The sequence below is a fragment of the Streptomyces gilvus genome, assembly GCF_022513565.1.
In the GTDB taxonomy this organism is placed as follows: Bacteria; Actinomycetota; Actinomycetes; order Streptomycetales; family Streptomycetaceae; genus Streptomyces; species Streptomyces gilvus.
This window is the reverse complement of sequence record NZ_JAKWBE010000011.1, coordinates 1-57,671: the sequence shown is the minus strand read 5'-3', so window position 1 is coordinate 57,671 and position 57,671 is coordinate 1. Positions and strand designations below refer to the sequence as shown.

The following is a 57,671-nucleotide window of genomic DNA, read 5'->3' as shown; positions in this document are numbered from 1 at the left end:
CGACGGCGCCGGCGAGATCGTCGCCCGCGACACCGCAGGCCGCTCCCGCTCCGTGCCGCTGCACCTCCGCGTGGGCGAACCGCCGCTGTCCGCCCTGACCGTCGAGCACGTCTCGGTGCACCCCGACCGCATCACGTACGACCTGGTCAACCGCGGTACGACCACCCTCGTCCCGAGCCTCGCCGTGCACGCCGACGGTGTCTTCGGCACGGTCCTGGACCGGCCCCGGCGCCCCCTGCCGGTGCACCTCGCGCCGGGCCGCCGCCTGCGGCTCACCGAGCCCTGGCGCGACCGGCCCGCCCTGGACGCGGTGGACGTACGGCTGACGGTGACCGCGGCCGGCGGCGCGCACGACACGGCGAGCGGGTCGGCGCGGTTCGTGCCCTGGGGCGCGGTGACCGGGACCACGGCGGCGCTGGCGGCGGGCGGCGCGCTGCTTCTCGTACGGCGTCACCGGCGGCGTCACAGGCTGCGTTCGACCGACCTGGAGCCGGAAGGCCCGCGGACGGAAGTCGAGTTGACGGGAGCGGTGACGTGAACGGCAAGCTGCGGACCACGGCGCTGGTGGCGGTGCTCGCGCTGCTTCTGCTGCCGCTGACGGCTGGCACGGCTACGGCCGACGGACCCACCGTGAAGGTCTCCAAGTCCCAGGCGGGGACCGGCGGTTCGATCACCGTCAGCGGCAGCGGCTGGCGGCCGCACGCGTTGCTGATGATGCTGGTCTGCGGACAGGCCACGCCCGCGCGGGGCGTCGTCGGCGGCACCAACTCCTGCGCCAACGCCGACGGCAGGGCCGTCACGACCGACGGCAACGGGGGCTTCAGCAAGAAGATGCCGGTGTCCGAACCGCCGGTGCCGTGCCCGTGCGTGGTGCACGTGGCGACCGTGGAGGGCGCCAAGGCGCAGGCCGACGCGGTCTTCCAGGTGGCCGGGCACGCGGTGGAGCCGCTGCCCGCCGAGCAGACCGGCGGCCGGCTGTCGATGCTGACCGACACCCGGCTGGACGGCTCCAGCGGCCTGCTCACCTGGTTCGGCGCTCCCCCCAGCCGCACGCTGGTCTTCACCGTCGGCAACGTGGGCACGTCACCCGTCAAGAACCCCGTCTTCCAGGTCGGCACCTCGCACGGCGTCTTCGCCCCGCAGTGGGACGACCAGGAATGGCGCGGCACCATCGCCTCCGGCAAGAAGGCGCAGATCAAACTGCCCGTGGAGCTCACCGCCGGCGCGCACGGCGACTACACCGTCTCGCTGAAGTACGACGGCAAGGTCCTCGCCGAGCAGCCCTGGGGCGTGGGCCGGCCCTGGGGCGTGACCCTGTTCTGGATCCTGGTCTGCCTGGTCGTGCCGGCCGCGGTCTTCCGGGCCGGCATGGCGATCGTGGACCGGGTACGGCCGCGCCGGGCCGGCGGTCTGCGCCACCGCGGCCTGCGGATGCCCGAACTGGCCCTGCGCATACCGAGGTTCACGGTCAACCGGGCCGCCCGGCCGGAACCCGCAACGACTTCGACCCTGCCGTGGTTCACCCCGGACTCCGATCCGGGCACGGCGACCGGTCGGCTCTCCGCACCGCACGACGACCAACCGACGAGTCCGACGACTCCCACCAGGAAGGGACCCACGTGAGAGAGCGAAGGAGAGTCACACCGGCCGGCAGAGGCAGGCTCGGCGCGGCCGGGGCCGCCCTGGTGCTCGGCGGCGCGGGCGCCCTGCTGGGGCTGGCCGCGGGAACCGCGCAGGCGGCGGAGGTGTCGTACGCGACGCACTGTGTCCCGCCGGCCGGCATCACCCCCGTCGACGGCACCACGAAGGTCGAGATCACCGCGCCGGCCACGGCCAAGGTGGGCGACACGGTGAACGTGGTGTGGAAGTTCGTCCAGGCGGCCTCGAAGAACCCGAACATCATCGACCTGCCCGCCGACTCCGTGCAGCCGTCGGGCGTGCTGAAGGCGGCCGGTGCGCAGACCGCCGGCATCGCCATGCAGGGGCCGCGGAAGAACCCGGCGATCCCCAAGGGCGGCGACATGGTGCTGTCCGACATGACGGGCTCGCTGAAACTGACCACGGCGGGGGAGGTGACGCTGACGCCGGACGCGTACACGGTCAACGCGATGTCGACGGACACCAAGTGCACGCCGACCGTGACCGTGCCGAAGGCGGCGACCATCGAGGTGTCCCCGGGCGACGGCGGCACGTCGAGCACGACACCGTCCCCGACGGACACGGCCTCGCAGTCCTCGTCCCCGTCGGCCTCCACGTCCCCCTCCACGTCCCCCTCCGACACGGCGAGCGCCTCGGCCTCCGCCAGTGACGGCACCGGCAGCGGCCAGACCGACTTCACCGGCAAGGAGGTCGACATCCCCTACACCTGCCAGTCGCCCCTCGGCACCAAGAAGGCGACCTCGCCCATCCAGATCAACGCCAAGAAGGACGGCGGCGGTTTCGACCTCACCGTGCAGTTCAAGAAGTCGGTGATGGACAGCCCGGCCGACATCCCCAAGGGCTCGGTCAAGCCGTCGATGGAGGTCGTCCTGGGCGGCGCGGACAAGGGCACCGTGCAGGTGGAGGGCCCGACCAACGCCTCGGACATCAAGACCGGCGACCCCATCGAGATCCCCGACCTCACCGGCACCTACAAGCCGGGGGCGAGCGGCTCCTCGACCCTCTCCCCGGGCGTGCTGACCATCAGCGCCCTGGGCACGACGACGACCTGCAAGCCCGACAGGACGGCCGTCTCCCTGACCCTGGACACCACCCAGCAGGCCAGCGGCGCCTCGGGCGGCTCCTCCACCTCCGGCGGCACGACCACCGGCGGTTCGTCGAGCGGCGGCCTCGCGGAGACGGGCTCCGGCGACCACGGCGCCCTGAAGGCGCTCGGCCTGGTGGCCGGCACGGCGGTGCTGCTGGGAGCCGGCGTCTTCACCTTCATGCCGGGACGGCGGACCAGGTAACCCGTCATACAAAGGGACCCGCCGCACCTGGTAGAGGTGCGGCGGGCCCATGGCCGGACGACGGTCAGTGCACGTCGCCCATGAGTTCGCGGACCTTCCTGCGGTACATCCACACCGCCGCACCGGCGATGACCGCGAGCACGGCCTCCAGCGCCACGATCCCCGTCTTGTTGAGGTCGACCCCGGCGATGGACAGCAGACCGGTGGTCGCGTCACCGGCGGTGACCGCCAGGAACCACACGCCCATCATCTGCGAGGCGTACTTCGCCGGCGCCATCTTCGTCGTCACCGACAGACCCACCGGCGACAGCGTCAGCTCACCGACGGTCTGCACGAAGTAGATGCCGACCAGCCACAGCGCGGCCGCCTTGTGACCGCCGTCGGCGATCGCCAGCGGCGCCAGGAACAGGAAGAACGACGCCCCGATCAGCACCAGGCCCATCGCGAACTTCACCGCGGTGCTCGGCTCCTTGCCGCGCCGGGCGAGCGCCAGCCACGCCCAGGCGAAGACCGGCGCGAACGCCATGATCATGACCGGGTTGACCGACTGGTACCAGGAGACCGGGAACTCCCAGCCGAAGACCGTGTTCTTCGCGGACGCCTCGGCGAACAGCGAGACCGTCGAGCCACCCTGGTCGTAGATCATCCAGAAGACGGCGGCGGCGACGAAGAACCAGATGTAGGCGCTCATCTTCGACTGCTCGGTCCGGTCCAGGTCGCGGTCCCGCTTGATACGGGCGATGACCACCACCGGGATGATCAGACCGGCGAGCGTGATCGGCACCAGCAGCCAGTTCAGCGTGTAGTGGCCGGAGAAGCCGACGACCGCGTAGAAGACGACCGCCACGGTCGCCCACAGCGCCGACTTGCGCAGCGTGGCCGTCTTCTCGGCGGCGGACATCGGGGTGGGCACGACGTCCGAACGGGCGTCCAGGTGCCGGCTGCCCAGCAGGAACTGGGCCAGACCCAGCGCCATGCCGAGCGCGGCCAGCGCGAAGCCCAGGTGCCAGTTGACGTTCTCGCCGACGGTGCCGATGACCAGCGGCGCGGCGAAGGCGCCCAGGTTGATGCCGATGTAGAAGACCGTGAAGCCACCGTCGCGGCGCGGGTCGTCCGGGCCGTCGTAGAGGTGGCCGACCATCGTGGAGATGTTGGCCTTCAGCAGACCGGAGCCGATCGCGACGAGACCGAGGCCCGCGTAGAAGGTGCCGGCGTTCGGCAGGGCCAGGGTGAGATGGCCGAGCATGATGACCGCGCCCGCCACGGCGACCGTCTTGCGGGGACCCAGGACCCGGTCCGCGAACCAGCCGCCCGGCAGGGCGAGCAGGTACACGAGTGACAGGTACACCGAGTAGATCGCGGTCGCGGTGGCCGCGCTCAGGTGCAGGCCGCCCGGGGCGACCAGGTACAGCGGGAGCAGGGCCTTCATGCCGTAGTAGGAGAATCGCTCCCACATCTCCGTCATGAAGAGGGTGGCCAGTCCGCGGGGGTGGCCGAAGAAGGTCTTCCCGGAGCCGGGGGTGCCCGGGCGGACCGAGTCCTTCGTCAGGCTGGACGCCATGGTTGATCCTTGCTGGTGGGGGTTTACCGCACACAAAGAAGACCTTCGGCGTCAAGTGCGCCAAAGGTCCCCGCAGTGCTACAGGCGTACTTTCACCATACGGCAGGACACTGCCGGATATGGAAGGACTTGAGACAGGGATCACAGGCGATCGAGGAACCGTACACCCTCTTTCCAAGGTCCCTACCGCGATCGCACCATGTAGTCACAGGTTCGCCTCGAAGCCGTCAAAGGTAAGAAGCCGGCGTGCCGATCACACCCCAGCACAGGTCAGGAGCGGACTACCATCAGCTCATGACCCGTGTACTGCTCGCCGAGGACGACGCGTCCATCTCGGAGCCGCTGGCCCGCGCCCTGCGCCGGGAAGGTTACGAGGTCGAGGTCCGCGAGGACGGCCCCACGGCGCTGGACGCCGGAATGCAGGGCGGCTGCGACCTCGTCGTGCTGGACCTCGGTCTGCCCGGCATGGACGGCCTCGAGGTCGCCCGCCGGCTGCGCGCCGAAGGCCACACCGTGCCGATCCTCATCCTGACCGCGCGGGCCGACGAGGTGGACACCGTCGTCGGCCTCGACGCGGGCGCCGACGACTACGTCACCAAGCCGTTCCGCCTCGCCGAGCTGCTCGCCCGGGTGCGGGCCCTGCTGCGGCGCGGCGCGGCCGAGCCGGCGCAGCCGCCCGCCACGCACGGGGTGCGGATCGACGTCGAGTCGCACCGGGCCTGGATGGGCGACGAGGAACTCCAGCTGACCGCCAAGGAGTTCGACCTGCTGCGGGTGCTCGTGCGGGACGCGGGCCGGGTCGTCACCCGCGACCAGCTGATGCGCGAGGTCTGGGACACCACCTGGTGGTCGTCGACGAAGACGCTCGACATGCACATCTCCTGGCTGCGCAAGAAGCTCGGCGACGACGCGGCGAACCCCCGGTACATCGCCACCGTGCGCGGTGTCGGCTTCCGCTTCGAGAAGAGCTAGAGGGTTTACGCGCGTCGCAGGCGCCCCGAGGCACACTGGTCCGCATAAAACCCCTGCCCGGAGGGCCCCGTGCGTCGTCGTCTGATTCAGTCCACCCTCGCTGTCGTGCTGGTGGTCATCGCCGTCTTCGGGGTCTCCCTGGTGATCGTCGAGACGCGGACCATCAGCAGCAGCGCCCAGGAACGGGTGAGTTCCGAGGCGCAGCGGCTGGCCAGCATCGTGGACAGCCGGCTGAGCGGGGCCGCGCCCGGGACCCGGACCGTCAGCCCGGACGTGCTCAAGAGCCAGGTCACCGGGGAGCGGTACGCCATCGTGCAGATCCCGGGGCAGCCCGTCTTCACCCTCGGCACCAAGCCCGAGGGCGAGGTCATCCGCGGGCACGCCAAGGGCGAGGAGGGCGAGACGGTCGTCATCGAGGAGCCCCGCTCGACCGTCAGCCGCGAGGTCGGCCGGACCCTGCTGATCATCGGCCTGGTCGCGCTGCTCGCGGTCGTGGCCGCCGTCCTGCTCGCCATCCGGCAGGCCAACCGGCTCGCCTCCCCGCTCACCGACCTCGCCGAGACCGCCGAACGGCTCGGCTCCGGCGACCCGCGGCCCCGCCACAAGCGGTACGGCGTGCCCGAGCTGGACCGGGTCGCCGATGTGCTGGACTCCTCCGCCGAGCGCATCGCCCGGATGCTCACCGCCGAGCGGCGGCTGGCCGCCGACGCCTCCCACCAGCTCCGTACGCCGCTGACCGCGCTGTCGATGCGGCTGGAGGAGATCACCCTCACGGATGACCCGGACACCGTGAAGGAGGAGGCCAACGTGGCGCTCACCCAGGTGGAGCGGCTGACGGACGTGGTGGAACGTCTCCTCACCAACTCCCGCGACCCGCGCGCCGGCAACGCCGTCTCCTTCGACCTCGACGAGGTCATCCAGCAGCAGCTCGCCGAGTGGCGGCCCGCGTACCGCAGCGCCGGGCGGGCCATCGTCAGCTCCGGCAAGCGGCATCTGCAGGCCGTGGGCACGCCGGGCGCCGTCGCCCAGGTGCTGGCGGCGCTGATCGAGAACTCGCTCATGCACGGCGGCGGCACGGTGGCGCTGCGCACCCGCGTCACCGGCAACCAGGCCGTCGTGGAGGTCACCGACGAGGGACCCGGCGTGCCGGCCGACCTCGGGGCGCGGATCTTCGAGCGGACCATCAGCGGCCGCAACTCCACGGGCATCGGACTCGCGGTGGCCCGCGACCTGGCGGAGGCGGACGGCGGCCGCCTGGAAATGCTCCAGACAAAACCCCCGGTCTTCGGCCTGTTCCTCTCCCGCACCCCCCCACTGAAGCGCCCACAGCCGGAGGACGAGGAACCGACGGTCAGGTGAGCCGGGAATCGGGCGGACCGGCGTCAGGCGAGGCGCGTGTCGGGGGGATCCGAAGGGCGGCGGTCAGGCCGACGGGTTGTCGGGTGCCAGGCGCCGAATGAGTGGGGTGTCGAACGCCGGACATCAGGCGGCCCGAGGTGCCGGGGCGCCGCTGGGCCGGGCGTCGCATGAGCGGGGTGCCCGAGGGCTGGACACCAGGCGGCCCGGAGTCCCGGCTACCGAAGGGCCGGGTGTCGGGTGGCCGGGGTGTCGAGTGGGTGGCCGGCAGACCAGGCGGGTGCGGGGTTTCGGGCGGTCGGTCTGAATGCGCGGGCCATGTGTCGGGCGGGCGGGGCGCCGGGGCCGAACCGGTCGGGGGGCAGACGAGCCGAGCGCCGAATGGGCGGGGTGTCAGGTGGGACGAGGCCCCGGGGCCGGGCAGGGTGGCGGGTGTCAGCTGACCCGCTGTTCCGTCTTCGGGGTCACGGAGCGCTTCATCGCCTCCGCCTCCAGCAGGGCCTCCGCGTCCGCGACCGGCAGGGCCTTGAAGACCCAGGTGCGGTAGGACCAGAACCGGAACAGCGTGCCCAGGCCGATGCCGACGACCTTGAAGATGTTGCGCTGCAGCGAGCTGTCCCAGCCGAAGCCGTAGATCGCGGCGTATAGCACACCGTTCTCGATCACCAGGCCGATCAGGCTGAAGACCAGGAAAAGCGTGAGTTCCTTGGTCCGGGCGCCCTTGTCGCGGTCACGGTAGGTGAAGTACCGGAAGCCCAGATAGTTGACGCCGATGGCGACCACCGTGGCGATCACGTTCGCGCGCACCGCCTGCAGGGTGGTCAGATGCCACAGCAGGTTGGAGACACCGAAGTTCACGACGGTACCGAGGGCACCCACCGCACCGAACTTGGCGATCTCCTGTGCGAGCCTTCGCAGCCCTGAGGAACCTTGTCCCATGGTCCTGAAGGCCCCCATCCGGGTCGATGTGCGTGCTCGTTCTCGGCAACTGAAGCCATGCTAACCACCCAGCCTCTCAATCTCCCGTGCATGAGTTCACGGGTCGGAAACAGCTTGGGAAGAGGGCGGGAAGAGGATGAAAAGTGCGGGAAGAGCCCGGTAAGAGGGCGAGATTTCGACCGGAAATCGGTCGCGGCTCCGCGGCCGATACCCTAGGGGCGTGACGTTCCCGGTAGTCGGCATGGTCGGCGGGGGTCAGCTCGCGCGTATGACGCACGAGGCGGGCATCCCGCTGGGCATCAGGTTCAAGCTCCTCAGTGACACCCCTCAGGATTCCGCGGCGCAGGTCGTCGGCGATGTCGTCGTGGGCGACTATCGCGACCTCGACACGCTCCGCGCCTTCGCGCAGGGCTGCGACGTGATCACCTTCGATCACGAACACGTACCCACCGAGCACCTCCGCGCCCTGGAGGCGGACGGCATCCCCGTGCGCCCCGGCCCCGACGCGCTGGTGCACGCCCAGGACAAGGGCGTGATGCGCGCACGGCTGGACGCGCTCGGCATCCCCTGCCCCCGGCACCGGATCGTCAGCGACCCGGCCGACGTGGCGGCCTTCGCGGCGGAGGGCGACGGCTTCCCGGTCGTCCTCAAGACCGTCCGCGGCGGCTACGACGGCAAGGGCGTGTGGGTCGTGGACAGCGCGGAGGAGGCCGAGGACCCCTTCCGCGCCGGCGTCCCGGTCCTCGCCGAGGAGAAGGTCGACTACGTCCGCGAACTCGCCGCGAACGTCGTCCGCTCCCCGCACGGCCAGGCGGTCGCCTACCCGGTCGTGGAGTCCCAGCAGGTCAACGGCGTCTGCGACACGGTCGTCGCCCCGGCCCCGGATCTGGACGAGTCCCTGGCCCTGCGGGCCGAGGAGATGGCGCTGACCATCGCGAAGGAGCTGGGCGTCGTCGGCCACCTCGCCGTGGAGCTGTTCCAGACCCGCGACGGCCGCATCCTCGTCAACGAACTGGCCATGCGCCCCCACAACTCGGGCCACTGGTCCCAGGACGGCGCGATCACCTCCCAGTTCGCCAACCACGTCCGCGCCGTCCTCGACCTCCCCCTCGGCGACCCGCGCCCCCGCGCGAAGTGGACGGTCATGGTCAACGTCCTCGGCGGCGACTACCCGGACATGTACTCCGCGTACCTGCACTGCATGGCCCGCGACCCCCAGCTGAAGATCCACATGTACGGCAAGGACGTGAAGCCCGGCCGCAAGGTGGGCCACGTCAACACCTACGGCGACGACCTGGACGACGTCCTCGAACGCGCACGTCACGCAGCCGGTTACCTGAGAGGCACGATCACAGAATGAGCCCAGTCGTAGGCATCGTCATGGGGTCGGACAGCGACTGGCCCGTCATGGAGGCCGCCGCCAAGGCACTCGACGAGTTCGAGATCGCGTACGAGGTCGACGTCGTCTCCGCGCACCGGATGCCGCGCGAGATGGTCACCTACGGCGAGCAGGCGGCCGAGCGGGGGCTGAAGGTGATCATCGCGGGGGCCGGCGGCGCCGCCCACCTGCCCGGCATGCTCGCCTCCGTCACCCCGCTCCCGGTGATCGGCGTGCCCGTGCCGCTGAAGTACCTGGACGGCATGGACTCCCTGCTCTCCATCGTGCAGATGCCGGCCGGCGTCCCGGTCGCCACGGTGTCCGTCGCCGGGGCCCGCAACGCCGGTCTGCTGGCGGCCCGGATCCTCGCCGCGCACGACGAGGACCTGCTGCAGCGGATGCGGGACTTCCAGCAGGACCTCAACGACCAGGCCACCGAGAAGGGCAAGCGGCTGCGCGCCAAGGTCGAGGGCAACGGCGGCGGTTTCGGCTTCGGGAAGTGACGACCGTGAGCTTCCTGGACGAGGCCCGGGAACTCCTGCGCGAGTTCCCGGTCGTCGACGGCCACAACGACCTGCCGTACGCGCTGCGCGAGCAGGTCCGCTACGACCTCGCCGCCCGCGACATCGCCGTACCCCAGAACGCGCACCTGCACACCGACCTGCCGCGGCTGCGCGAGGGCGGGGTCGGGGCGCAGTACTGGTCGGTGTACGTGCGCTCGGACCTGCCGGACGCGGTGCCGGCGACGCTGGAGCAGATCGACTGCGTACGGCAGCTGCTGGCGCGGTATCCGGCGGACCTGGCGCCCGCGCTGACGGCCGCGGACATGGAGACGGCCCGGGCCGAGGGCCGTATCGCCTCCCTGATGGGCGCCGAGGGCGGGCACTCCATCGCCAACTCGCTCGGCACCCTGCGCGGGCTGTACGCGCTCGGCGTCCGCTACATGACGCTCACCCACAACGACAACAACGACTGGGCGGACTCGGCGACCGACGAGCCCGCGGCCGGCGGCCTGACCGCCTTCGGCCGTGAGGTCGTGCGGGAGATGAACCGGCTCGGCATGCTCGTCGACCTCTCGCACGTGGCCCCGACGACCATGCGGGACGCGCTGGACGCCACCAGCGCGCCGGTGATCTTCTCGCACTCCTCCTCCCGGGCCGTCTGCGACCACCCCCGCAACATCCCGGACGACGTCCTCGAACGCCTCCCGGGCAACGGCGGCGTCGCGATGGTCACCTTCGTGCCGAAGTTCGTGCTCCAGGCCGCCGTGGACTGGACGTCCGCCGCCGACGAGAACCTGCGCTCCCACGGCTTCCACCACCTCGACACCGGCGAGGAGGCGATGAAGCTGCACCGCGCCTTCGAGGAGCGCAACCCGCGCCCGGTCGCGACCGTCTCGACCGTCGCCGACCACCTCGACCACATGCGCGAGGTCGCCGGAGTCGACCACCTCGGCATCGGCGGCGACTACGACGGCACGGCCTTCACCCCCGACGGCCTCAGCGACGTCTCCGGCTATCCCAACCTCGTGGCGGAACTGCTGGAGCGAGGCTGGTCCTCAGCGGACCTCGCCAAGCTGACCTGGCAGAACGCGGTACGGGTGCTGGGCGCGGCGGAGGACGTGGCCCACGGTCTGCAGGCCCGCCGGGCGCCCTCGAACGCGACGATCGGGGAACTGGACGGCTGACATTCCGGTACCGGAATCCCGTACCGAGGTAGTACTGTTCCTTGGTACCGGATGAGAGGGGTGTCGTCATGACAATAAGCGCCAGTGAGGCACGTCGGGACCTGTTCCCCCTGATCAAACGAGTCAACGACGATCACGTCCCCGTGCGCATCAGTTCGAAGGGCGGCGACGCCGTCCTGATGTCAGCCGACGACTACGAGTCCTGGCAGGAGACGATCTACCTCCTGCGTTCTCCCGCGAACGCCCGGCGCCTCATGGAAGCCGTCGCCCGCGACAAGGCGGGAACCGCCTCCATCGCCAAGACCGTCGAGGAACTGCAGGACTTGGCGGGTGACGGGTGAGGAGTGTCCATTTCGACCCCGACGGCTGGGAGGACTTTCTGTTCTGGCTCGGCTCGGACCGCAAGATGGCCCGAAGGATCACGCGCCTGATCGGCGAGATCCAGCGGGATCCCTTCGGCGGCATCGGCAAGCCCGAGCCTCTCAAGGGTGACCTGTCCGGCTACTGGTCCCGCCGGATCGACGACGAGCACCGGCTGGTGTACCGGGCGGACGAGAAGGAAGTGAAGATCCTCAAGGCCCGGTTCCAGTACGACGACTGAGGGCGGGCCGCCCGACCGCTCGGCATACCCCGAACGCCCTGCTCACCAGGAATGCCCTGGGCGGCCATGCGACGGTGGCCGTACTGCTGATCACGCCGCCGATCACGACGTACGGAGCCCCCATGGCAGACCTCCAGGACGAACTGCACCCCACCGCCGAGGTCGACACGCTCGACGGGCTGACGGACCCCTTCGCGGCCGAGCCCTACACACCCGTCTCCGACCCCGACGACGCGCCGCTGGAGCGCGCCCACGCCATCCTCGCCGCCCATCCCGTCGCCGACGGCTACAGCGGGCTGCCCTGGGCCCTCAGACACCTGCACTGGTACGACCTGGAACTCGGCGAGAGCTCCGTCGACACGGACGTGCCCCGGATGCGGGAGGGACACGTCGGCGCCCTGTTCTGGTCGCTGCACCTGCCCGAGGGCCTCGCCGGTGACCGGGCCGTGGGGGCGACCCTGGAGCAGCTGGACCTGGTGAAGACCGTGGTGCACACCCACCCCGAGGGCCTGCGCCTGGCGTGCGCCGCCGGGCAGGTCACCGACGCCCGCCACTGCGGCCGCGTCGCGGTCCTGCTGGGCCCCGCCGGGGCGGCCGCCCTCGGCGACTCCCTCGGCATCCTGCGCTCCCTGCACGCCCTCGGCCTGCGCGCCCTCACCCTGTCCGGCGCGAGCTGGGCGAGCGAGGCCGGGCTGACCCGGTTCGGCGAGGAGGTCGTACGCGAGATGAACCGGCTCGGCGTCCTCGCCGACCTCTCCGGCGCGTCCGCCGACACCATCCGCCGTGTCTTCGGGGTCTCCAAGGCGCCGGTCGTCTTCACCCGCTCCGCCGCCCGCGCCCTGCGCCCCCACCCCGCGAACCTGCCCGACGACCTGCTCGCCGAGCTGGGCGCGGTCAGGGGCCTGTGCATGGTGCCGCTGACGGCCGAGCAGACCGGCCCGTTCGTCCGTGACGTCGCCGATCATCTCGACCACGTCCGGGAGGTCGCGGGGCCGGAGTGCGTCGCCCTGTCCGGCACCTACGACGCCGGGACCGCGCACCCGCAGGACCTCGGTGACGCCTCCTGCTATCCGCACCTCATCGCCGAGCTCCTGCACCGCGGCTGGTCCGAGCCCGACGTCGCCCTGCTCACCTGGGGCAACGTCCAGCGCGTCCTGCGCACCGCCGACTTCACGGCCCGCGCCGCCCAGCAGCGCCGCGAGCCGTCGACGGCGAAGATCGCCGACCTGGACGGATAGCCGCCCCGACAGGTCTGCGGGCCTACGGGTGCTCGATCCGGCAGAGGCAGAAGGGATGGCCCGCCGGATCGGCGTACACCTGGAAGTCCTTCTTCTCGCGGTCCTCCAGGTCCAGCGGCCGCGCCCCGAGCGCCAGCACCCTCTCGTGCGCCGCGTCGATCTCCTCCCATGTCGACCCGGCGTCGAAGTCGAGGTGGAACTGCTGCGCGTTGCGGTCCGCGCGCGGCCACTCCGGCGGGGTGAGCCCCTCCGCCCGCTGGAAGGCGAGCCGCGGCCCGTCCGGGATCTGGAGTACGACCCAGTCGTCGTCCTCGGCCTGCGGACTGCCGCCCGCGACCTGGGCGTAGAAGTCGGCGAGCGCGCGCGGATCGGGGCAGTCGAGCACTACGGAACGCAAGCGGGCCACGGTCACGACGGTTCCTCCTGGGTCGGCACGGGTTCAGCAGGCACAGAGGCAGAACGGGTGCCCGGCCGGATCGGCGTAAACCCGGAAGCTGCTGCCGCCCTGCTCGGCCAGGGGCTTGGCACCCAGCGCCAGCACCCCCCGCTCGGCGGTGTCGAGGTCGTCGACGACCAGGTCCAGATGGAACTGCTGCGAGTGATCGGGCGAGGGCCACGCGGGCGGTACGAACCCCTCGGCGGCCTGGAAGGCCAGCGACTGACCGCCGGGCACCTTCAGGTCCACCCACTCCCCTTCTCCCTCGACCGTGCCGCCCAGGATCTCGGCGTAGAACCCGGCGAGCGCGCGCGGATCGGGACAGTCCAGGACGACGACGCCCAGCTTGGCGAGAGCCATGACTTCCTCCTGTTACCTGTAGAAGGCCTTATCCGGTAACTGTTACTGCATGCTGCCTCATTGGCGGTAACGTCGCAAGGGTGAGTGACAGATCGGCCGCACCGGGAGGCCTGGCCCTGGTGGAGGCCCTGGTGAACACGCTGGACATCGAGTCGGGGGCGGACGCGCTCGACACGGCGGACGGCCGCGCGCCGTTCGGCCTGCCCCCGGACGAGGTCCCCGCCGCGCGCGAACTGCGCGAGTCCCTGCGCGCCACGCTGCTCGCCCACGCCGGTCACCCGCCCCACGCGCCGGTCACGCCCCTGGACGACATGCTGGCCTCCGCGCCGCTGCGGGTGAGGGTCGACCCGGCCGACGGCTCCGCCGCCCTCGCCCCCGCCGACGCCGGCCCGCTCCGCTCCCGGATCGCCGTCGCCGTCGCCCAGGCCCTCGTCGACGGCACTTGGACGCGCCTCAAGGCCTGCGAGAGCGAGACCTGCCACTGGGCGTACTACGACCGCAGCCCGGCCGGGCGCGGCCGGTGGTGCTCGATGCAGGTGTGCGGGGCGCGGGCGAAGATGCGGCGCTACCGCGCCAAGTAGTCGCGCACCCATTCCCCGGCCGCCGCACAGGCCGGTGGTGCAGAATGCAACAAGACGCCGGTTCGGCCGACTGAGCCTCGGCCGAACCGGCGTCGCCCTGTGATGGTCCGAGCGCGCCTACGGCACCATCATGCCGTGGGGCGTCCCATGGCCCGGTACGTCCAGCCGGCCTTCCGCCACAGCGCCGGGTCCAGGGCGTTGCGGCCGTCCAGCACGACCCGCGCCGCCACGACCTCGCCGAGCGCCGCCGGGTCCAGCTCGCGGAACTCCCGCCACTCCGTCAGATGCAGGACGACGTCGGCGCCGCGCACCGCCTCCAGCGCCGTGTCCGCGTAACCGAGGGTGGGGAAGACCCGGCGGGCGTTGTCCATGCCCTTCGGGTCGTACACCGTGACCTGGCCGCCCTGCAGATGGATCTGGCCGGCCACGTTCAGCGCGGGGGAGTCGCGCACGTCGTCCGAGTCGGGCTTGAAGGTCGCGCCGAGCACCGCGACCCGCTTGCCCAGGAACGGGCCGCCGCCCAGCACCTGCCGGGCCAGTTCCACCATCTGCCCGCGCTGACGCATGTTGATCGAGTCGATCTCGCGCAGGAAGGTCAGTGCCTGGTCGGCGCCCAGCTCACCCGCCCGCGCCATGAACGCCCGGATGTCCTTGGGCAGACAGCCGCCCCCGAAGCCGATGCCGGCCCGCAGGAACTTCCTGCCGATCCGGTCGTCGTACCCGATCGCCTCGGCGAGCTTGGCGACGTCGCCGCCGGAGGCCTCGCACATCTCCGCCATCGCGTTGATGAAGGAGATCTTGGTCGCGAGGAAGGAGTTCGCGGAGGTCTTCACCAGCTCCGCCGTCGGATAGTCCGTCACCACGAACGGCGTGCCCTCGGCGAGCGGCGTCGCGTACACCTCCCGCAGCAGCTTCTCGGCCCGCTCGCTGCGCACGCCGACCACGATCCGGTCGGGGTGCAGGGTGTCGTCCACCGCGAAGCCCTCGCGCAGGAACTCCGGGTTCCAGGCCAGCTCGGCGTCCTCGCCGGCGGGTGCGTGCTCGGCGAGGAAGCGGGCGAGCCGGTCCGCCGTCCCGACCGGCACGGTCGACTTGCCGACGACCAGGGCGGGCCGGGTCAGATGCGAGGCGAGGGAGGCGAAGGCGGACTCGACGTACGACATGTCCGCCGCGTACTCGCCGTGCCGCTGCGGGGTGTTGATGCACAGGAAGTGCACATCGCCGAAGGCCCCCACCTCGGCCCAGTCCATGGTGAAGCGCAGTCGCCCCGTCGATCCCTCGATCCCGGCGACGTGCCGGCGGAGCAGGTCGTCCAGCCCCGGCTCGTACATCGGGGCCTCGCCGCGCTCCAGCTTCTCGATCTTCTCGGGCACGACGTCCAACCCCAGCACCTCGAACCCCAGCTCGGCCATGGCCGCGGCGTGGGTGGCGCCGAGGTAGCCGGTGCCGATCACGGTGATCTTGAGGCTCATTAGGGCTCCAGTGAGGACGTGGTTCGCTGCGCTGCCCGAGCATATCCGGGGCATGCCAGGGGCCTTCAGCGGGCAACTTTCCCGCTGTCGCCAAGCTCACGTATCCCTCCCGTGGGCTGCCCCCCTAAAATTTGAGTTACTTAACGGTAATTAGCGTCGGCGAGCGCAGTTTCTTTGGAGCGTGAGACACCTTGGCCGGATCGGCTGACTTCGACCTGTACCGCCCGTCCGAGGAGCACGACATGCTCCGTGACGCCGTCCGCTCCCTGGCCGAGGCGAAGATCGCGCCGTACGCCGCCGCGGTGGACGAGGAGGCCCGCTTCCCGCGCGAGGCCCTCGAGGCCCTGGTCGCGAACGACCTGCACGCCGTGCACGTACCCGAGGAGTACGGCGGCGCGGGCGCGGACGCGCTGGCCACGGTCATCGTGATCGAGGAGGTGGCCCGCGTCTGTGCCTCCTCGTCCCTGATCCCGGCCGTGAACAAGCTGGGCTCCCTGCCCGTCATCCTCTCCGGCTCCGAGGAGCTGAAGAAGAAGTACATGACCCTGCTCGCCAAGGGCGACGGCATGTTCTCCTACTGCCTCTCCGAGCCGGACGCCGGCTCCGACGCGGCCGGCATGAAGACGAAGGCCGTGCGCGACGGCGACCACTACGTCCTGAACGGCGTCAAGCGCTGGATCACCAACGCCGGCGAGTCCGAGTACTACACGGTGATGGCCGTGACGGACCCCGCCAAGCGCTCCAAGGGCATCTCGGCCTTCGTCGTCGAGAAGTCGGACGACGGCGTCTCCTTCGGCGCCCCGGAGAAGAAGCTCGGCATCAAGGGCTCGCCGACCCGCGAGGTCTACCTGGACAACGTCCGCATCCCCGCGGACCGCATGATCGGCGAGGAGGGCACCGGCTTCGCCACGGCGATGAAGACGCTGGACCACACCCGCATCACCATCGCCGCCCAGGCCCTCGGCATCGCCCAGGGCGCCCTCGACTACGCCAAGGGCTACGTCCAGGAGCGCAAGCAGTTCGGCAAGCCGATCGCCGACTTCCAGGGCATCCAGTTCATGCTCGCCGACATGGCCATGAAGATCTCGGCGGCCCGCGCCCTCACCTACCAGGCCGCGGCCGCCTCCCAGCGCGTCGACCGCGACCTGACCTTCCAGGGCGCAGCCGCCAAGTGCTTCGCCTCGGATGTCGCGATGGAGGTCACCACGGACGCGGTCCAGCTCCTCGGCGGCTACGGCTACACCCGCGACTACCCGGTGGAGCGCATGATGCGCGACGCGAAGATCACGCAGATATACGAGGGCACGAACCAGGTCCAGCGGATCGTCATGGCCCGCAACCTGCCGTAACACCCCCACCCGACGGCTCCCGGCGTCCTGCCGGGGGCCGTCGTGCGTCCGGGCTCGGTCGTCCGGGTTCAGTCGTCCAGGCCCTCGGCCGCCCGCTTCTCCCGCAGCTCCCTGATCTCCCGGCGCCTGGCCAGACGGTGGGTGCGGCGGATCTGGGCCTCCTGGTAGCGGCGCCGGTCCTTCTCCGTCTCCGGGAGCACCGGCGGCACCCGGCGGGGCCTGCCGTCGGCGTCGACCGCGGCGAAGACGAGGTAGGCGGAGCCGACCTGGGTGGGCGGCGTCGACTCGTTCCAGCGCTCGGCGAGGACCCGGACCCCGACCTCCATGGAGGTCCGCCCGGTCCAGTTGACCTGCGCCTTCACATGCACCAGGTCACCGACCCGGACCGGCTCCAGGAACGCCATCTCGTCCATGGACGCGGTGACGGCGGGTCCCCCACTGTGCCGGCCGGCCACGGCCCCCGCGGCGTCGTCCACCAGCTTCATGATCACTCCACCGTGCACGGTGCCCAGCAGGTTGGTGTCGTTGTGCGTCATGATGTGGCTGAGCGTGGTCCGCGACGCCGAGGTGCGCTTGCCCGGGATGTCCGCGCTGTCCGTTTCCGTAGCGCCGGCCTGGTCTGTCATGGCCCCCACCTTATGCCGACGTGACATCGGCGGACTTTGTGTTGGGTTCGCAACAGGCGTGCCCTGATTTTCCTACGACCCTTGTAAAGGACCTGGCCAGGCCCGGCACACTAAGCCCCATGAATGATTGGCCGGAGGCCTGGTCCGACGACAACCGCGGCAACCGCTACGGACGCGGCAGCGCGAGCGCTCAGCCCGACCCTGCCCGCGTGATGCGGCAGGTCCGTCGGCCCGCCCCGGGCGCGTACGGGAACTCCGGGCCCTCCGCGCCCCCGAACGGCGGGAGCGTGCCCCAGCAGCCCTCGTACCAGGGCGGCCAGGGGTACGGCGGCGACCCCGGTTACGACGGCTATGACAGCGGCTACAACACCGGCCAGGTCTACGGATCGCCGGGCGGTGGCGGACCGGGCGGTCCCGACGGGTCCGGCACGGTCCGGCCGCGGCCGAACTGGCGGCGCCGTATCAAGTGGACGGCGATCACCCTGGTCACCGTGCTGGTCGTGACGTCCGTCGCCACCTACTTCTGGGCCGACTCCAAGCTGCACCGGGACGTCGACCTGTCCAAGGTCATCGACCGGCCCGCCTCGGGCGACGGCACCAACTACCTGATCGTCGGCTCCGACAGCCGCGCCGGCCTGTCCGCCGAGCAGAAGAAGAAGCTGCACACCGGCTCCGCCGAGGGCAAGCGGACCGACTCGATGATGATCCTGCACGTCGCCGACAACGGCGACGACGTGTTGATCTCCCTGCCCCGCGACTCGAACGTGACGATCCCCTCGTACAAGGGGTCGACGTCCGGCAAGGTCTACCCGGCCACGGGCCGCCAGACCAAGCTGAACGCCGCCTACGCGGAGGACGGCCCGACGCTGCTCGTCCGCACGGTCGAGGCCAACATGGGCCTGCACATCGACCACTACGTGGAGATCGGCTTCGCCGGCTTCGCGAACATCGTGGACGCGGTCGGCGGCGTGACCATCGACATCGACAAGGGCTTCAAGGACAAGTACTCGGGCGCCGACTTCAAGGCGGGCAAGCAGAAGCTCAACGGCGAGCAGGCGCTGGCCTTCGTCCGCACCCGGCACGCCTTCGCCGCGAGCGACCTGCAGCGCACCAAGAACCAGCAGAAGTTCCTCTCCGCGCTGGCCCACCAGGTGGCGACCCCCACCACCGTCCTCAACCCGTTCAAGCTGTACCCGACGCTGGGCGCGGGCCTGGACTCCCTCACCGTCGACAAGGGCATGAGCCTGTGGGACCTGGCGTCCATGTTCTGGGCGATGAAGGGCGTCAGCGGCGGCGACGGCAAGTCGATGAACATGCCGATCTCCGGCTCGGTCGGCGGCAACCTCGTCTGGGACAAGGCGAAGGTGAAGACCCTGGTGGACGAGCTCAACAACGACCAGAAGGTCACGGTCTCGGGTGACTGACAACAGCAACGGCAACGCCAGACCGCCCTTCGGGGCGGTTCTGTGCGATGTGGACAACGTGGTCCGCTCCTTCGACTCCGCCCGTCTGGAGGCGCTGGAGCGCGCCGCGGGCATCGCCGAGGGCACGACGAAGAAGGTCGCGTTCGCCCCCGGCATGGACCTGCCCCTGCTGCTGGGCGAGATCACCTCGCAGGAGTGGGCGGAAGCGGTGGCCGACGGCCTCGCCGACCTGGTCCCCGAGCCGCAGACGGCGTACGAACTGGCCCGGGCGCTCCTGGAGTCCCCCTTCCACGCGGACGACGAGGTCGTCGCCCTGCTCCGCCGGGCCCGGATCCGCGTCCCCCTGGTCCTCGTCTCCAACGCGGCCCTGGAACTGGAGTCCGACCTGGACTCACTCGGCCTCGGCGACCTGGCCGACCACGTCGTCAACAGCGCCCGCGTAGGCCTGGCCAAACCGGACCCCCGCATCTACCACCTGGCCGCCGACCTGGCCGGCACCACCCCCGACCGCTGCCTCTTCATCGACGACAACGAGGAGAACGTGGCAGCGGCCAAGGCCCTCGGCATGCACACGGTCCACTACCGCGAGCCGAAGGACCTGGAACAAGCTCTCCAGCCCCTGTTCACCTGACGCCACAGGGGAGCGCAGCCGCCACGCCCCCGACCCACCCACCGACGGGCGAGCGTCGGGCACCCCAGGCGAGGGGCGCCCGACGCAAAGGACCTCGATCACATGGTGGCGCCCGCCATCGTGCGGCACATCTCGGCGCAGCGGCGACACGCCTCGGCACATCGCATCATCTGCGGATCGTCGGGCATGGCCATACACGCCTCGGCGCACATGTCACAGGCCTTGGCGCACAGCCCGCACATCTCGGCCGCCATGGGGGAGCGGCGCATCATCATGTCCGCGCACATACGCGTCATCTCGGAGCAGTCGATCAGCGCGCGCATGACCTGCATCTGCGCCTGGCCGCCCATCTGCATGCAGGAGCTCATGGTCTCCTCACACATGCTGTGGCAGGACATGCACGCCTCGACGCAGTCCTGCATCTCCTTGCTCATGGCGCTCATGGGTCCGGTCTGGGTCATGGCTTCTCCTGAGAGGGAGAGGGGCCCGGGGCGGGCCCCGTGTGCCTCCCGTCCTACGCCCTCCCCGACCCGGGCGCCATCGGGCGGACGCGACCAATCCACATTCTTCGCCGCACAGACCGCGGGTGCGCACATTCCGTCACGCCTCCATTGGAGTTACACCCCAAACAACCCCAAACAACCCCACTTCACCCCATCGCACCCCACGGCCCTACGGGCACACCACCTGATCCCCGGTCACCGCCTCGAACCGCCCCTGCGCCGCGTCCGGCGCCGCATCCCGCGCCCGCACCTTCCGCACCGCCGTGAAGTCCGCCCCCGCGATCACCTTCATGGTCGGCCCGAGCCCCTTCACCGGGCGCAGTTCGCTGCTCGGCAGGGCTGTCGACAGGGACCGGGCGGAGCGGTCCCAGCGGGGGTCGTACGCGACGACCGTCCGCTTCTGCGTACGGTCGGCCGCGTTCACCGGCGTGCGGGTCGTGTTGAAGCCGGCGCCCGCCAGCGCGGCGTCCACCCGCTTGCCGAGTCCGGCCGTGGCGGTGCCGTTCTCGACCTGGACACGGATCTGCCGCGGAGGCACCTCCACCTCGGCCGCCTCCACCTCGGCCTCCTTGGCGGCGGCCGGCCGGTGGACGGTGAGGGGCCTGTCGTCGCGCAGGTCGCGGAAGAGGGCCGCGGCCCTCGCGGTGTCCCACTTCACGGTCGAGCCGACGCCCTTGACGACGTATCCCATCTGGCCGACGGGGACGGTCGTGAACTCCGAGGAGGAGGGGGAGAAGTTGCGCATCGCCCGGCCCAGGTCGAGGAGTTCGTCCGTGCCGAAGCCCTTGTCGGCGCGGACCGACCCCAGCACCGCGGTCGTGACGTCGCGGAACTTCATCGGGTTCAGCAGGACCCCGGAGGACGTGGCGCGCTCGATCAGCGCGGCCAGGAAGCGCTGCTGGCGCTTCATCCGGCCGAGGTCGGAGGCGCCGTCGAGATGGCGGGCGCGGACGTACTGCAGCGCCTGCCCGCCCTGGAGGGTGTGGGTGCCGGCGGGGAGGTCCAGGCCGGTGTAGGAGTCCTTGAGGGGCGTGGGGGTGCAGATCCTCACCCCGCCGAGCACGTCGACGGTCCGCATGAAGCTGACGAAGTCGACCTCCAGATAGTGGTCGATCTTCACATGGGTCATGTTCTCGACGGTCCGCACGGTGAGGTGGGGACCGCCCTCGGCGTAGGCCGCGTTGAGCTTGACGGGATGCGTGCCGCGCCCGTCGGCGTTCGGCACCTCGGCGTAGGAGTCGCGGGGCAGGCTCACCACGCTCGCCCGCTCCCGGTCCTCCGAGATGTGCACGATCATGATCGTGTCGGTGCAGTGGCAGGGCGCCCCGCCCAGGTGGTACTGGCGCCGCTCGCCCTCGGTGATCCGGTCCCGGCCGTCCGTGCCGACCAGCAGGACGTTCATGCCGTTGCCGCCGCGCGGCCGGTTCTTCATGTCCTTGAAGGGGTCGACCCGGGCGATGTCCGCGTCGAGGCTGGTGACCACCGCGTGCCCGATCCCGGCCGAGGCGAGGACGACGACGGAGAGCGTCGTCACCGCGCGCATGGCCCAGCGCGGCTTCCTGCGCGGCGCGGGCGGCCGGGGCCCGCCGCCGCGCTGCCGCGGCGTGCGGGGCGGCCGGGTGGGGCGCGGCGGGCGGGCGGGGGCGGCGGACCGGGGCTGCGTGGGCAAGGGGAACACCTCCGGGCGACGGCCGTACGTGGGATCGTGAGCACCGTAGGCCGATACGATCTGTGGCCCGGTCCGCCGCCCCGGCGGGGCGCGGAGCTGTCCCCCGTTCGCGGTAACGTGAGCACCGATGAACGCCAATTCCGACGTGCGGTTCCCCGCCGTGTCTGTGATCATGCCCGTCCTGGACGAGGAGCGGCATCTGCGCGGGGCCGTCGAAGCGATCCTCGCGCAGGAGTACGACGGCGAGATGGAGGTCGTCATCGCCCTCGGTCCGTCCACGGACCGCACGGACGAGATCGCCGCCCAGCTCGTCGCCGAGACCGCGACTGACGCGAACAAGCGTGTCCACACCGTGCCGAACCCGACGGGCCGCACACCGGCCGCCCTGAACGCCGCGATCAAGGCCTCCCGGCACCCGATCGTCGTGCGCGTCGACGGCCACGGCATGCTCTCCCCGAACTACATCGCCACCGCCGTACGGCTCCTGGAGGAGACCGGCGCGCAGAACGTCGGCGGCATCATGCACGCCGAGGGCGAGAACGCCTGGGAGCAGGCGGTCGCCGCGGCGATGACCTCGAAGGTCGGCGTCGGCAACGCGGCCTTCCACACGGGCGGCGAGGCGGCGCCCGCCGAGACCGTCTACCTCGGCGTCTTCCGGCGCGAGGCGTTGGAGCGGCAGGGCGGCTACAACGAGGAGTTCATACGCGCGCAGGACTGGGAGCTGAACTTCCGTATCCGTGAGGCGGGCGGGCTGATCTGGTTCTCGCCGGAGCTGAGGGTGTCGTACCGGCCGCGGCCGAGCGTGCGCGCGCTGGCCAAGCAGTACAAGGACTACGGCCGCTGGCGCCATGTCGTGGCCCGCTACCACGAGGGCTCCATCAACCTGCGCTACCTCGCCCCGCCGACGGCGCTGCTCGCCATCGCCGCGGGCCTCGTGGTGGGCGCGCTGGTCACCCCCTGGGCGCTGCTGGTCCCCGGCGGCTACCTCGCGGCGATCGTCCTCGGCTCCGTGCCGGCCGGCCGGGGCCTGCCGCTGAAGGCCCGGCTGCAGATCCCCGTCGCCCTCGCGACCATGCACATGTCCTGGGGCTGGGGCTTTCTGACCAGCCCCAAGTCGCTCGCGAGGAAGGTCATCGCGTCCCGGCGGCCTGCGGTGCTCACCTCCAACTGACCACGAAGCCGCCCGCATTCGGCCCGGACTACCAGGTCCGGACTACCAGGTGTAGTCCGGGTCGACGTGCATGCAGGCCGTGGTGTCCGCGCCGTTGAGGGCGCTCGCCGTACTCGGCGTGGTGTCGTCGTCGTCCGCGGCCGTGTACGTCGTCCCCGACCGCCAGTCCGCGCCGACGACCACGGTGACCCCGTCGACGTCCGTGGACTTCTTCACCTGGGCGGTGGGGATGCCAAGAGCCTTGGCGACCCGCTGGGCGTCGCCCTTCAGGCCGGCGCTCGGATAGCGGACGACGGTCGTCTCCTCGCTCAGCGACGCCGAGGAGTCCGCCACGGCCTCGTCGAAGCCCTTGCCGACGAGCAGTTCGGCGACCGTCCGCGCCCGGCCGGTGACGGCGGCCCCGGTGGCGCTACGGGTGCCGTTGCGCACCTGTACGGCGATCTTGTCGTCCGCGTGGGCCGGCTGGGCGGTGGCGGCCGGCTTCGTGGTCTTCTTCTTGTCCTTGCCGTCCAGCGCGATGTCCTCGCGCACCAGCCGGAACAGCTTCGCCGCGTCGGCCGGCCGGGGCAGCACCCGGTTGCCGTCCGAGGTGTAGACCCAGGGCATGGTCGTCATGGTGATGCGCCGGGTGGGGACCTTCCTGAGCTCCTTGCTGAGGTCGTAGAGCTTGGTCACCGAGCCGAGTCCGTCGTCCACCGTCAGCGCCCTGGTCGCCGTCTCGGCCAGCTTCAGGAGCTTGTCGGGATTGCTGAGCGTGGCGTTGGCCCGCAACTGGCGGACCATCGAGTTCATGTACATGTGCTGGGCCTTGGTGCGCGCTATGTCGCTGCCGTCCTCGAAGCCGTACCGGGTGCGCAGCCACTGCAGGGCCTGTTTGCCCTTGACGGAGGTGGTGCCCTTCTTGAGTTTCAGGCCCGAGCCGTGGCCGGAGGCGGTGTGCGAGTAGATGTTGGCGTCGACGCACACCGGCACCCCGCCGATCGCGTCGGCCATCGACACCACGCCGGAGAAGTCGACCATCATGAAGTGGTCGATGTGGATGCCGGTCAGCTTCTCCCACATGGCGACCGTGCAGCCGGGGCCGCCGCGCTCCAGCGAGGCGTTGGCCATGGTGGAGGTGCTCGCCGCGTACACCTTGCCGGTGTCCGGGTCGGTGCACTTGGGGATGGAGACCAGGGTGTCGCGCGGCATGCTGACCACCGACATGTCGGTGCGGTCGGCGGAGACGTGCACGAGCATCTGGACGTCCGCGCGCGGGGCGGTGTTGTACGTGCTCCTCGCGCCGCCCAGCTTCTGGTTCTCGGCGGAGTCGCGGGCGTCCGAGCCGATCAGCAGGATGTTCAGCGGGGTCTGCCCGGCCGCGTTCGCCTTGGACTCGGCCGCCCGGTCCTTGGCGTCGGCGTTGTTGAGGTTGTCCTTCTTGATGTTGGCGTTGAGGTGCCGGTAGTAGAGCCAGCCGGCCCCCGCCGTGCCGACCACGACGACCGCCAGCACGGTCGCCGACCAGCGCAGTATCCGGCGTCTGCGGCGTCCGCGGTCGCCCTCGCCGCGCCGTCGTCCGCCGGGATTCGCCTCCGTGCCCTGGGGGGTGAGGGACATCGTGTCCTCGACCGCGGGCACACCGCTTCGCGTCAACTCCCTGTCCTTTCACCCTGTGCGCCCCGGGCTCCAGGACGTGAGCGCGCCTCATCATTCAGCAGGCAGTTAGGACCCAGCTGTGGTCACCATGTGAAGGCGGGACTGACCCGCATACAGGCCGCGTCGTCGGCCCCGTTGAGGGCCTCGGCGGACTTCGGTGTCCGGTCGTCCGCCCGCGGGGCCCGGTAGGCCGTGTCCTGGGGCCAGTCGGCGCCCACGACGAGGGTGACGCCAGAGACGTCCGTCGACCGCTGCACGGAACTCGCCGGGATCCCCAGCGCCTTCGCGACGCGCTGGGCGTCGCCCTCCAGATCGGCGCTCGGATAACGCACGACGGTCGTCGGGGCGGCCGTCGCCGCGCTCGGGTCGGCCACCGCCTGGGTGAAGCCCCGGCCCACCAGCAGCGCGGCCACCGCTTCCGCCCGTCCCGGGGCCGCGGCGAGCGTGCCGGTACCGGTGCCGTTGCGCACCTGGACGCCGATCTCGCCGTCGGCCGACGAGGCGGGCACGGTCTCCCCGGCCGGCTGCTGCTTCTTCTTCCCGTCCCTGCCGTCCAGCGCGATGTCCTCGCGCACCAGCCGGAACAGCTGCCGGGCCTCCTCGGTGGGCTCCACGCGGGCGCCGACGTACCGGTTGGGCATGGTGGTCATGGTGATGCGCTCGGGCTCGACCCGCCGCAGCTCGTCGGCGAGGTCGTAGAGCTTCTTCACGGTGTCCAGGCCCGGGTCGACGGTGAGCGACTCGGTGGCCCGCTCGGCGAGCGTGCGCAGCTTGCCCGGGTTGCCCAGGGTGGCCTTGGCGCGCAGCTCGCGGACCATCGAGTTGAGGTACATGTGCTGGGCCTTGGCCCGGGCGAGGTCGCTGCCGTCCTCGAAGCCGTACCGGGTGCGCAGCCACTGCAGGGCCTGTTTGCCCTTGACGGAGGTGGTGCCCTTCTTCAGCTTCAGGCCGGAGCCGTGGCCGGAGGCTGTGTGCGAGTAGATGTTGGCGTCGACGCACACCGGCACCCCGCCGATCGCGTCGGCCATGGAGACCACGCCGGAGAAGTCGACCATCATGAAGTGGTCGATGTGGATGCCGGTCAGCTTCTCCCAGGTGGCGACCGTGCACCCCGGACCCCCGTGCCCGAGGCTCTGGTTGGTCATCACCCGCCCCTCGCGCGCCGGATAGACCTTCCCGCTGCCGGGATCGGTGCACTTCGGAATCCGTAGGAGGGTGTCGCGGGGCATGCTGACGACCGACAGGTTGGTCCGGTCGGCGGACAGGTGCACCAGCATCTGGACATCGGCCAGCGGGGTGCCGCCGAAGGTCTCGCGCGCCCCGCCGAGCTTCTGGTTCTCCTTGGTGTCACGGGCGTCGGAGCCGATGAGCAGCAGGTTCAGCGGGGTCTGGCCGGCGGTGTTCGGGGTCGGCGCGGGCGCCTTGTCGTCACCGAGGTTGAGGTCGGCCCGCTGGATGTTGGCGTTGAGGTGCCGGTAGTAGAGCCAGCCGGCGCAGGCCGTGCCCAGCAGCAGGACGGCGAGGGTGGCCGCGGACCACGTGAGCACGCGTCGCCGCACGCTGTTCTGCCCCAATTTCCCGTACTCCCCACGCGTCTGGGCGCCCATGGCGGGCCCGCCGTACGGTCAGGAGACCTGTGACGGGCCCGTTGGGTTGCCCTGCTACCAGCGATAGGGCGCGTAGACGTCCATGCACTGGCCCTTGTCCGAGCCGTTGATGGCGTCCGAGCCCGCCGGCAGGTCGCCCGCCTTGGGGGCGGAGGCCTTCGGATACGTCGTACCGTCGCGCCAGTCGGCGCCCACGACGAGCGTGACCCCGGAGACGTCGGTCGACTGCTTCACCGAACTCAGCGGAATCCCGAGGGACTTGGCGATCCGCTGGGCGTCTCCCTGGAGCTCCGCGCTCGGGTAGCGCACCACGGTCTGCTGCGCGGTCAGGCCGCCCGTCACGTCCTTCGACGCCCTGGTGAAGCCTTTCTGCGCCAGCGCCTGAGCGATCGTGCCGGCGCGTCCGGGCACCGGGCCGAGCGTGCTGGTCGCGGTGGCGTTCTGGACGGTGACGCCGATCTGGTCGTCCGGCGCCGATGGGGCCTTGGTGGCCTCGGCGGTGGTCTTCTTCGCGGCCGAGGCCTTGCCGTGCTTGTCGAAGGGCACGTCGTCGCGGAGCATCTGCCACATCTTGTCGGCGTTGGCTCCGTCGGGCACGAGGTGTTCCTTGTTCTGCGGGTCCTGGACGTTCGGCATCGTCAGGCTGGTGATGCGGTCCGTCGGCACCGACTTCAGCTGCATACCCAGGTCGTAGAGCTTCTTGGGGGTGCCGATCTCCTCGGAGACCGTCAGGGACTTCGTGGCCGCCTCGGCCAGGTCCATCAGGCGCCCGGTGTCGGTGAAGACGTTCTGGCCCTTGAGCGTGCGGATCATCGAGTTCAGGTACATGTGCTGGGCCTTGGCCCGCAGCGGGTCGCTGCCCCAGGCGTGCCGGGTGCGCAGCCACTGCAGCGCCTTCTCGCCCTTGACCTTGTGCGTGCCGGCCGTCAGCTTCAGCCCGGAGCCGCCGGGCACGGCGGCCGTCGGCCGGTCCCACACGTTCTGCCGCACACAGACGTCGACGCCGCCGATGGCGTCCGCCATCTGCACCACGCCCGAGAAGTCGATCGTGATCCAGTGGTCGATGTAGACCCCGGTGAGGTCCTCCCAGGTGGCCAGCGTGCAGCCGGCGCCGCCGCGGGCCAGCGACTCGTTGATGATGGTGTTGGTCGCCGGGTAGACCTTGCCGGTCTTGGGGTCGGTGCACTTGGGGATGTCGACCCGGGTGTCGCGCGGGATGCTCACCATCGCGGCGCTCTTGCGGTCCGCGGACAGGTGGATCAGCATCTGCACGTCGCCGAGGGGCGGGCTGCCCCGGTCGTACTTGGCGCCGCCGAGTTTCACGTTCTCGTCGGAGTTACGGCTGTCGGAGCCGATCAGCAGGATGTTCAGCGGCGTCTGACCGGCCGCGTTGGCCCTGGTCTTCTGCGCCTTGGCGTCACCGCTGCTGCGCTCGCCCTTGTGGATGTTGCCGTTGAGGTGCTCGTAGTACAGGTATCCGGCGCCGGCCGTCCCGAGTATCAGCACCGCCAGCGTGGTCGCCGACCATCTCAGCACCCGGCGCCCGCGCCGCCGCGGCTCCCGCCGCCGGTGCCCCGCCCCTGGCCCGTCCCCCGATCTGCCGGAGCCGTCCTCCCGCGCGACCGCGTGCTCCTGCGAACCGCGCCGGACGCCCCCTCGCGTCCCCTCCGCGCGCACACTGCTCTGCGTCATTCCCCGTCCTCCCCACCCTTGCGCCATGAAACGGGCCTGTCGTGCGCCCTGTTAGACGCACGCCAGGCCCCTCAGGTCACTTGGCGCACTCGACCTTGTCGGCCGTGGACTTCTGGACCCCCGCCGGAGCCGTCCCCGAGGAGGCGTTCAGCTTCACCCCTGCCCCCTTGAAGTCCTTGCCCAGGGTCAGTGTGATCGTGGGCAGTCCCTGGTCGTTGAGCACGCTCTTGCCCGGCTTCATCGCCGCCCCCGACAGGCCCATGATGTCGGCCAGGCGGCGTGCCTGGTCGGCCTGGTCCGGACCGTACTCCAGCGTCGTCTTCGCCAGCACGGCGTCCGCGTTGCCGTCGTTCGACGACTTCAGCACACCGGCCTCGTTCTGCAGGTAGTTCAGCTCCGCCTGGGCGCTGCCGGCGTCCGCGCCGCCGTTGAGGATCCGCACCCGGACCGCGGAGGCGGCCGACTTGGTGCCCTTCAGGCGGGCGGCGACCGCGGCGGCCTCCTGTTTCTGCTGCGCCTTGACCGCGGTGAACGACACGTCGTTCTTGATCATCTGGAAGACCTGCTGGGCCGGCGCCTGGTTGAGGACGACGGTCGCCTTCACCTTCTCGGCCGGGTTGTCGACGACCGGCACGGTGGTGAAGGTCAGGTTCTTCGGGTTGAGCTTGCCGAGTTCCAGACCGAGGTCCTTGAGCTTGCCGATGCTCTTGAGGTTGTCGTCGACGGTCAACGCCTTGGTGCCCGCCTCGGCGACCTTGATCATCTTCGCCGGGTTGGTGAGCGTGTCGTTCGACTTCAGCTTGCGCATCAGAGCGCTGAGGAACTGCTGCTGCAGCGTGATCCGGCTCAGGTCGCCGCCGAAGCCGACCGCGTGCCGGGTGCGTACGAACGCGAGCGCGGTCTCGCCCTCGATGTGCCGCATGCCCTTCTTCAGGTTCAGGTGCGACTTGGGGTCGTCGATGTCCTTGCCCAGGCACACGTCGACGCCGCCGACCGCCGTGGTGAGCGTCTTGACCGCGTTGAAGTCGGCGACCATGAAGTTGTCGGGCGTGATGCCCGTCAGTTCCGTGACGGTGCGCGCGACGCAGCTCGGCGTGCGGTCGTCCTGGCCGAGGCTGGTGTTGAACCGGACGCCGCTGGTACCGGTGATGACCTTCCGGGTGCCGTCGGCCAGGGTGGTCGGGCAGTCCGGGACGTCGGTGATCAGGTCACGGGGGATGCTGAGCGCGGTCGCGTTCGAGCGGTCCTTGGAGACGTGCAGCAGGATCGTCGTGTCCGCGTGGCCGACGCTGCCCGCGTCGCCGTACTTGGTGTTGCCCTTTCCGGTCCGCTTGTCGGTGCCGATCAGCAGGATGTTGATCGCCTTGCCCTTGCTGAAGCCACCGGTGCTCGCGCCGTCGTCGGAGACGGACGTGATGTTGTTGTTCAGGTGCTCGATGTAGAGGTAGGCGGCGCCGGCCGTGCCGACCAGCACGAAGGCCATCGTCCCGCCGGTCCACAGCAGGATCTTCTTGCCCTTGCCCTTCTTCTTCACCGGCCGGCGTCCGCGCCGCCCGGGCAGCGGCTCCTCGGGCGCGCCACGGCGCCGCCGCGGACCCGGGACCTGAGGGCCGGGCAGCCGGTCGGGCGCGACCGTGGGGCTGCGCACGGTGGCCCCCGCGTCCCGCGGGGCGGATCTGCGCGGACCGGGTACCGCCGACTGCGGTGCGGAAGGGCTCAGTCGCAGTTCGTATTCGCCGGTGGTCGGATTGAGCACCCACTGGTCTGCGGGGTCGATGTCGTCCGCCCGCCCACGGCCTGTCGCGTCCACGGTTGTCCGATTCCTCCGTCGGGGCGCGGCGCCTTTCCCCCCTCAAGGCGCTCGGGTCTCGGTCTCACAGTGCACAAGCCCATACGGCCGAGGGCACCGGATCGCTCACACTATCCGCCCTGCTCGGCACCCAATGACGGCGGTGAGAAATTCCACGCCCCGACGGAGGCCAATTCGTCCTTTTTCTCGGACATAAGTGCGACGATTTGACAATCCCTTTACCTACAGGTGTCTTCTGCCGCCGTGTTCCCCCGGAACGTAGGGGCTGGAGAAACCCCGTTCGACGGTTCTTCCGCCCCCATTGCCCCGGACTTTCCGTCGCCGATTCCGTACGCGCCGTAGCCGTAGCGGCCTTCGGTCGAATCCGAATTGCCGCCCTTTGCGCCGGAATTCCCCGAGGTCGCCCGGGTCACCGTCACCGGCTGGTCCGCGCGCAGCCGGTCGAACAGCTTCCGCGCCTGAGGCTCCACCAACTGGTCCCGGTTGGCGTCGTACGCATACGACTCCCGCGGAACCGTGAGGAACTGCACCCTTTTCGTGGGGATGTCACGCAACCCCCGCACGAGGTCGTACAGGCCCCGCAGACTCGCCAGACCCGGGTCGGTGGTCAGCGACGAGGTGGCCGCGTCCAGCACGGGGTAGAGCTTCACCGGATTCAGCAGTACGTCGTTGCTGCGCACCTTGTTGACGAGCGCGCCCAGGAACCGCTGCTGACGGTCCATCCGGTCCGTGTCGCTCCCGTCGCCCAGCGACTTGCGCGCCCGCACATAGCCCAGGGCCTGCTCCCCGTCGAGCGTCACCCGCCCCGCGGGCAGCCTCAGTCCGGCGTCCGGGTCGTCGATGGGCTCCTTCAGACACACCCGCACCCCGTCGACGGCGTCGACCATCTCCTTGAACCCGTGGAAGTCGACGACGACGTGATGGTCGATCCGCACGTCCGTCAGCCGCTCCACGGTCCGGATCGTGCAGGCCGAACCCCCCGTCTCGAACGCGGAGTTGAACATGGTGAACGCCGGCTCGGAGCGCGTCCCGTCGGGCCGCAGACAGGCCGGGACGTCCACCATCAGATCCCGGGGCAGCGACACCGCGGTGACCGTGCGGCGCCCCGCCGACAGGTGCAGCAGGATCGTCGTGTCCGACCGCTCGGTTCCCGAGTCGCGCCCGTAGCGGGCGTTGCCCTTCCCGGAGCGTGAGTCCGAACCGATCACCAGGATGTTCTGCGCGTCCTTGACGAGCGACGTGGGCCGCTCCTTCTCGAACCGGGCGAGCTCGGCGGCGGCCGCCTCGTCGGCCGTGATGTTCCCGTCCAGCTTCAGATAGACGCCCCACCCGACCCCGACCGCGGCGAGAACGACCACCGCGACACCGAGCCCGCCGCCCCGCACCCACCTGCGCCGGCGCCGTCGCAGCAGCCCCTTGCCGGTGGCCGACGACCCGGCACCGGGACCAGGGGAGCTGACGCTGTCGTTCACGCGCGGGCCCACCCCTCATGGCGTACGGACGTGTGGCTCCTACGACCATGACCCGCGGGGGGAGACGGGGGCGGGTGTTAGTGCCCCGTTCGGGTGACGGAGACCCGCTCGCTCTCGATCCGCCGGGCCAGTCCCTCGGGGTCCAGTTCCTGGAGGTGCCGGCACAGCACCACCGACCCGCCGACGGCGAGCGGCCCGTACAGCCCGGCGTTCAGGCCCTCCCAGGTGTCGTAGGGCAGCCCGGACAGGATCCGCGACCCCGGCCCGGTCAGCCCCAGCCCCGTCGCCTCCTCCCGCGCCCGCTCCACGACCTCCGCCCCGCTGAACTCCCGCCCGGCCACGATCAGCGCGGGCTCCTCGGGATCCACCGGTGCGAACGCCACGAACCGGTCGCCCTGGCCCGGCGCCTCGACGGCGTAGTCGACGAAGCCGTCCGGCACCTGCGGGAACCGCCCGCCCAGCGGCCGCAGGGCGAGCGCGACCCGCTCCCCCTTGCAGGCCCGGGCCGCCTCCAGGGAGTCCGGCCCGCTCACCACCACGTCGGCCGCCGCCGCGTTCCCGTCCACGTCCGCCACCACCCCGACCGACGCGCACGCCAGCAGCCACACGGCGGTCTGCCAGTGCGCCGGCAACAGCAGCGCCACCCGGTCGCCGGGCCCGGCGCCGAGATCGCCCTGGAGGAGGTTCGCGGTCTTGGCCACCCAATTGGCGAAGGTGGCCACGGACAGTTCGACCCGCTCGCCCGTGGCGTCGTCGTAGAAGGTCACCAAGGGGCGTGCGGGATCCGCGGCGAGCGCGGAGGACAGCAGGTCGGCAGGGGTGCGATCACTGGCGTTCACCCGCGCAAGAGTACGCGCGCACCCGCCCGCGCACCCGGGCGAGGCGCCACCGGTTCGGGCGAACGGGAGCCGACGAACCGTCAGTTCCGCAATGGACATGTATGTCTGACTGTGTTCAAGATCAGGGGCATGCGTGGATTCCTTGCCTCTACGATCGCCTCCTCGATCGGCGTCAGCTGCGCGGCCGCACTCGTCCTCCCGCTCGCCGCGCCCGCTACCGCCGCCCCGACGAGCCCGGCGTCGCCGCCCGGCGCGAGATCCGCGCGGCCGGCGGCCCTGCCGGGCACCCCCGACGCCGCCGTCCCCGGCAGCACCCAGTCACTCGCCCTCGCCCCCGTCGCCCGCGACCGCGCCCTGGGCCCGGCGGTCGCCGAACAGGGCCTGACCCGCGAGCACGTACGGCACTTCTCACTCCTCGGAGTGGTCTGGGACGACCCCGGCACCCCGCTCCACGGCCGCGTCCAGGTCCGCACCCGCTCCACCCGCGACGGCGCCTGGAGCGGCTGGCGGAACCTGGAGACCCACAACGACGACGCGGCCGACCCGGGCGCCGCCGAGCGCGCGTCGCACCGCGTCCGCGGCGCCACCCCGCCGCTGTGGGTCGGCGACTCCGACGGTGTGGAGGTCCGCGTCCGCGCCGAGAGCGGGCACCGGACCGGCGGGACGGCCCACGGCGCCCGGGCCGGCACGGCCGCGGGCCCGCTGCCCTCGGGGCTGCGCCTCGAACTCGTCGACCCCGGCGCCCCGCCCCCGGCCCGCGCCGCGCGCCCCGGCGCGACCGAGATCCCGGCCCTGACCAAGGCGGCCACCGAGGACGAACTGCGGACGCTCCCCGGCGTCGAGTTGACGCCCCGTCAACGCGCCAACCCCCATATCGGCCCGCGCCCGCGCATCATCACCCGGCGCGGCTGGGGCGCCGACGAGAAGCTGCGCGAGCGGGGGTTCGTCTACACGAAGAAGGTCAAGGCGGCCTTCGTGCACCACACCGCGTCGGGCAACGGATACAAGTGCTCGCAGGCGGCCTCCGTCATCCGCGGTATCCACCGCTACCACGTCCGGAGCATGCGCTGGCGCGACATCGGCTACAACTTCCTCGTCGACAAGTGCGGAACCCTCTACGAGGGCAGGGCCGGCGGCGTGGCGAAACCCGTGCTGGGCGCCCACACCCGCGGTTTCAACACCAACAGCATGGGGATCGCCGTCCTCGGCGGTTTCGGCTCGGCGAAGCCGCCGAAGGCCGTCCTCGACGCCATCGCCCGGCTGACGGCCTGGAAACTCGGTCTCTACGGGGCCGATCCGCGGGGAAAGACATATCTCACCTCCGGGGGTGGCAATCTCTACCGAAAAGGCAAGAGCGTACGACTGAACGTGATCTCCGGCCACCGTGACGGATTCGCCACGCAGTGCCCGGGCCGCAAGCTCTACAGCAAGCTCGGCACGGCCCGTTCGACCGCGGCCCGCTACCAGGGCCGTTGACGCCGGGAGGGGACCCGCGTTCACCGCCGTCGGGGGACATGGGGCGGAACCGACACACGCCACCGGGCCGTCGAAGGCGTCGCGCGAGCATCTGCATACACTGGCCGGCCAAAGGACATTTCGGCCGGTCCCGGCAGGAAGCAGAGACGACAGGTGACAGAAGCGATCCTCCTGGTCGGCGGCAAGGGCACGCGGCTGCGTCCGCTCACGGTGCACACACCGAAGCCCATGGTCCGGGCGGCCGGGGTCCCCTTCCTCACACACCAGTTGGCGAGAGCGAGAGCGGCGGGCGTCGAACACATCGTCCTCGCCACCTCCTATCTCGCCGAGGTGTTCGAACCGTACTTCGGCGACGGCTCGTCGCTGGGGCTGCACCTGGAGTACGTGACGGAGGAGGAGCCCCTCGGCACGGGCGGCGCCATCCGCAACGTGGCCTCCCGCCTCCACTCGGGCCCCGACGACCCGGTCCTGGTCTTCAACGGCGACATCCTCACCGGCCTGAACATCGGGGCGCTCGTCGACACTCACGCGAGGACCGGCGCCGACGTCTCCCTGCACCTCACCAAGGTGACCGACCCCCGCGCCTACGGTCTGGTCCCCACCGACGACACGGGCCGGGTCCTGGCGTTCCTGGAGAAGCCGCAGACCCCCGAGGAGATCGTCACCGACCAGATCAACGCGGGGGCGTACGTCTTCCGCCGCTCGGTCATCGACACGATCCCGCGGGGCCGCCCGGTCTCCGTGGAGCGCGAGACGTTCCCCGAACTGCTGTCGGCGGGTGCCCATCTGCAGGGCATGGTCGACTCCACCTACTGGCTGGACCTCGGCACCCCGGCGGCCTTCGTCCGCGGCTCGGCGGACCTGGTCCTGGGCCGGGCTCCGTCACCCGCCGTGCCGGGCCGCTGCGGCGACCGTCTCGTCCTGCCGACGGCCACGGTCGCCCCGGACGCCAAGCTGACCGGCGGCACGGTGGTCGGCGAGGGCGCGTTCGTCGCCGAGGGCGCCCGGGTCTTCGGCTCGACCATCCTGCCGGGCGCCGTCATCGAACCCGGCGCCGTCATCACCGACTCCCTCATCGGCACCCGCGCCCGCGTCGGCGAACGCTCGGTCCTCACCGGCACGGTCATCGGCGACGGCGCGGTCATCGGCGCCGACAACGAACTGCGGGACGGCATGCGGGTGTGGTGCGACGCGAGGATCCCGGCGGGGGCGGTGCGCTTCTCCTCGGACCAGTAGGAAGTCAGCCCGTCCGGCGCCTGAGGAGGAGGCCCGAAGGGCCGGTGGGGTCCGGGGCGAGGCACGGCGGGGTCCGGGGAGGAGCCCGGCGGGGTCGAGGCCCGAAGGGCCGATCGGGTCTGGGGCGAGGCCCGGTGGGGGTCCAGGGGGCGGAGCCCGGTGGGGTCCGGGGCGAAGCTCGGCAGGGTCCGGGGAGGAGCCCGGCGGGGTCCGGGCCCGAAGGGCCGATCGGGGTCTGAGGCGAAGCCCGGCGGAGTACAGGGGCGGAGCCCGGCGGGGTCCAGGGCGAAGCTCGGCGAAGTCCGGGGAGGAGCCCGGTGGAGTCCGGGCCCGAAGGGTCGATCGGGGTCTGGGGGCGGAGCCCGGCGGGGTCCAGGGCGAAGCTCGGCGGGGTCCGGGGAGGAGCCCGGTGGAGTCCAGGCCCGAAGGGCCGATCGGGGTCCAGAGGGCGGAGCCCCCCGGGGGCGGGGTCGAAGGGGCGGCAGCCCCTGGGGACGGGACGGGTAGGGGCGGCGGGGGCGAGAACAACCCGGCGCCCCCGACGCCGCGCCTCACAACCGCCCGATGTCCCCCCGCGGCATCTTCGGCGCCCGCCGAGCCGGCGTACGCCCGCTCAGCAGGATCAACCGGGCCGCCCGATGCCGTTGCCCCGCGTACGGCTCCAGCAGCTTCAGCATCACGGAGTCGTCCGCGTCCCGGTCCCCGGCCAGCGCCCACCCCACGATCCCCGGCAGATGCAGGTCCCCGACGGTCACCGCGTCCGCCGCCCCATGGCTGCGCTGCACGACCTCCGCCGACGTCCACGGCCCGATCCCCGGCACGACCTCCAGCCGGGCCTGCGCCTTCTCCGGCGACATCGCCACGGCCTCCTCCAGCCGCCCGGCCACCCGGACGGCCCGCAGGATCGTCGACGCCCGCTTGTTGTCGACCCCGGCCCGATGCCACTCCCACGACGGGATCAGCGCCCAGGTCCGCGGCCCCGGCATTACCCACAACCGGCCCCCGGCCGCGGGCCCGGGCGCCGGCTCCCCGAACTTCCGCACCAGCAGCCGCCACGCCCGGTACGCCTCGTCCGTCGTGACCTTCTGCTCCAGCACGGACGGGATCAGCGACTCCAGCACCAGCCCGGTCTGTGTCAGCCGCAGCCCGGGCCGCCGGTGCCACGCCGACGCCACCACCCGGTGCCGCGGCACGAATGCCTCCGGCTCGTCGGCGCCGCCCAGCAGCTCCGGCAACTGCTCCAGCAGCCACTCGGCCCCCGGCCCCCAGGCCTCGCCCCGGACCGAGCCCCCGCTCACGGACACCCGCAGCGTCCCGGGCCCACAGGGCGTCAGACTCGCCCGCCACACGGACCCGTCGGGCATGGCCCGGAAGGTCGGATCCCCGGGCCCGCGCCGCAACACGCCCAGCACCAGCCCCAGCTCCAGCGGCCCGGCGGGCACGACGGTCCGCACCCGCCCGGGCGCCGCGGCCTGCCGGGGTATCCCCGTGGACACACCGACCTGCCCGCCCCGCACGGTCGTACGAGTGGGCCGAGGAGAGAAGCGTCCTGCCACGGCTGGGTTCCTGGATGTCGGGGACGTCCTGAGGGACGGCCGTCCCCAGAGACTGTCGGGGACGTCCTAAGAGACTAGGGGGTACGGACCCGAGATCACCGCACCTCGACGAACCCCTCCACACCCCGCTCCCCGCGCGCCCGCGGCTCCTCGGCCGGATGTCCCACGGCCACCGCCCCCATCGGATCCCAGTCCTCCGGCAGCCCCAGGACCTCCCGCACCACGTCCCGGCAGAACATGGTCGACGACACCCACGCCGAGCCCAGCCGCTCACCGGCCAGCCCGACCAGGAAGTTCTGCACGCCGGCGCCCATCGCGACGACGAACATCTCCCGCTCGGCCCCGTCGCGCCGCGGGTCCCCGTACGGGTGCGACCCGTCCGTCACCAGACACGGCACCACCAGGTAGGGCGCGTTGCGCAGCACGTCCCCGCGCCGCACCCGCTTGGCGATCGACTCCTCGCTCTTGCCGTCGCGCCGCAGGTCCGCGATCCACGCGTCCCGCATAGCGTCCAGCAGCCGGGTCCGCGACTCCGGCGACTCCAGCAGCACGAACCGCCACGGCGTGGTGTGATGCGGCGCGGGCGCGGTGACCGCCAGGGCCACGGCCCGTCGCACCGCCCCGGGGTCGACGGGCTCGTCCGTGAAGGCCCGTACGGTACGGCGCTGGGTCACCGCCTCCCGTACCGCCTCGGAGGTCCCCAGCCGGAACATGTCGTCGCGCGTCCCGCGCACCATGGCCCGCGCCCCTTCCCCGTGGTCCCGGGCCACCACGTGCGCCAGCCCCCGCACCACGGCGACGGGCCGCCCGGCGGCCTTGCCCTTGACCAGGTCACCGGCGGCGGCCAGTTCGTCCGCGGTGGCCACGACGGTCGCGCTCAGCGGATTGCCGTACGCGTCCGTGTCCCCGCGCAGATCGTCCAGGACGCGCACCCCGGCGGCGCCGATCGCGACGTCCGTGAGCCCCGCGCGCCAGGGCCGGCCGAAGGTGTCGGTCACCACGACCCCCACGTCGACGCCGAGGGCCGCGCGCAGTCCGTCGCGGATCGCGCGCGCGGACGCGTCCGGGTCCTCGGGCAGCAACAGGACGGTGCCCGCGGGGGTGTTGGAGGCGTCGACGCCGGCCGCCGCCATGACAAGGCCCTGCCGGTTCTCGACGATCCGCAGCGCCCCGCGCCGGGCCACGACCCGCACGGTCTCGGCGTCGATCGCCGCCTCCCGGTCCGCGGCGGCGACGATCCGCCCCTCCGCCTTGGACACGATCTTCGAGGTGACGAGCAGGACGTCCCCGTCGGCCAGCTCCGGCTCGGCGGCGGCGATCAGCTTGGCGACGTCGTCCCCGGGCTGCACCTCGGGGAGTCCGGGCACGGCCCAGACCGTGTAGCCGTCGGCAGGCGTTTCGCCGTAGCCGTCGCAAGGCGTCCCGCTCATGAGGCCCGCACCTCCTCCGCCAGCTCCAGCGCCTGGTGGGCCATCCGCGCGGTCGCCTCCAGGTCGGTCATCATCAGCGGCACGGCCCGGCACCGGATCCCGGCGGCCTCGACGCGCTCCACGGCGCCCGCGTCCACGGTGTCGACGAGCCAGCAGTCCAGCAGCCCCGAGCCGTAGTGCTCGGCGACCGCCGCGGCCGTCGACTCCACGCCCACCGCCGCGAGCACCTTGTCGGCCATGCCGCGCACGGGCGCGTCCCCGACGATGGGGGACAGGCCCACCACCGGCACCCCGGCCTCCGCGATCGCCTCCCGGATCCCCGGCACCGCGAGGATCGTGCCCACCGACACCACCGGGTTCGACGGCGGGAAGAGAATGACGTCGGCCTCCGCGATCGCTTCCAGCACACCCGGCGCCGGCTTCGCCTGCTCGGCCCCGACCGGTACGACCGCCTCGGCCGGCACGGAGGCCCGCAGCCGCACCCAGTACTCCTGGAAGTGCACGGCCCTGCGCTCGCCGTCGAGCTCGACGGCGACATGTGTCTCGACGCGGTCGTCGGTCATGGGGATCAGCCGTACGCCCGGCCGCCACCGGTCGCACAGCGCCTCCGTCACCGCGCTCAGCGGATAGCCGGCGCCCAGCATCTGGGTCCGCACGATGTGCGTGGCGAAGTCCCGGTCGCCGAGCCCGAACCACTCCGGGCCCACACCGTAGGCCGCGAGCTCCTCCTTGAGGTGGAAGGTCTCGTCGGCCCGCCCCCAGCCCTGCTGCTCGTTGATGCCGCCGCCGAGCGTGTACATCACCGTGTCGAGGTCCGGACAGACCTTCAGCCCGAAGAGGTGGATGTCGTCCCCGGTGTTGCCGATGACCGTGACGTCCGCGTCCGGCACGGCCCGCTTCAGACCGCGCAGGAACCGGGCACCACCGATGCCGCCTGCCAGAACCACAATGCGCATGGGGCCAAGTCTTGCAGGCGGCTACGACAACGCGTCACGCAGTCACCGGACGCGCCGCGCAGGCGGCACTCGTGTGCATCGGCATCTCGGTCAGGCCCGGGTAGTAGACGTGCAGACTGACCGCGGGCTCCAGGGCGTCGTTGACGACCTCGTGCACATAGCCCGGGGCGAACACCCGCTGGGCCCCGGCCGCCAACGCGCGCGTGCCGCGTCCGGTGCGCTCGGTCAGCGCCCCCTCCAGGACCGTGAGCACCCCGGAGGAGCGCCCGTGGTCGTGCAGCCCGCTGCCCTGCCCCGGAACCCAGGACAGCAGCCACACCTCGTAGCCGGGCCCGGTGCGCAGCCGGTGGTACCAGCGCGTCGTGGCGTCGTACTCGACGAGGTGCTCCCACTGGGAGCGGTCGGCGGCGATGGCGCGGGCCAGGCCCACGAACTCGGCCACGGTGGCCGGGTGCTCGCGCGGCGGCTGCAGCAGGTGCGGCACTTCGAGGATGTCGCCGGCGATCTGGAGGTCGTTGTCGCTGTTCATAAGGGGTGCTGTGGTTCCTCAGTGAAAGAAGGTCAGAGGGAACGGGGTGATGAGGAGAACGCCGACCGGGTCGCGAAGGACTCGGTCACAGCCGGAGCGAGACGTGGCTCAACAGCTGGAACAGCAACAACAGCTACAGCGCGCGCGGGCAGCACCGTGGGACCCGGCGGAGCCGGTCGAGGTGAGTGCCAAGTTCGCGAGCATGCCCACAAGGCAATCGGTTCACACCTCCACTGTCAACTCGACGCCCGGTATGTGGGACCGGTTTCACCTCATCCGGTTCATCTGCGAGGTGAAAGGTTTGTGCTGGCGCCCTCGGGGACACATGGCGCACAACCGGGCGCGCAAACCTCGTTGTGATCCCGTGATCCGACTGTGATCCGGCTCGCTTCGGGATGCGCGTGGAACGAGATCGAACATCCGGGCGTCCTTCCCCGTACAAGGCTCTGTACGGGCCGGAGGCCCTCGGGGGCCTCGTCTGCATGTCAAGGTTTATGCCGATTTGAACACTTTCCGCATGGCCTTGGTTCCGCAGAGTGAATAAGGGGCCCAATAGCAGATCTCGGCTTGACTCGCCCGGAGCAGCACACTTGTAATTTCACTCGTGTCGTTCAGCCGGAATCGGTAACGGCTACATCACGGGGACGCGAAAGACAGACGAGGGGCGCACATGACCGAGCTGGTGCAGCAACTGCTGGTCGACGACGCGGACGAGGAACTCGGCTGGCAGGAGCGCGCGCTGTGCGCCCAGACCGACCCCGAGTCCTTCTTCCCCGAGAAGGGCGGCTCGACCCGGGAGGCCAAGAAGGTCTGCCTCGCCTGTGAGGTCCGCTCCGAGTGCCTCGAGTACGCCCTCGCCAACGACGAACGCTTCGGCATCTGGGGCGGCCTGTCCGAACGCGAGCGACGCCGCCTGAAGAAGGCGGCCGTCTGAGCGGACGGCCCCCACTCCCACGCAACCGAACGGCCCGTCGCCGGTGGGTTATCCACAGGCGGCGGGCCGCCTCTGTGCCCAGCCGATAGTGTGGTCGCTCGTCCGAGACGCCTCGCTGCCCCCACCGGGCACAGACGTCCACCGCAGTCCAGCGAACCGGGGCCCGTACCTCGATGTCCGTGCACAGCCACACGGCAGCCCAACACGACGCTGCCACGCCTGAGTTCCCGCGTCACGTGGTGACCGCGGTGCTCGTCTCCCACGACGGCGCCCGCTGGCTGCCCGACGCGCTCGCCGGGCTGCTCGGCCAGGAGCGGCCCGTCCAGTTCGCCATGGCCGCCGACACCGGCAGCGCGGACGACTCCGCCCAGCTGCTCACCCAGGCCCTCGGCGCCGACCGGGTGCTGCACCTCGCCCGCCGCACCGGCTTCGGCCAGGCCGTCGAGGAGGCCGCCCGGACCGCCCCCGTCCTCACCCCGGACGAGCTGCCCTACCTGAAGCGCCCCAGCGGCTGGGACCCCGTCACCCGCACCTGGCGCGACGACGCCTACGACATGCCGGAGCTGCCGCACGGCGAGCCGGTCCAGTGGCTGTGGCTGCTGCACGACGACAGCGCCCCCGACCCCGACGCCCTGGCCCAGCTGCTGCGCGTCGTGGAGAACGAACTGGAGCTCGGCCGCGACGACGTGGCCGTCGTCGGCCCCAAGCTGCGCGGCTGGTACGACAAACGCCAGCTGCTCGAGGTCGGCGTCTCCATCGCCAACTCCGGCCGCCGCTGGACCGGCCTGGACCGCCGCGAGCAGGACCAGGGCCAGCACGACCACGTCCGGTCCGTGCTGTCGGTGTCCACCGCCGGCATGCTGATCCGCCGCGACGTCTTCGAACAGCTCGGCGGCTTCGACAAACGGCTGCCGCTGATGCGCGACGACGTCGACCTGTGCTGGCGCGCCACCGCCGCCGGCCACCGCGTCCTCGTCGCCCCCGAGGCGGTCGTACGGCACGCCGAGGCCGCCTCCCGCGAGCGCCGCACCGTCGACTGCGTGGGCCGCAGCGCCGCCTCCCCGCACATGGTCGACAAGGCGGGCGCCGCCTACACCCTCCTCGTCAACGCCCGTACGGCCGCGCTGCCCTGGGTGCTGCTGCGCCTGGTGCTCGGCACGCTCGTGCGTACCATCGCCTATCTCGTCGGCAAGGTCCCCGGACAGGCCCTCGACGAGATCCGCGGCCTGCTGGGCACACTGCTGCGGCCCGAGCGGATCATCGCCGGCCGGCGCAGGCGCGGACAGCCGCAGATCGACAAGGGCGAGCTGCGCGCGCTGTTCCCACCGCCCGGAGCGACCGTGCGGGCCACCGTCGAACAGGTCGCGGGCGACCTCTTCGGCAGCTCCGACCCCGACGCCACCTCCGGCGCGGGACGGCACGGCGGCGGGATCGAGTCCGGACCCGGCGGCGACGACGCCGACTTCCTGGAGATCGAGCAGTTCGCCCGCCTCAAGCGCATCGCCCGCGCCCCCGGCCCGATGCTCTTCCTGGTCCTGCTGTTCGTCTCCCTGATCGCCTGCCGCGACCTGCTCGGAAGCGGCGCGCTCTCCGGCGGCGCCCTGCTGCCCGCACCGGCCGACTCGAGTGAACTCTGGTCGCGCTACCTCGACGCCTGGCACGGCGTGGGCGCCGGCGGCACACCGTCCGCCCCGCCGTACCTGGCGGTCGTGGCGACCCTCTCCTCCGCGCTCTTCGGTTCGACCGGACTCGCCGTCACGGTCCTGCTGGTCTGCTCGGTGCCGCTGGCCGGCTTCACCGCCTACTTCGCCTCCCGCCCGCTGGTCGAGTCGCGGCTGCTGCGCGCGTGGGCGGCCGTCGTCTACGCTTTCCTGCCCGCCGCCACCGGCGCCCTCGCGGGCGGCCGCATCGGCACCGCCGTACTCGCCGTCCTGCTGCCGCTCATCGCCCGCGCGGGCGTGGCGGCCGGCGGCCTGGCGAACCCCTCGGGCGCGCGCGGCAGTTGGCGCGCCACCTGGGCGTACGCGCTGCTGCTGACGATCACCACCGCCTTCACACCGATCGTGTGGCCGATCGCCCTGATCCTGGGCGTCGCGGTCCTGGCCGTGCGCCGCGCCGACATCACCGCCCACGCCCTGCGCTTCCTCGCCCAGCTGGGCACGCCCCTGCTGGTCCTCGCCCCCTGGTCGCTGACCCTGCTGCCGTCCGGCTTCTTCAAGGAGGCCGGCCTGGACTACGGCCGCTCGGCCGCCTCCGCCCTCGACCTGCTCGGCGCGAGCCCCGGCGGCCCGGGCACCGTCAGCGGACTCATGCTGATCGGCATCGTGCTCGCCGCGCTGGCCGCCCTGCTGCGCTCGGAGCGCCAGTCCGGCATCTGGGCGGCCTGGGTGGTCGCCCTGGTGGGCCTGGTCTTCGCCGTCCTGTCCAACGACTCGACCTGGGCGGGACCCGCGACCCTCGTCTACGGCCTCGCCCTGCTGAGCGCCGCCGCCCTCGGCGCCGACGGCGCCCGCGCGCGGGTCGCCGAGCAGAGCTTCGGCTGGCGCCAGCCGGTGGCCGCGCTGATCGCCTTCGCCTCGTTCGCCGGCCCGCTGCTGATCGCCGGCGGCTGGATGCTCCGCGGCGCAGACGGCCCGGTCGAACGGCGCGACCCCACCCAGGTGCCCGCGTTCGTCGCCGAGGAGAGCGGCACCCGCGACCAGGCACGCACGCTCGTCCTCGACAGCGACTCCACCGCGCGCGTCGGCTACACCCTGGTCCGCGGCTCCGGCGCCCGCATGGGGGACGCCGAGACGGCCGCGGCCGACGGCGAGAACGCCCAGCTGGACAAGGTCGTCGCCAACCTGGTCGCCGGCTCCGGCGCCGACCAGGCCGACCAGCTCGGCAAGTTCGCCGTGCGCTACGTCCTCGTCCACAACGGCGCGCCCCGCGACATCACTCGCGTCCTCGACGCCACGCCGGGCCTGTCCCGGCTGAGCCAGCAGGGCGGCAGCGCGCTGTGGCGGGTCGACCAGGAGGTCGCGCGCGCCACCATCGTCTCCGGAACCGGCGCCCCGCAGCCCGTCGCCGCCGGCCCCGTCGACATCCACACCACGGTCCCGGCCGGCCCCGACGGCCGCGTCCTGCGCCTGGCCGACACCGCCGCCGAGGGCTGGACGGCCACCCTGGACGGCAAGCCGCTCACCCGCACCACGGTCGACGGCTGGGCCCAGGGCTTCCAGCTCCCCGCCTCCGGCGGGCGCCTCGACGTCACCTACGACGCCCCGATCACCCACACCGCCTGGCTGTGGGCCCAGGGCGCCCTCGCCGTCGTCCTGGTCGTCCTCGCCCTGCCGGGCCGGCGCCGCGACGTCGACGACGACCTCCCCGAGGAGCCGTCGATCCCCGCCCAGGCCGTCGCGGGCGAGGGCCGCCGCGCCCGCCGCCTGCGCGCCCAGGCCGAGGCCGAGGAGGCGGATCAGAGCGAGGAGTTCCCGTCTCCTCCGCAGGAGGAGACCCCGGTCGCCGTTCCGCAGCAGCAGGCATACGACGTGGGGGTCCCCCCGGGCGAAGCCTGGGGGAGGGACTCGGCGACCTACGCGGGCGCCCAGTACGGCGACTACGCCGAGCAGCAGCAGTACCAGGGCGCCCAGCAGTACCCGGCGGGCTACGACCAGACGTACCAGGCGGACCCGTACCAGAGCGGCCAGTACGACCCGTACGGCTACGGCGGCCAGACCCAGGGGACGTACGACCAGACCGCCTACGACCCGACGTACCAGCAGGGTTACGACCCCGCGTACGACCCGGCGCAGCAGCACCCGCACGCCCCTGAGCGCCCCGACGGGAGTCAGCAGTGAACCGCACCACCCTGTCCCTGATCGCCGGGACCGCCGCGCTCGCCGCCGTCACGGGCTTCGCGTCGCTGTCCGCGCCGGGCGCCTCCGGCAAGGACACGGCCAGGGCGGCCGCCGAACTGCCCGTGGAGCGCACCTCACTGCTGTGCCCGGCACCCAGCACCTCCGACCTCGCCGAGACGTCGTACACGTCCTTCACGCCCGTCACCAAGGGCACGTCGAGCGACGGCAAGGCCGCGTTCCAGGCCGCCACCGAACAGTCGGCCGACGGAACGGGCGACGCCGGCAAGACGGACGGCAAGAACGGCGCCAAGAAGGGCGGCAAGAAGAAGACCGGCGCGCCGGCCCTCACCCCCAAGGAGCCCGGCACTCCGGTGACGGCCGACGCCTCCGGTTCGGACACGCCCGGTCTGGTCGGCACGGCCGAGGGGAAGTTCGCGCCCGGCTGGACGGTCCAGGAGACCATCGAGGTCGCCGCGGGCAACGGGCGCGGCCTGCAGGGCGTCAACTGCACCGCTCCCGACACCGAGTTCTGGTTCCCGGGCGCCAGCACCGCCGCCGGCCGCACCGACTACGTGCACCTGACCAACCCCGACGACTCCGCCGCCGTCGCCGACATCGAGCTCTACGGCAAGGACGGCGACCTCAAGTCCACGGTGGGGGAGGGCATCACGGTCCCGCCGCACTCCAGCGAGCCGATCCTGCTGTCCACGCTCACCGACCAGAAGCAGACCGACCTCACCGTCCACGTGAACGTCCGCAGCGGCCGGCTGGGCGCCGCCGTGCAGGCGCTGGACGACAAGGCCGGCGGCGACTGGCTGGCCGCTTCCACCGACCCCACGGGCAGCCTCGTCCTGCCGGGCATCCCCAAGGACGCCACCTCCGTGCGCCTGATCGCCTTCACGCCCGGCGACGCGGACGCCGACCTGAAGGTGCGGCTCGCTTCCCCGAGCGGTTCGATCACCCCCGCCGGCAACGAGACGCTGCACGTCAAGGCGGGCATGACGACCGCCGCCGACCTCGGTGACGTCACCCGCGGCGAGGCGGGCTCCCTGATCCTCACGCCGACCGGCGAGTCCGTGCCGGTCGTCGCCGCGCTCAAGGTCGTACGCGGCAAGGGCGCCAAGCAGGAGACGGCGTTCATCCCGGCCACCGCGCCGGTCGGCACGCGCGCGACGTCCGCCGACAACAGCGGCAAGGGCACCACCCTGTCCATCACCGCGCCCACCCGCACCGCCCAGGTCAAGGTCACCGCCTCGGCGGGCAGCGACGGCGGCACGGCGGTCTCGAAGACGTACACGATCAAGGCCGGCACCACCCAGGACGTCGACGCCCCGGTCCCGAGCGCTCTGAAGGGCACGTACGCGCTGACGGTCGAGACCGTGTCCGGCGGCCCCGTCTACGCCGCGCGCACCCTGGCGGCGACGGAAGGTGGCGTACCGGGCTTCACCGTGCAGACGCTGCCGGACGACCGGGGGACGGTCGCCGTACCGGAGACGGACCAGGACCTGTCGGTGCTGCAGAAGTAGGCGGGTGGGAAGTGGGCGGGCGGTGGGGGTCAGTCCTCGCCGTAGCGCGGGTCGACCGTCTCGGGGGTCAGCCCGAGGATCTCGGCGACCTGCTCGACGACGACCTCGTGCACCAGGGCGGCGCGCTCGTCACGCCCCTTCGTGCGGATCTCCACCGGCCGCCGGTAGACCACCACGCGCGCGGGCCGTCCCTCGCGCGGGGCGATCGTGCCGCCCAGGGGCACCGCCTCGTCGTTCCAGCTCTGCCCGGGGCCGTCCAGACGCGGCACCTCCAGGACGAGGAAATCGATGTCGGCGAGCTGGGGCCAGCGCCGCTCCAGGCGCTCCACCGAGTCCTGCACCAGATCCGCGAACGCGTCGGCGCGGCTCGCGGCGAGCGGCACCTGGGGCGGTGCGATCGGCCCGCGCATGCCGCGGCCGTGGCGGTCACGACGACGGGGCCCGGGGGCAGCGGCCCGGGGCGGTACGGGGTTGTCCATCACCGGTGAAGCGTAGTCCCCGCGCGGACCGGCCGCCCGACCCCACGCGGCATACCGGACGGTCCCGGGGGCTTGGTGGGCCATGTCTCAGGATGACCATTCCAGCCAAGGTTGGGCTCGATTCCGTATCTCTCCGAGACCGTCGATGTCGAGGCAAATGACGGTGTTTGTACGGAGTGTTGATCGGACGAGGGGCCGCCCGACGCCCTGTGAACGGACGTACGCGCAGGTCAGCGGTGGGTGTCGGAAGGGGTGTGTGGGGCGATTCACAGCACGACACGGTGGGGTGACCTGGGGGAGAGTCGTCGCGGCCCGCTCAAGAGTGCGGTACCGTCCAACGTCGTGAGCCCTGTACGTCGCTGTTCGCGAACCGCCTGCGGCCGACCCGCCGTCGCGACGCTGACGTACGTCTACGCCGACTCGACCGCGGTCCTCGGCCCGCTCGCCACCTACGCCGAACCCCACTGCTACGACCTGTGCGCCGAGCACTCCGAGCGCCTCACAGCCCCCCGCGGCTGGGAGGTCGTCCGCCTCCTCGACGGCTCCGCCCCGGCCCGCCCCAGCGGCGACGACCTGGAAGCGCTTGCCAACGCCGTGCGCGAGGCGGCCCGTCCGCAGGAGCGGGCGGCCGGGGCGGGCGGCGGCGGGGCTCGCTCGGCGGATCCCAGGGAGGTCGCGCGCCGCGGCCACCTGCGGGTGCTGCGCTCGCCGGACAACTGACCGACTCCCCTCCTGCGGTTGCCCCTTCCGGTGTTTCCCGCCGACGTCCTCGCCCGTACCCGGCCCTGATCCGAGGCAACGGGCAGAGAACGCCCTACTCGACGTCCGGTCGGCGCCCGCTCATCCGCTACGGGTAGTTTGTGGGCCACCCATAGGACTTCAGGAGGGTTGGCCGTGGCTGCTGATCTGTCGCAGATCGTGAAGGCGTACGACGTACGCGGAGTGGTCCCGGACCAGTGGGACGAGACACTGGCCGAGCTCTTCGGCGCCGCCTTCGTTCGCGTCACCGGGGCGGACGCGATCGTGACCGGCCACGACATGCGCCCCTCCTCGCCGGGCCTGTCACGCGCCTTCGCGCGCGGCGCGGCGGCCCAGGGCGCCGACGTCACCGAGATCGGCCTGTGCTCGACCGACCAGCTGTACTACGCCTCGGGCGCGCTCGGCCTGCCGGGCGCGATGTTCACGGCCTCGCACAACCCGGCCCAGTACAACGGCATCAAGATGTGCCGGGCGGGCGCGGCGCCGGTGGGCCAGGACACGGGCCTGGCCCAGATCCGCGAACTGGCGGAGGAGTGGACCGAGTCCGGTGCGCCGGAACCGGCCGCGTCACCGGGAACCATCACACAGCGTGACACGTTGACGGACTACGCGGCCCACCTCCGCTCCCTCGTGGACCTGACCTCCATCCGCCCCCTGAAGGTCGTGGTCGACGCGGGCAACGGCATGGGCGGCCACACCGTGCCCACGGTGTTCGACGGCCTGCCCCTGACCGTCATCCCGATGTACTTCGAACTCGACGGCACCTTCCCCAACCACGAGGCCAACCCGCTCGACCCGGCCAACATCGTCGACCTGCAGCAGCGCGTGCGCGAGGAGTCCGCCGACCTCGGCATCGCCTTCGACGGCGACGCGGACCGCTGCTTCGTGGTCGACGAGCACGGCGACCCCGTCTCCCCGTCCGCGATCACGGCACTGGTGGCCGCGCGCGAACTGGCGAGGAACGGCGGCAAGGGCGTGATCATCCACAACCTGATCACGTCGTGGTCGGTCCCCGAGGTGGTCAGGGAGCACGGCGGCACCCCGGTCCGCACCCGGGTCGGCCACTCCTTCATCAAGGCCGAGATGGCCTCGTCGGGCGCGATCTTCGGCGGCGAACACTCCGCGCACTACTACTTCAAGGACTTCTGGAACGCCGACACGGGCATGCTGGCGGCCCTGCACGTCCTCGCGGCCCTGGGCGGCCAGTCCGGCCCCCTGTCCTCGCTCGTGGCCGAATACGACCGCTACGTGGGCTCCGGCGAGATCAACTCCACCGTGGCCGACCAGAAGGCCCGCCTGGCGGCGATCAGATCGACGTACGGCGACCGCGAGGACGTCACCCTCGACGAACTCGACGGCCTCACCGTCACGTCCACCGACTGGTGGTTCAACGTCCGCCCCTCCAACACGGAACCGCTGCTGCGGCTGAACGCGGAGGCGAGGGACGAGGCGACGATGACCAAGGTGCGGGACGAGGTACTGGCGATCATCAGGGGTTGAGCAGGTTGTGGTGAGCCCGTCCGGCGTCCGGCGTTTGGATTTTCAGCCCGTCCGGCGTTTGAGGACGAGGCCCGAAGGGCCGATAGGGGTCCGGGGCGGAGCCCCGGCGGGGGCCCAGGGGGCGGAGCCCCCGCGCGGGGTCGAAGGGGCGGCAGCCCCTGGGGATGGGACGGGTAGGGGCGGCGGGGGCGAGAAACCGTCCCGCACCCCCACCCACCCGCTCCCAACCCCGGCACCCCGCCCCCACCGGCGGTACCCTGACCAGGCACATCCGCGCACCCCCGCACACCGACCCGCACGCGCACGCGTACCCGCCCCGAAGGGACACCCCATGCCGCTCGAAGCCGGCCTCCTGGAGATCCTCGCCTGCCCGGCCTGCCACGCCCCCCTCAAGGAGCAGGACACCGAGCTGATCTGCACGGGCCAGGACTGCGGCCTCGCCTATCCGGTCCGCGACGACATCCCCGTCCTCCTCGTCGACGAGGCCCGTCGCCCCGCGTAGAGCGAGCCGCCGCCCCGCGCGAAGCCGGCGCAGAGGCCACCCGCTCACAGACGACGACCAGCGCCGCCTCCAAGCCCCGCAGCCGGCCGCCGACGCGAGCGATGGCCCCCGTCACCGAGGCAACGGACGATCCCTGTCACTGACGTAAGCGACGAGCCCAGCCAGCCGAAGCCAGCGACGCAGCCGCCCCCGACACAAGCGACGCAGCCCGCGACCGGCGTATCCGACAGCCCGCAGCCGAGTCACCCGACAGCCCGCCGCCGACGTACACGGGCCGCCAACGCACTCGACACCCCCGCCGCCCGCACAAGCGACAAGCCAGAGACGAATCCCAGACAGTCCACCGCAGACAAGCCGCAGACAAACCCCGCAGACAAGCCACAACAAGGCGCCCCCCGGCCCACACCCCCGGGGACGCCCGCCCACACGCCCGCCCGCCAAGCCGCCGCCGGCACAACCGTCCCCGGCGATCGGAGGCCGCCGCCCCATGCTCGACGAATCGCTGCTCGACACCCCCGAGGCCCTGTCGGAGGCCGACCGCCGCGGCCTGCTGCGCGGTGCCGCCGAGGCCGGCGCCCGCGTCCGCACCGCCGCCCGGCACGCCGCCGAGGCCGGCGTCAACGACCTGAAGCCCGACGGCCGCCCCCGCGCCGTCCTCATCGCGGGCCCCGGCGCCGCCGCCACGCACGCCGCCGACCTCCTCGGCACCCTCGCAGGCCCCGGCAGCCCCGTCAGCCGCCTCGCCCCGACCGGCGTCGCCCCCGCGGCCGGCGCCCTGCGCTGGGAACTCCCCGGCTGGGCCGGCTCGGTCGACCTGCTCCTGATCGCCACCCCGGACGGCACGGAACCGGGCCTGTCCATCCTCGCCGACGCGGCCTACCGCCGGGGCTGCACGGTCGTCGCCGTCGCCCCCGCCCGCACGCCCCTCTCGGAGGCGGTGGAGGGCGCCCACGGCTTCTTCGTACCGATGGCGACGGCCCCGTACGACCAGGACGAGCCCCTGGCCGCGTCCGCCCCCGGCGTGCTGTGGGCGCTGCTGACGCCCCTGCTCGTGCTCCTGGACCGCACCGGTCTGCTCAGCGCCCCGGCGGACGCGATCGAGAAGGTCGCCGACCGCCTCGACCAGGTCGCCGAGCGCTGCGGCCCCGCCATCGCGACGTACAGCAACCCCGCGAAGACCCTCGCCGCCGAACTCGCCGACGCGCTGCCGATCGTGTGGACCGAGGGCACCTCGGCGGGCCCGGCCGGGCGCCGGTTCGCCGCCGCGCTCGCGGAGCTCTCCGGCACCCCCGCCGTCGTCGCCGAACTCCCCGAGGCGCTCGCCGCGCACAGCGCCCTCCTGGCCGGCCCGCTCGCCGCCAGCGCCGACCCGGACGACTTCTTCCGCGACCGGGTGGAGGAGCCGCCCGCACTGCACGCACGCGTGGTGCTCCTGCGCGACCGGCCGATCGGCGGTCTCACCGCCGCCCCCGCCGCCCGTGACCTGGCCCTCAGCCACGACACGCCGATCAGCGAGCTGGAACCGGACGAGGGCGGCGAACTGGAGACGCTCGCCGAACTGATCGCCATCACCGATTTCGCCGCCGTTTACCTGGCGCTCGCCTCGGGGGCCTGATCTTGACGCCTGCGCCCTGAAAACAGCCGTACACGCACGCGCGTACCGATCGACCGGCAGAGAGAACCGCATGGACCGCCTGGACAACACCATCCGCCCCTACGCCTGGGGTTCCACCACCGCCATCCCCGCCCTCCTCGGCGTCGAACCGAGCGGTGAACCCCAGGCGGAGATGTGGATGGGCGCCCACCCCGGTGCCCCCTCGCGCACAGCACGCGGCACCCTGGTGGAGGTGATCGACGCGGCCCCGGAGAAGGAACTGGGCCCGGGGGCCGTCGGCAAGTTCGGCCCCCGCCTGCCGTTCCTGCTCAAGATCCTCGCCGCCGGCGCCCCGCTCTCCCTCCAGGTGCATCCCGATCTCGCGCAGGCGAAGGAGGGTTACGAGGGCGAGGAGCGCCGCCGGATCCCCGTCGACGCCCCGTACCGCAACTACAAGGACGCCAACCACAAGCCCGAACTGATCTGCGCCCTCACCGAGTTCGACGGCCTGTGCGGCTTCCGCGACCCGCTCCGGGCCGCCGACCTGCTGGACGGCCTCGGCGTCGACTCCCTCAAGCCGTACATCGACCTGCTGCACGCCCACCCCGAGGACGCCGCCCTGCGGGAGGTCCTCACGGCGATCCTCAGCGCCGACCCGGAGGAGATGCGCCACACCGTCACCGAGGCCGCGGCCGCCTGCGCCCGCCTGGGCGGCCAGTACGCCCCGTACGCCGAGATCGCCCACCACTACCCGGGCGACCCCGGCGTCATCGCCGCGATGCTGCTCAACCACGTCCGTCTGCAGCCCGGCGAGGCCCTCTTCCTGGGCGCCGGCATCCCGCACGCGTACCTCAACGGCCTCGGCGTCGAGATCATGGCCAACTCCGACAACGTGCTGCGCTGCGGCCTGACCCCCAAGCACGTCGACGTCCCCGAACTCCTGCGCATCGTCCGCTTCGAGGCGAGCGACCCGGGCGTGCTGCGGCCCGAGGCATCCCCGGACGGCGAGGAGGTCTACGAGACCCCCATCGACGAGTTCCGGCTGTCGCGTTACGTCCTCCCCGAGGGCGGCGCCACCCACGACCTCACCCGCGCCACCCCGCAGATCCTGCTGTGCACGGCCGGTTCGGTACGGGCCGGCGAGCACGAACTGGCCCCCGGCCAGTCGGTGTTCGTCCCGGCGGGCGAGCAGGCCGAGGTGTCGGGCGCGGGCACGATTTTCCGCGCCACTGTGATCGTATGACCGGGGTTGTGGATACCTGAGACGTCAGTGCCGGGCGGGACTGCAAGAATGGCCCACCGGCAAAGGACGGGCAAAGGCCGACACCGGCCGGACGGACGAGGGCGAAGGGACAACGCGGACACATGAGCGCGTCAGGCGGCACCAGGGCGATCGTGGCGGCACTCGGCGCCAACCTCGCGATCGCGGCATCCAAGTTCGTCGCGTTCGCCTTCAGCGGCTCCTCCTCGATGCTCGCCGAGGGCGTCCACTCGCTCGCCGACTCCGGCAACCAGTTCCTGCTGCTGATCGGCGGCAAGAAGGCCGAGCGCGAGGCGACCCCGCAACACCCCTTCGGCTACGGCCGCGAGCGGTACATCTACGCCTTCCTCGTCTCCATCGTGCTCTTCTCGGTCGGCGGCATGTTCGCCATCTACGAGGGATACGAGAAGATCCGCCACCCCCACGAGGTGGAGCACTGGTACTGGCCGGTGGGCGTCCTCGTCTTCGCGATACTGGCCGAGGGCTTCTCCTTCAAGACGGCGATCAAGGAGTCGAACGAACTGCGGGGCAAGCTCTCCTGGTCGCAGTTCATCCGCCGCGCCAAGGCGCCCGAGCTGCCCGTCGTCCTCCTGGAGGACTTCGGCGCGCTCATCGGTCTGGTGCTCGCCCTTGGCGGCGTCGGCCTGGCCCTGCTCACCGGCGACGGCCTCTGGGACGGCATCGGCACGGTCTGCATCGGTGTGCTGCTCGTCTCCATCGCGCTCATCCTCGCCGCCGAGACCAAGTCCCTTCTGCTCGGCGAGGCCGCGGGCCTGGAGGAGGTCAAGAAGATCGAGGCCGCCGTCGTCGACGGCGACACGGTCACCGGCATCATCCACATGCGCACCCTCCACCTCGGCCCGGAGGAGCTGCTGATCGCCGCGAAGATCGCCGTGCAGCACGACGACACGGCAGCCGAGGTCGCCTCCGCCATCAACGCCGCCGAGGCCCGCATCCGCGCCGCGGTTCCCATCGCACGCGTGATCTACCTCGAACCGGACATCTACAGCGAGGCCGAGGCCGCCAAGGGCCCGGACCGCGAAGCGACACCGGGCGGCCCGGCTCCCCACCCCGCCGGCCACTGAACGGCCGTCCGTCACCCGCAACACACAGTGATCGGCCTGATGTGTTCGATGGTGGACTGGGGACCGCCGGGGCGACCGGTGTAGCTTGGAACCGAGCCAGACGTCGCTGCTGATGGCGGTCGGGCGGTCCCACCGCGGACCGACCGAGGGAGAGAGGGCCTCCGACGGACTGCGCTGCGCGTACGCGGGCATGCCTGTGTCCTCTTTCGGGCACCCCTGTGTCCGCCGCCGCGCAGATCAGCCGTACCCAACCTCGCCCCAACCCCGAGGAGCAGCTCGCAATGACGACTGTCGAAAACCGACAGGACTTCAAGGTCGCCGACCTCTCCCTGGCCGAGTTCGGCCGCAAGGAGATCACCCTCGCCGAGCACGAGATGCCCGGCCTGATGTCCATCCGCAAGGAGTACGCCGACGCGCAGCCCCTGGCCGGCGCCCGCATCACCGGCTCCCTGCACATGACGGTGCAGACCGCCGTCCTCATCGAGACCCTCGCCGCTCTGGGCGCGCAGGTCCGCTGGGCCTCCTGCAACATCTTCTCCACCCAGGACCACGCGGCCGCCGCCATCGCCGTCGGCCCGAACGGCACGCCGGACAACCCTCAGGGCATCCCCGTCTTCGCCTGGAAGGGCGAGACGCTGGAGGAGTACTGGTGGTGCACCGAGCAGGCGCTGACCTGGCCGGACAGCCCCACCGGCGGCCCGAACATGATCCTCGACGACGGCGGTGACGCCACCCTCCTCGTCCACAAGGGCGTCGAGTACGAGAAGGACGGCAAGGTCCCCTCCGTCGACACAGCCGAGTCCGACGAGCACCGCGTCATCCTCGAGCTCCTGCACCGCACCATCACCGACGGCTCGCAGAAGTGGACCCAGCTCGCCTCGGAGATCCGTGGCGTGACGGAGGAGACCACGACCGGTGTCCACCGCCTCTACGAGATGCAGCGTGACGGCGCCCTGCTGTTCCCGGCGATCAACGTCAACGACGCGGTGACGAAGTCGAAGTTCGACAACAAGTACGGCTGCCGCCACTCCCTGATCGACGGCATCAACCGCGCCACCGACGTGCTGATCGGCGGCAAGACCGCGGTGGTGTGCGGCTACGGCGACGTGGGCAAGGGCTGCGCGGAGTCGCTGCGCGGCCAGGGTGCCCGCGTCATCGTGACCGAGATCGACCCGATCTGCGCGCTGCAGGCGGCGATGGACGGCTACCAGGTCACCACCCTCGACGAGGTCATCGACAAGGCCGACATCTTCATCACCACGACCGGCAACAAGGACATCATCATGGCCGGCGACATGGCCAAGATGAAGCACCAGGCGATCGTGGGCAACATCGGTCACTTCGACAACGAGATCGACATGGCCGGCCTCGCCAAGATCCCGGGCATCGTCAAGGACGAGGTCAAGCCGCAGGTGCACACCTGGACCTTCCCCGACGGCAAGGTCATCATCGTGCTGTCCGAGGGCCGTCTGCTGAACCTGGGCAACGCCACCGGCCACCCCTCGTTCGTGATGTCCAACTCCTTCGCGGACCAGACGCTGGCCCAGATCGAGCTGTTCACCAAGCCGGACGAGTACCCGACGGGCGTGTACACGCTGCCCAAGCACCTGGACGAGAAGGTCGCCCGCCTCCACCTGGACGCCCTCGGCGTCAAGCTGACCACCCTCCGCCCGGAGCAGGCCGCCTACATCGGCGTCGACGTCGACGGCCCCTACAAGCCCGACCACTACCGCTACTGAGCGACCCGCACCGCCTTCGAGCGGTACGGCACGGCATGCTGGTGAGCGCGTCGGTGCGCTGACACCCTCACCAGCCGCCCCACCTCCGAGGCAGGCCCCCGCACCCCCGTGTCGGGGGCCTGCCCCTTCGGCCGCCCGGTCCATCGGCCGGACCAGCCCTCACGCTCCAGGACCCCCATGCCCCGCGGCCGTTATTCGCTCCACGATCCGCACGATCACACCCCCCTCGCTGAAGAACACTTCCAGTGCGCCCCCGGCCCCTCCGGCTGGCGCTACGTCTCCCGACTGACCACGCCGTCGGGCGACCACCACGGCTCCGTGGACCTCACCCTCGACGACCTGGGCCGCCCCATCCGCCTCGAACTCCACGCCGCGGACTGGCAGGTACGCGGCGCCGCCCTGGACGGCGTCACCTGGGTCCGTACGGACCCGACCGGGACCCATGCCACCGAAGGCAACGTGCGCGCCCACGCCTTCACCGGCACATCCCCCGCATTCCTCATCGCCACCACGCGTCTCCTGCGCCTCACCCCTTCCGCCACGCCAACCCGCGTACGCCTCGTAGCTCTCACCGATCCCGTCCTCGCCCCGCGCACCGTGGACCAGTCCTGGACCTTGGTGAACAGAGAAGCACACGCCACTGACAACGGCCCTCTGACCGTGGACGAATACCAGGTCACAGCCCTGGACACGGGAGAACAGCACGTCGTGCACATCGCCGGCGACGTGGTCCTCGCAGCGCCCGGAATCGAGCTGGAGGACCTCGAGTCGCCGCCGTCGACGTTCGAGTGACGACGAGGGGTGTCCAGGAGGATGCCGCTGTATGGGGAGTTGCCGGGAGGACGTGGCGCCAGACCCCAGCGCACGCAGGGTCAGGCCGGAGGCACGAACCCTGTCCGTCCGGTGGTCGGGCGGTCCGCGGGCGGCGAGGCCTGTGGCGGGGCGGCCGGTGACCCCTGCGGCTGAGCCGCCGGCGCTTCGAATGCCGGAGGTGCCGACTGCGGCGCCGCGCGGTGGCCTCCGAGACCGGCCTGTCCGGTGGCGGCTGGGGCCGCAGGCTGCGAGGACGGCGTTCGGGACGTGCTGCCGGAAGGGACCCCGTACGGATTCGAGCCGGCACCGGCCCCGTTCGCGAACGACCGCCGAACTTCCCGGGCCTGCCGCTCCTGCAGCACCGCCGCCAGATAGGCCGCCGGCGGAACGCCCTGCGGAACCGGCGTTCCGGTGTGGGACGCGAGGTCAGAGGCGAGCCGCTCCGCCATGGCCCACCCGACCTGCGGATCCAGCTGCTGCATGCGGGCCAGGTACTGGCGGACGGTGAGCCACAGCCCGTCGGGAACCGCGGACAGATCGAGCTCCGAGAACCGCCCGGCCAGCCAGGGCGGTGGCGGCGGCAGAAAACCGGTCCGCGCGACAGGCACCCGCTCCCGTACGACGAGCGTCCCGGCGAACACGTCCCCGAGCCGTCGCCCGCGCGCCGACACGAGCGAGGCGATGCACGCGATGACGCCGAAGGTCATCAGGATCTCGATCACACCGATCCCGCCCCGGACCAGCGCATGCCGGAACCGGATCGGACCACCGTCGTCCCGCACCACCCGCAGTCCACACGCCAGCTTCCCGAGGGAACGCCCATGGCTCAACGTCTCCACCGCGATCGGAGCGCCGACCAGGACCAGGACGAACACCGCGAGCGACACGGCGACCTGAGCCGCGTCGTCCAACGAAGCGGTGGCGGCGACAAGCGCGATGGTCAGGGCCACATAAACCGCCACGGCCACGACCAGATCCAGCAACACCGCCAGCGCCCTGCTGGGCAGCCTCGCAGGGCGCAACTCCAGCGCCACCGCCTCGCCCGTCACCAGCTCACTCACGCCCGTCGCCCTTCCCCTGGCCTGCCCTCGCAACGGCCAGTCTGCCAAGCTGAGGGCGCATCGCGCCGCAGTACGACAAGCTGACATCCAGGACGAGCCGCCGACGAGCAGCCGAGGAGCAGGCAGACCGATGGACCTCGACGTCTTCGTCACCGCGCACCGAGCCGAATGGGACCGCCTCGACGCCCTCCTCGGACGCCGGCGCCTCACCGGAGCCGAGGCCGACGAACTCGTCACGCTCTACCAGCGCACGGCCACCCATCTCTCCCTCATCCAGTCCAGCGCACCCGATCCCCAGCTGACCGGACGACTCAGCCAACTCGTGGCACGCGCGCGTAGCGCCGTGACAGGCACCCGCCGCGCCTCATGGAGGGATGTCACCCGCTTCCTGGCCCACGGTTTCCCCTCGGCCGTCTACAGATCACGGCGCTGGTGGGTGCCCACGGCTCTCATCTCCACCGTCATCGCGATCATTCTGGGCTGGTGGATAGGCACCCACCCCGATGTGCAGGCGTCCATCGCCGCCCCGAGCGAGCTGCGCGATCTCACGCGCCCGGGTGGCCAGTACGAGACCTACTACTCGAGCCACCCCGCGGCCTCCTTCGCCGCCCAGGTCTGGACGAACAACGCCTGGGCCGCCGCCCAGTGCCTGATCCTGGGCATCTTCCTCGGCCTGCCCGTCCTGTGGATCCTCTTCCAGAACATGCTCAATCTCGGCGTCGGCTTCGGCCTGATGTCCTCCGCAGGCCGCCTCGACACCTTCCTCGGCCTTGTCCTCCCGCACGGCATGCTCGAACTGACCGCGGTCTTCGTGGCCGCCGGCACCGGGCTCCGCCTCGGCTGGACCGTCATCGACCCCGGCCCCCGAACCCGCCGCACGGCCCTCGCGGAGGAAGGCCGTGCCGCCATCGGCATGGCGATCGGCCTCGCCCTCGTCCTCTTCGTGTCCGGCGCCATCGAAGGCTTCGTAACCCCCTCCGGCCTGCCCACCTGGGCCCGCATCGGCATCGGAATCCTCGCCGAGCTCGCCTTCCTCCTGTACGTGTTCGTCCTGGGCGGCCGAGCAGCGCGCAGCGGAGAGACAGGCGACGTCGAGGCGGTTGAGCGCAGCGCCACGGTCCCCACGGCCGCCTGATGTGCGGGCACGCCCGTCGAGCTGTTAGTCTCTCCTTCGCCCCGCAGGAGCCGTTGACACGGACCAGACGGGGAGGTAGATTCGAACAGTTGCCTGGAACTGGATCCAATCCGGTCGGCAGCAGTGAGTGTCTGTCTGCTTCTCGGAACATCGATTTCGAAGAAGCCACCTCCCGATGAATCGGAAACGAGCGGCCGGTCAGACCGGCTCGAATCTTCTGATAAAGTCGGAACCGCCGGAAAGGAAACCGCGAAACAAAAGCGGGAACCTGGAAAGCACCGAGGAAATCGGATCGGAAAAA

At 71.5% G+C, this 57,671-nt stretch carries 50 protein-coding genes (1 of these 50 running past the window's edge); 30 read left to right on the top strand and 20 right to left on the bottom strand.

Annotated elements, in window-relative coordinates; genetic code table 11:
- The 3 genes from MKW14_RS18630 to MKW14_RS18620 all read left to right on the top strand — a co-directional run.
- Nucleotides 1-538 carry the 3' portion of a hypothetical protein gene (locus tag MKW14_RS18630; protein WP_240863655.1) on the top strand. Its footprint begins 299 nt before the window's first position, so the window shows 538 of its 837 coding nt (coding positions 300-837); its start codon lies beyond the left edge, outside the window; its stop codon occupies nucleotides 536-538.
- The gene (locus tag MKW14_RS18625) at nucleotides 535-1,623 is read left to right on the top strand and encodes a hypothetical protein (protein ID WP_240863654.1); all 1,089 of its coding nucleotides are present in this window, start codon (nucleotides 535-537) and stop codon (nucleotides 1,621-1,623) included. The genes MKW14_RS18630 and MKW14_RS18625 overlap by 4 nt, the downstream gene beginning before the upstream one ends.
- A gap of 62 nt (nucleotides 1,624-1,685) precedes the next feature.
- On the top strand, nucleotides 1,686-2,948 hold the full coding sequence (locus MKW14_RS18620) for a hypothetical protein (RefSeq protein WP_240863960.1): 1,263 nt from the start codon (nucleotides 1,686-1,688) through the stop codon (nucleotides 2,946-2,948).
- Nucleotides 2,949-3,012: 64 nt separating this feature from the next.
- On the opposite strand, the gene MKW14_RS18615 is transcribed toward MKW14_RS18620, so the two are convergent.
- Nucleotides 3,013-4,509, bottom strand: coding sequence for an oligopeptide:H+ symporter (locus tag MKW14_RS18615; protein WP_240863653.1), 1,497 nt, complete (start codon nucleotides 4,507-4,509; stop codon nucleotides 3,013-3,015).
- 294 nt (nucleotides 4,510-4,803) lie between these two features.
- On the opposite strand from MKW14_RS18615, the gene MKW14_RS18610 reads away from it, so the two are divergent.
- Both MKW14_RS18610 and MKW14_RS18605 read left to right on the top strand, forming a co-directional pair.
- A complete protein-coding gene (locus MKW14_RS18610) occupies nucleotides 4,804-5,481 on the top strand; it encodes a response regulator transcription factor (protein ID WP_240863652.1) in 678 nt (225 codons plus the stop codon).
- Nucleotides 5,482-5,550: 69 nt separating this feature from the next.
- Nucleotides 5,551-6,840, top strand: coding sequence for a sensor histidine kinase (locus MKW14_RS18605; protein ID WP_240863651.1), 1,290 nt, complete (start codon nucleotides 5,551-5,553; stop codon nucleotides 6,838-6,840).
- A 432-nt stretch (nucleotides 6,841-7,272) separates the two neighbouring features.
- Here MKW14_RS18605 and MKW14_RS18600 read toward each other — a convergent pair whose 3' ends face one another.
- The gene (locus MKW14_RS18600; protein ID WP_240863650.1) at nucleotides 7,273-7,776 is read right to left on the bottom strand and encodes a GtrA family protein; all 504 of its coding nucleotides are present in this window, start codon (nucleotides 7,774-7,776) and stop codon (nucleotides 7,273-7,275) included.
- Nucleotides 7,777-7,996: 220 nt separating this feature from the next.
- On the opposite strand from MKW14_RS18600, the gene MKW14_RS18595 reads away from it, so the two are divergent.
- From MKW14_RS18595 to MKW14_RS18570, 6 genes are all read left to right on the top strand, one after another.
- Nucleotides 7,997-9,136 (top strand): 5-(carboxyamino)imidazole ribonucleotide synthase, encoded by a 1,140-nt coding sequence (locus tag MKW14_RS18595; RefSeq protein WP_240863649.1) that lies wholly within the window; start codon nucleotides 7,997-7,999, stop codon nucleotides 9,134-9,136.
- Nucleotides 9,133-9,657 carry a 5-(carboxyamino)imidazole ribonucleotide mutase gene (gene purE / locus MKW14_RS18590; RefSeq protein WP_240863648.1) on the top strand — a complete coding sequence of 175 codons (525 nt, stop codon included), beginning with the start codon at nucleotides 9,133-9,135 and terminating at the stop codon, nucleotides 9,655-9,657. Before MKW14_RS18595 ends, purE begins: the two co-directional genes overlap by 4 nt.
- Nucleotides 9,658-9,662: 5 nt before the next feature.
- Nucleotides 9,663-10,841: a dipeptidase gene (locus MKW14_RS18585; RefSeq protein ID WP_240863958.1), complete on the top strand. Its 1,179-nt coding sequence runs from the start codon at nucleotides 9,663-9,665 to the stop codon at nucleotides 10,839-10,841.
- A gap of 68 nt (nucleotides 10,842-10,909) precedes the next feature.
- On the top strand, nucleotides 10,910-11,182 hold the full coding sequence (locus MKW14_RS18580; RefSeq protein ID WP_240863647.1) for a type II toxin-antitoxin system Phd/YefM family antitoxin: 273 nt from the start codon (nucleotides 10,910-10,912) through the stop codon (nucleotides 11,180-11,182).
- Entirely contained in the window at nucleotides 11,179-11,442 is a 264-nt protein-coding gene (locus MKW14_RS18575; protein ID WP_308314608.1) for a Txe/YoeB family addiction module toxin, read from the top strand. Before MKW14_RS18580 ends, MKW14_RS18575 begins: the two co-directional genes overlap by 4 nt.
- 122 nt (nucleotides 11,443-11,564) lie before the next feature.
- Complete coding sequence (locus MKW14_RS18570; RefSeq protein ID WP_240863646.1) at nucleotides 11,565-12,680, top strand: dipeptidase; 1,116 nt, start codon at nucleotides 11,565-11,567, stop codon at nucleotides 12,678-12,680.
- A 22-nt stretch (nucleotides 12,681-12,702) separates the two neighbouring features.
- On the opposite strand, the gene MKW14_RS18565 is transcribed toward MKW14_RS18570, so the two are convergent.
- A complete protein-coding gene (locus MKW14_RS18565) occupies nucleotides 12,703-13,086 on the bottom strand; it encodes a VOC family protein (protein ID WP_240863954.1) in 384 nt (127 codons plus the stop codon).
- A gap of 33 nt (nucleotides 13,087-13,119) precedes the next feature.
- Entirely contained in the window at nucleotides 13,120-13,476 is a 357-nt protein-coding gene (locus MKW14_RS18560) for a VOC family protein (RefSeq protein ID WP_240863645.1), read from the bottom strand.
- 80 nt (nucleotides 13,477-13,556) lie between these two features.
- On the opposite strand from MKW14_RS18560, the gene MKW14_RS18555 reads away from it, so the two are divergent.
- Nucleotides 13,557-14,057, top strand: coding sequence for a CGNR zinc finger domain-containing protein (locus tag MKW14_RS18555; RefSeq protein ID WP_240863644.1), 501 nt, complete (start codon nucleotides 13,557-13,559; stop codon nucleotides 14,055-14,057).
- Between the two features lie 128 nt (nucleotides 14,058-14,185).
- On the opposite strand, the gene MKW14_RS18550 is transcribed toward MKW14_RS18555, so the two are convergent.
- On the bottom strand, nucleotides 14,186-15,529 hold the full coding sequence (locus MKW14_RS18550) for a UDP-glucose dehydrogenase family protein (RefSeq protein ID WP_240863643.1): 1,344 nt from the start codon (nucleotides 15,527-15,529) through the stop codon (nucleotides 14,186-14,188).
- A 191-nt stretch (nucleotides 15,530-15,720) separates the two neighbouring features.
- Between MKW14_RS18550 and MKW14_RS18545 the strand changes: the two genes are divergently transcribed.
- Nucleotides 15,721-16,878: an acyl-CoA dehydrogenase gene (locus MKW14_RS18545; RefSeq protein ID WP_276621150.1), complete on the top strand. Its 1,158-nt coding sequence runs from the start codon at nucleotides 15,721-15,723 to the stop codon at nucleotides 16,876-16,878.
- Between the two features lie 68 nt (nucleotides 16,879-16,946).
- Here the strand turns inward: MKW14_RS18545 and MKW14_RS18540 are convergent, their stop codons facing one another.
- The gene (locus MKW14_RS18540; protein ID WP_240863641.1) at nucleotides 16,947-17,504 is read right to left on the bottom strand and encodes an acyl-CoA thioesterase; all 558 of its coding nucleotides are present in this window, start codon (nucleotides 17,502-17,504) and stop codon (nucleotides 16,947-16,949) included.
- A gap of 119 nt (nucleotides 17,505-17,623) precedes the next feature.
- Between MKW14_RS18540 and MKW14_RS18535 the strand changes: the two genes are divergently transcribed.
- Together MKW14_RS18535 and MKW14_RS18530 are read left to right on the top strand one after the other, a co-directional pair.
- On the top strand, nucleotides 17,624-18,928 hold the full coding sequence (locus tag MKW14_RS18535) for an LCP family protein (protein ID WP_240863640.1): 1,305 nt from the start codon (nucleotides 17,624-17,626) through the stop codon (nucleotides 18,926-18,928).
- Nucleotides 18,921-19,559 carry an HAD family hydrolase gene (locus tag MKW14_RS18530; protein WP_240863639.1) on the top strand — a complete coding sequence of 213 codons (639 nt, stop codon included), beginning with the start codon at nucleotides 18,921-18,923 and terminating at the stop codon, nucleotides 19,557-19,559. The genes MKW14_RS18535 and MKW14_RS18530 overlap by 8 nt, the downstream gene beginning before the upstream one ends.
- A gap of 98 nt (nucleotides 19,560-19,657) precedes the next feature.
- On the opposite strand, the gene MKW14_RS18525 is transcribed toward MKW14_RS18530, so the two are convergent.
- A complete protein-coding gene (locus tag MKW14_RS18525; protein WP_240863638.1) occupies nucleotides 19,658-20,020 on the bottom strand; it encodes a four-helix bundle copper-binding protein in 363 nt (120 codons plus the stop codon).
- A gap of 211 nt (nucleotides 20,021-20,231) precedes the next feature.
- Nucleotides 20,232-21,731 carry an LCP family protein gene (locus tag MKW14_RS18520; RefSeq protein ID WP_441349310.1) on the bottom strand — a complete coding sequence of 500 codons (1,500 nt, stop codon included), beginning with the start codon at nucleotides 21,729-21,731 and terminating at the stop codon, nucleotides 20,232-20,234.
- A gap of 127 nt (nucleotides 21,732-21,858) precedes the next feature.
- Between MKW14_RS18520 and MKW14_RS18515 the strand changes: the two genes are divergently transcribed.
- Nucleotides 21,859-22,902, top strand: a complete 1,044-nt coding sequence (locus tag MKW14_RS18515) for a glycosyltransferase family 2 protein (RefSeq protein ID WP_240863637.1) — start codon at nucleotides 21,859-21,861, stop codon at nucleotides 22,900-22,902.
- A gap of 42 nt (nucleotides 22,903-22,944) precedes the next feature.
- On the opposite strand, the gene MKW14_RS18510 is transcribed toward MKW14_RS18515, so the two are convergent.
- The 6 genes from MKW14_RS18510 to MKW14_RS18485 form a co-directional block, all read right to left on the bottom strand.
- The gene (locus MKW14_RS18510) at nucleotides 22,945-24,501 is read right to left on the bottom strand and encodes an LCP family protein (protein WP_240863949.1); all 1,557 of its coding nucleotides are present in this window, start codon (nucleotides 24,499-24,501) and stop codon (nucleotides 22,945-22,947) included.
- Between the two features lie 122 nt (nucleotides 24,502-24,623).
- A complete protein-coding gene (locus tag MKW14_RS18505; RefSeq protein WP_240863636.1) occupies nucleotides 24,624-26,147 on the bottom strand; it encodes an LCP family protein in 1,524 nt (507 codons plus the stop codon).
- Nucleotides 26,148-26,201: 54 nt separating this feature from the next.
- Nucleotides 26,202-27,839 (bottom strand): LCP family protein, encoded by a 1,638-nt coding sequence (locus tag MKW14_RS18500; RefSeq protein WP_240863635.1) that lies wholly within the window; start codon nucleotides 27,837-27,839, stop codon nucleotides 26,202-26,204.
- Nucleotides 27,840-27,915: 76 nt separating this feature from the next.
- Nucleotides 27,916-29,649: an LCP family protein gene (locus tag MKW14_RS18495; RefSeq protein WP_240863634.1), complete on the bottom strand. Its 1,734-nt coding sequence runs from the start codon at nucleotides 29,647-29,649 to the stop codon at nucleotides 27,916-27,918.
- Between the two features lie 218 nt (nucleotides 29,650-29,867).
- On the bottom strand, nucleotides 29,868-31,121 hold the full coding sequence (locus MKW14_RS18490) for an LCP family protein (RefSeq protein ID WP_240863633.1): 1,254 nt from the start codon (nucleotides 31,119-31,121) through the stop codon (nucleotides 29,868-29,870).
- Nucleotides 31,122-31,198: 77 nt separating this feature from the next.
- Nucleotides 31,199-31,960, bottom strand: coding sequence for a TIGR03089 family protein (locus MKW14_RS18485; RefSeq protein WP_240863632.1), 762 nt, complete (start codon nucleotides 31,958-31,960; stop codon nucleotides 31,199-31,201).
- A 129-nt stretch (nucleotides 31,961-32,089) separates the two neighbouring features.
- Here MKW14_RS18485 and MKW14_RS18480 point away from each other — a divergent pair, with 129 nt between their 5' ends.
- Nucleotides 32,090-33,436 carry a peptidoglycan recognition protein family protein gene (locus tag MKW14_RS18480; protein WP_240863631.1) on the top strand — a complete coding sequence of 449 codons (1,347 nt, stop codon included), beginning with the start codon at nucleotides 32,090-32,092 and terminating at the stop codon, nucleotides 33,434-33,436.
- Between the two features lie 153 nt (nucleotides 33,437-33,589).
- Complete coding sequence (gene manB / locus MKW14_RS18475) at nucleotides 33,590-34,672, top strand: mannose-1-phosphate guanylyltransferase (protein ID WP_240863630.1); 1,083 nt, start codon at nucleotides 33,590-33,592, stop codon at nucleotides 34,670-34,672.
- A gap of 551 nt (nucleotides 34,673-35,223) precedes the next feature.
- Here the strand turns inward: manB and MKW14_RS18470 are convergent.
- The 4 genes from MKW14_RS18470 to MKW14_RS18455 form a co-directional block, all read right to left on the bottom strand.
- A complete protein-coding gene (locus tag MKW14_RS18470) occupies nucleotides 35,224-36,228 on the bottom strand; it encodes a DNA-3-methyladenine glycosylase family protein (RefSeq protein ID WP_240863629.1) in 1,005 nt (334 codons plus the stop codon).
- Nucleotides 36,229-36,323: 95 nt separating this feature from the next.
- On the bottom strand, nucleotides 36,324-37,658 hold the full coding sequence (locus MKW14_RS18465) for a coenzyme F420-0:L-glutamate ligase (protein ID WP_240863628.1): 1,335 nt from the start codon (nucleotides 37,656-37,658) through the stop codon (nucleotides 36,324-36,326).
- Entirely contained in the window at nucleotides 37,655-38,614 is a 960-nt protein-coding gene (cofD, locus tag MKW14_RS18460) for a 2-phospho-L-lactate transferase (protein WP_240863627.1), read from the bottom strand. The genes MKW14_RS18465 and cofD overlap by 4 nt, the downstream gene beginning before the upstream one ends.
- Nucleotides 38,615-38,648: 34 nt before the next feature.
- A complete protein-coding gene (locus tag MKW14_RS18455) occupies nucleotides 38,649-39,143 on the bottom strand; it encodes a cysteine dioxygenase (RefSeq protein ID WP_240863626.1) in 495 nt (164 codons plus the stop codon).
- Nucleotides 39,144-39,813: 670 nt separating this feature from the next.
- Here MKW14_RS18455 and MKW14_RS18450 point away from each other — a divergent pair.
- From MKW14_RS18450 to MKW14_RS18440, 3 genes are all read left to right on the top strand, one after another.
- The gene (locus tag MKW14_RS18450; protein ID WP_003975777.1) at nucleotides 39,814-40,077 is read left to right on the top strand and encodes a WhiB family transcriptional regulator; all 264 of its coding nucleotides are present in this window, start codon (nucleotides 39,814-39,816) and stop codon (nucleotides 40,075-40,077) included.
- 173 nt (nucleotides 40,078-40,250) lie between these two features.
- Complete coding sequence (locus tag MKW14_RS18445; protein WP_240863625.1) at nucleotides 40,251-43,916, top strand: glycosyltransferase; 3,666 nt, start codon at nucleotides 40,251-40,253, stop codon at nucleotides 43,914-43,916.
- Nucleotides 43,913-45,442 (top strand): DUF5719 family protein, encoded by a 1,530-nt coding sequence (locus tag MKW14_RS18440; protein ID WP_240863624.1) that lies wholly within the window; start codon nucleotides 43,913-43,915, stop codon nucleotides 45,440-45,442. Before MKW14_RS18445 ends, MKW14_RS18440 begins: the two co-directional genes overlap by 4 nt.
- Before the next feature lie 29 nt (nucleotides 45,443-45,471).
- Here the strand turns inward: MKW14_RS18440 and MKW14_RS18435 are convergent, their stop codons facing one another.
- Nucleotides 45,472-45,921: a metallopeptidase family protein gene (locus tag MKW14_RS18435; RefSeq protein ID WP_240863947.1), complete on the bottom strand. Its 450-nt coding sequence runs from the start codon at nucleotides 45,919-45,921 to the stop codon at nucleotides 45,472-45,474.
- Nucleotides 45,922-46,263: 342 nt separating this feature from the next.
- Here MKW14_RS18435 and MKW14_RS18430 point away from each other — a divergent pair, with 342 nt between their 5' ends.
- The 8 genes from MKW14_RS18430 to MKW14_RS18395 all read left to right on the top strand — a co-directional run bounded on the left by MKW14_RS18430 (nucleotide 46,264) and on the right by MKW14_RS18395 (nucleotide 55,153).
- Nucleotides 46,264-46,641 (top strand): DUF3499 domain-containing protein, encoded by a 378-nt coding sequence (locus MKW14_RS18430; RefSeq protein ID WP_374116575.1) that lies wholly within the window; start codon nucleotides 46,264-46,266, stop codon nucleotides 46,639-46,641.
- Nucleotides 46,642-46,815: 174 nt separating this feature from the next.
- Nucleotides 46,816-48,180, top strand: a complete 1,365-nt coding sequence (locus tag MKW14_RS18425) for a phosphomannomutase/phosphoglucomutase (RefSeq protein ID WP_240863623.1) — start codon at nucleotides 46,816-46,818, stop codon at nucleotides 48,178-48,180.
- A gap of 331 nt (nucleotides 48,181-48,511) precedes the next feature.
- Nucleotides 48,512-48,682, top strand: coding sequence for a Trm112 family protein (locus MKW14_RS18420; RefSeq protein WP_133046004.1), 171 nt, complete (start codon nucleotides 48,512-48,514; stop codon nucleotides 48,680-48,682).
- Between the two features lie 487 nt (nucleotides 48,683-49,169).
- Nucleotides 49,170-50,297, top strand: coding sequence for an SIS domain-containing protein (locus MKW14_RS18415; RefSeq protein WP_240863622.1), 1,128 nt, complete (start codon nucleotides 49,170-49,172; stop codon nucleotides 50,295-50,297).
- A 70-nt stretch (nucleotides 50,298-50,367) separates the two neighbouring features.
- On the top strand, nucleotides 50,368-51,519 hold the full coding sequence (gene manA, locus MKW14_RS18410; RefSeq protein ID WP_240863621.1) for a mannose-6-phosphate isomerase, class I: 1,152 nt from the start codon (nucleotides 50,368-50,370) through the stop codon (nucleotides 51,517-51,519).
- 122 nt (nucleotides 51,520-51,641) lie between these two features.
- On the top strand, nucleotides 51,642-52,622 hold the full coding sequence (locus tag MKW14_RS18405) for a cation diffusion facilitator family transporter (protein WP_240863620.1): 981 nt from the start codon (nucleotides 51,642-51,644) through the stop codon (nucleotides 52,620-52,622).
- A 281-nt stretch (nucleotides 52,623-52,903) separates the two neighbouring features.
- The gene (gene ahcY, locus MKW14_RS18400) at nucleotides 52,904-54,361 is read left to right on the top strand and encodes an adenosylhomocysteinase (RefSeq protein WP_240863619.1); all 1,458 of its coding nucleotides are present in this window, start codon (nucleotides 52,904-52,906) and stop codon (nucleotides 54,359-54,361) included.
- A gap of 177 nt (nucleotides 54,362-54,538) precedes the next feature.
- Nucleotides 54,539-55,153, top strand: a complete 615-nt coding sequence (locus MKW14_RS18395) for a hypothetical protein (protein WP_240863618.1) — start codon at nucleotides 54,539-54,541, stop codon at nucleotides 55,151-55,153.
- Nucleotides 55,154-55,233: 80 nt separating this feature from the next.
- On the opposite strand, the gene MKW14_RS18390 is transcribed toward MKW14_RS18395, so the two are convergent.
- Nucleotides 55,234-56,235: an RDD family protein gene (locus MKW14_RS18390; RefSeq protein WP_240863617.1), complete on the bottom strand. Its 1,002-nt coding sequence runs from the start codon at nucleotides 56,233-56,235 to the stop codon at nucleotides 55,234-55,236.
- 130 nt (nucleotides 56,236-56,365) lie between these two features.
- On the opposite strand from MKW14_RS18390, the gene MKW14_RS18385 reads away from it, so the two are divergent.
- Nucleotides 56,366-57,370, top strand: a complete 1,005-nt coding sequence (locus tag MKW14_RS18385; protein WP_240863616.1) for a stage II sporulation protein M — start codon at nucleotides 56,366-56,368, stop codon at nucleotides 57,368-57,370.
- Nucleotides 57,371-57,671: the final 301 nt, after the last annotated feature.

Bases quoted from the DNA above. Each gene is read 5' to 3' on its own strand.
- MKW14_RS18615 (WP_240863653.1), bottom strand. From the start codon at position 4,509: ATGGCGTCCAGCCTGACGAAGGACTCGGTCCGCCCGGGCACCCCCGGC.
- MKW14_RS18610 (WP_240863652.1), top strand. From the start codon at position 4,804: ATGACCCGTGTACTGCTCGCCGAGGACGACGCGTCCATCTCGGAGCCG.
- MKW14_RS18600 (WP_240863650.1), bottom strand. From the start codon at position 7,776: ATGGGACAAGGTTCCTCAGGGCTGCGAAGGCTCGCACAGGAGATCGCC.
- purE (WP_240863648.1), top strand. From the start codon at position 9,133: ATGAGCCCAGTCGTAGGCATCGTCATGGGGTCGGACAGCGACTGGCCC.
- MKW14_RS18580 (WP_240863647.1), top strand. From the start codon at position 10,910: ATGACAATAAGCGCCAGTGAGGCACGTCGGGACCTGTTCCCCCTGATC.
- MKW14_RS18570 (WP_240863646.1), top strand. From the start codon at position 11,565: ATGGCAGACCTCCAGGACGAACTGCACCCCACCGCCGAGGTCGACACG.
- MKW14_RS18560 (WP_240863645.1), bottom strand. From the start codon at position 13,476: ATGGCTCTCGCCAAGCTGGGCGTCGTCGTCCTGGACTGTCCCGATCCG.
- MKW14_RS18550 (WP_240863643.1), bottom strand. From the start codon at position 15,529: ATGAGCCTCAAGATCACCGTGATCGGCACCGGCTACCTCGGCGCCACC.
- MKW14_RS18540 (WP_240863641.1), bottom strand. From the start codon at position 17,504: ATGACAGACCAGGCCGGCGCTACGGAAACGGACAGCGCGGACATCCCG.
- MKW14_RS18535 (WP_240863640.1), top strand. From the start codon at position 17,624: ATGAATGATTGGCCGGAGGCCTGGTCCGACGACAACCGCGGCAACCGC.
- MKW14_RS18525 (WP_240863638.1), bottom strand. From the start codon at position 20,020: ATGACCCAGACCGGACCCATGAGCGCCATGAGCAAGGAGATGCAGGAC.
- MKW14_RS18515 (WP_240863637.1), top strand. From the start codon at position 21,859: ATGAACGCCAATTCCGACGTGCGGTTCCCCGCCGTGTCTGTGATCATG.
- MKW14_RS18510 (WP_240863949.1), bottom strand. From the start codon at position 24,501: ATGTCCCTCACCCCCCAGGGCACGGAGGCGAATCCCGGCGGACGACGG.
- MKW14_RS18505 (WP_240863636.1), bottom strand. From the start codon at position 26,147: ATGGGCGCCCAGACGCGTGGGGAGTACGGGAAATTGGGGCAGAACAGC.
- MKW14_RS18500 (WP_240863635.1), bottom strand. From the start codon at position 27,839: ATGACGCAGAGCAGTGTGCGCGCGGAGGGGACGCGAGGGGGCGTCCGG.
- MKW14_RS18480 (WP_240863631.1), top strand. From the start codon at position 32,090: ATGCGTGGATTCCTTGCCTCTACGATCGCCTCCTCGATCGGCGTCAGC.
- MKW14_RS18465 (WP_240863628.1), bottom strand. From the start codon at position 37,658: ATGAGCGGGACGCCTTGCGACGGCTACGGCGAAACGCCTGCCGACGGC.
- cofD (WP_240863627.1), bottom strand. From the start codon at position 38,614: ATGCGCATTGTGGTTCTGGCAGGCGGCATCGGTGGTGCCCGGTTCCTG.
- MKW14_RS18455 (WP_240863626.1), bottom strand. From the start codon at position 39,143: ATGAACAGCGACAACGACCTCCAGATCGCCGGCGACATCCTCGAAGTG.
- MKW14_RS18450 (WP_003975777.1), top strand. From the start codon at position 39,814: ATGACCGAGCTGGTGCAGCAACTGCTGGTCGACGACGCGGACGAGGAA.
- MKW14_RS18445 (WP_240863625.1), top strand. From the start codon at position 40,251: ATGTCCGTGCACAGCCACACGGCAGCCCAACACGACGCTGCCACGCCT.
- MKW14_RS18435 (WP_240863947.1), bottom strand. From the start codon at position 45,921: ATGGACAACCCCGTACCGCCCCGGGCCGCTGCCCCCGGGCCCCGTCGT.
- MKW14_RS18420 (WP_133046004.1), top strand. From the start codon at position 48,512: ATGCCGCTCGAAGCCGGCCTCCTGGAGATCCTCGCCTGCCCGGCCTGC.
- MKW14_RS18415 (WP_240863622.1), top strand. From the start codon at position 49,170: ATGCTCGACGAATCGCTGCTCGACACCCCCGAGGCCCTGTCGGAGGCC.
- manA (WP_240863621.1), top strand. From the start codon at position 50,368: ATGGACCGCCTGGACAACACCATCCGCCCCTACGCCTGGGGTTCCACC.
- MKW14_RS18405 (WP_240863620.1), top strand. From the start codon at position 51,642: ATGAGCGCGTCAGGCGGCACCAGGGCGATCGTGGCGGCACTCGGCGCC.
- ahcY (WP_240863619.1), top strand. From the start codon at position 52,904: ATGACGACTGTCGAAAACCGACAGGACTTCAAGGTCGCCGACCTCTCC.
- MKW14_RS18395 (WP_240863618.1), top strand. From the start codon at position 54,539: ATGCCCCGCGGCCGTTATTCGCTCCACGATCCGCACGATCACACCCCC.
- MKW14_RS18385 (WP_240863616.1), top strand. From the start codon at position 56,366: ATGGACCTCGACGTCTTCGTCACCGCGCACCGAGCCGAATGGGACCGC.